Origin of the sequence: Bacteroides sp. 1001136B_160425_E2 (assembly GCF_015559655.1) — a bacterium.
GTDB lineage: Bacteria > Bacteroidota > Bacteroidia > Bacteroidales > Bacteroidaceae > Bacteroides > Bacteroides luhongzhouii.
The window spans coordinates 230,686-281,729 of the sequence record NZ_JADMQH010000007.1; the positions used below are offsets into that span (position 1 = coordinate 230,686).

Sequence of the window (51,044 nt, forward strand, 5' to 3'; positions counted from 1 at the left end):
TCTATTGTTAATAATAAGGACTGTGTGTTTACCTGCTACGATGAGAATGGTTGCTGCTACTGCGCTATCGAGAAGGCTTATCGGGAGGGGAAAACAGACTTCTATAAACCGGTTTCTTGTCATCTTTATCCTATCCGGATTGGCGATTACGGGCCTTATAAAGCGGTAAATTACAATCGTTGGGATGTATGTAAGGCAGCGGTTTTGCTAGGGAAAAAAGAGAATCTTCCCGTATATCAGTTTTTGAAAGAGCCTTTAATCCGTAAGTTCGGTGAAGAATGGTACAAAGAGCTGGTTGCTGTTGCTGAAGAACTGAAAAAGCAGAAATATATTTAAATTCTCTTCCGGTTCTTGCGTATGCAATATAGCTGATATAGCAAAATGCACAATGCGATTATGATTCCGCATGCCGGCATAATCCATGCTTCCGGATGGATAATAATCAAGAAGATACAAGTCGCGATTACGCAGGAAGTCAGTACAATAAGAAACAGCCTGATCTTTGCAAATAACGGATTGGGTGCAGTAGTTTTCATTTTCATAGTTATGTTTTCTTTGCTTTTTATGCAAGATAGTGATTTTGTCTGGAAAACGTTTCCGCTGTTAGGTTTTATTAAGAGATAGGCAGTTGAACTATTCGAACATGAAAGCTCCTTTAGATAAAAGAAAAACGCCGATCGAAGGACGTTCCTTCGCCATCGGCGTTTCCTCGTTGTAAGATGTGAGGTTGGTTTATAAAAACGTGTTATTTAGATTATGTATCGATATTTGCATACGTTGCATTCTCTTCAATAAACTCGCGGCGCGGCCCTACATCTTCACCCATCAACATAGAGAAGATATAATCGGCTTCTGCGGCGTTGTCAATATTTACTTGCTTCAGCATACGGTTTTCAGGGTCCATAGTAGTTTCCCACAACTGCTGGGCGTTCATTTCACCCAAACCTTTGTAACGTTGTGTATGAATTGCATTTTCTGAACCACCACCGTAAGTGTCAATAAACTTCTGGCGTTGTGCGTCTGTCCAGCAATACTCTTCTACTTTACCCTTTTTGCAGAGGTAGAGCGGGGGAGTGGCGATGTACAGATAACCGTTCTGGATAACTTGCGGCATGTAACGGAAGAAGAACGTCATGATCAGTGTGTCGATGTGAGAACCATCGACGTCGGCATCGGTCATGATGATGATCTTATGATAACGCAACTTCTGTATGTTTGCTTCTTTGCTGTCTTCGTCAGTTCCGATAGTCACACCGAGAGCTGTGTAGATATTGCGGATTTCATCACTTTCCAGAGCTTTGTGATACATGGCTTTTTCTACGTTCAGAATCTTACCGCGTAATGGGAGAATAGCCTGGAACATACGGTTACGTCCCTGCTTGGCAGTACCACCTGCCGAGTCTCCCTCGACGAGGAACAATTCACATTTTGAAGGATCCTTATCCGAACAGTCGGCCAACTTACCCGGCAGGCCACCACCTGACATCGGTGACTTGCGTTGTACCATTTCACGGGCTTTTCTTGCGGCGTGACGTGCGGTAGCGGCAAGAATCACTTTGTCAACAATCGTTTTTGCTTCCTTCGGATGTTCTTCCAGATAATATGTTAATACTTCGCCCACTGCCTGGTCAACAGCACCCATCACTTCGTTGTTACCCAACTTCGTTTTAGTCTGTCCTTCAAACTGTGGTTCAGCCACTTTTACAGAAATAACAGCAGTCAAACCTTCACGGAAGTCATCTCCCGAGATTTCAACTTTCACCTTTTCCAGCATCTTGCTGTCTTCGGCGTATTTCTTCAACGTACGAGTCAGCGCACGGCGGAAACCTGCCAAGTGTGTACCACCTTCAATGGTGTTGATATTGTTGACGTATGAGTGAACGTTTTCGGAGAATCCGGTATTGTACATGATAGCCACTTCAATAGGAATTCCCTGCTTTTCCGAGTTCAGATAGATAACATCGTTAATCAAGTGCTCGCGTGAAGACTCGATAAAACGCACGAACTCTCTCAAGCCTTCTTCTGAATAGAACTGTTCGCCCTTGAAACTTCCGTCTTCGTTCACAACCCGGCGGTCAGTCAGGGAGATACGGAGACCAGCGTTCAGATAAGCCAATTCGCGCAGGCGTGAAGCCAGAATCTTGTAGTCGTATACCGTTTCAGTAAAGATGGTATTATCCGGCCAGAATTGCTGGCGGGTTCCTGTGATGTCAGCTGTACCGACTTCTTTTACAGAATAAAGCGGTTTACCGATCTCATATTCCTGCTGATAGATTTTACCATTACGGAATACTTGTGTAGTCATGTGGGTAGACAACGCGTTTACGCACGACATACCTACACCGTGCAAACCTCCGGATACTTTGTAAGAACCCTTGTCGAATTTACCTCCGGCATGCAGTACGGTCATGGCAACTTCCAGTGCCGACTTCTTTTCTTTCTCGTGATAGTCAACCGGAATACCGCGTCCGTTGTCCTGTACTGTGATTGAATTGTCTTCGTTGATTATTACTTCGATATGGTCGCAATAGCCGGCCAATGCTTCGTCGATAGAGTTGTCAACGATTTCGTATACCAAATGGTGAAGTCCCTTGACGCTGATGTCACCAATGTACATCGCAGGGCGTTTTCTTACTGCTTCAAGACCTTCCAATACTTGGATACTATCCGCAGAATAAGACCCGTTATTGGGAGTGATTTGTTCTTCGCTCATAATTGCCTTTCTAACTTTAATAACAGAGCAAATATAGTGAAAATAGTCGACTTGACGAAGAATAATCAGTGAAAAATGAAGAATACGGGCGGTTTCTCTGTATTCTTGATGGGTTTGATATTCAATGGGTTATAAACAAGAAAGGCCGAACTTAAAAGTTCAGCCTAGGTGCTATGTAGAATTATTAAATTCTTCTTATTAAGCGAGCTTGTTGATGTAAAGAGCCAACTTAGATTTCAGATTGTTAGCTTTGTTTTTGTGAATGATATTCACTTTAGCCAACTTATCCAACATCTTTGTAATGCCTGGGTACATTGCAACTGCTTCTGCTTTATCAGTAGTTGCACGAAGCTTTCTAACAGCATTTCTCATGGTTTTGCCATAATATCTGTTATGAAGTCTTCTTGTCTCTTCTTGTCTGATTCTTTTCAGTGATGATTTATGATTTGCCATCTCGACTAATCTATTTTTTTAGTTCTTTATTCTTTTAACTTGTAGCCCGTGGGGGAATCGAACCCCCCTTTCAAGAATGAAAATCTTGCGTCCTAACCGATAGACGAACGGGCCATCCTTTGTTGCATTTCTGCGTTTTGCTTTCTCGAATCTGTGTTTGTTTCTCGATTGCGGTTGCAAAGGTAGGAACTTTTTTGAAACTGACAAATGATTTATAGTAAAATTTTCAATGAATATGTGTTTTTTTTAAAAGGTACCGTCCTTTTTAGTTGATATTCAGCGAAATATATGATTGCGTTTTTTATAAAAAAAACTTCTCTCCTGTGAAAAACAGTAGAGAGTCTGTTTTCTTACCACCTTATTATATATAGTGAAATAAAAAACAGTTTATTTGTGACTTCTTTTGTAACTTTCATGTACGCGAAAGATAAAGAAGTGGAAGCGATATTTAACGCCGGATGTCTCCGATTATTTTGTGTTTTTTTTGTAGCTTTGCTTCGGATTGAAAACGAGATTATTCGGCTATGCTGCAAAAAACGAAAGGAATAGTTCTTCATACATTAAAATACAATGATACATCTATCATTGTGGATATGTATACAGAGTTGTCCGGCAGGGCTTCTTTCCTTGTAGCAGTACCCCGTTCGCGGAAAGCGGCTGTAAAATCCGTACTTTTCCAGCCGTTGTCTTTTATTGAGTTCGAGGCCGACTATCGCCCCAACGCAACTCTCTATCGTGTGAAGGAAGCGAAATCCTTTTATCCTTTTTCTTCCATTCCTTATGATCCGTATAAATCTTCAATGGCACTTTTCCTGTCGGAGTTTCTTTACAGGGCTGTTCGGGAGGAGACGGAGAACCGCCCGTTATTTGCTTATCTGCAACATTCCATCATTTGGCTGGACGAGTGTGAAGACGGTTTTGCCAATTTCCATCTGGTTTTCCTGATGCGTCTTTCCCGTTTCTTGGGACTTTATCCGAATCTGGAAGATTATCATACCGGCGATTACTTTGATTTATTGAATGCCTGCTTTACTTCTATTCGTCCCCAACTACATTCCTCTTATATCAATCCCGAAGAGGCTGCCCGTCTCCGTCAACTGATGCGCATGAACTATGAAACAATGCATCTTTTTGGCATGAGCCGTGCGGAGCGTACCCGTTGCCTGACAATTATGAATGATTATTACCGCTTGCATCTGCCGGACTTCCCGGCATTGAAATCACTGGAGGTATTGAAAGAACTGTTTGATTAATTAGTAACTTCTCTTCATTTGCTTGCCATATATTGTTTTAGCTGCATTTTAGCGTCCGCCACTGTAAAACGACAATTAATCAGGTGATGATAACACTTCTTAATGCGGGCTTGTATGCTGTTTCTGAAAATATATGTTACTTTTGTCCGTAGAGAACAAAAGAGAATGAACAAGCGAAAAAACAATATGAAAAGATTCCTATATCTGACGGTCTGTCTTCTCATCCTTGGGGAGTTTTATGGTTGTAACGGAGACGTGTTTGTCGACGACTTCCGTCCTTCCGATTCCGAACTGACGTTGGATGGGAACGGGGATGTCGCCACTATTCAATTTGCAGCATCCAATTGGGATTGGATGTATATAGCCTTCGGTTTTCCCATTCAATATAAAATATATGACGCGGACAATCGCCTGATAACAAATGGCCAAGGTCCATCGCTGAACGGGTTGGGAAAGATTGTGTGCACCGGAGAGTTGATTGATTTCACCATCGAACGCGTTCATCCCGAAGAAGTGAAGATAACGGTAGGCGAGAATGCCCTTTCCGCTCCTTTTCAATTCCAGCTCAGGGCGAGCAACGAGTATGAGTGGCAAGAGATATATGTCGAGATTTCTCCGACAGACAGATATGTGATGGACAGCATCATTTATTCTTTGGATGCATATTCTTACGATCCGGAAAACAGGATAGAGAAAAAAGAAGGCGTCTCCTTTCATAACTTAACAGATGGTTCGTCTACATACACGCTTTTTCCTTTCGAGTCTTTTTATCATTTCATGAGATTTAAAAGCGATGTGCCCGAAGCTTTTCAACTACTGGGCGAAGCCGGTCTGACTGTGGAAATACCAAGCATGAAAGACGGATATTTAGTGATGAACGGCAAACGGGCGCCGTTCATTTCTGCGCAACAAATGTTGTCTTGTCCCAATACGGAACAGGAAGCAGACATAATCCCTCCCCGGACTTCTCGATACTACACCTTATCGATGGTGTATGATTGGTTGGAAACGAGATATACCCTCTATGTTTCTCACCCCAAAACCAAGAAACAACGAATCGTAACCGGCACGTTGCATAGCGAAATGCCTGTAAAATATCATATAACACACAAGGATATCCCTTTCAACAACTAACCTGTCAATAACTAGCATATCAATGATTAGAAATAGGAACGCCATACGGTTGCTGTGCCTCCTTTGCCTCCTGGTACATCCGGCAATCAACGCAAATCTGGAAGCCCAGACAATCACCGGACAACGGAATGACAGCGTCAGCCATCCTCTGATCCGCCATCAGCTTGGCTTCGACATCCGTCCGGGCTATATCGTTTCTACCCATAGTTTTCTGCAAGGAGACAATGTGCAGCAAAAGAAAATCGACCAATCGTTTTCCTTCCATCTCAAGTACGCTTTCAGATTCAGTAAAGAATCCAATCTCGGCAGGCTCTTTCCTCATACCTATCAGGGTATTGGCGTTTCCTACCATACCTTTTTTAGTCCCGTTGAATTGGGAAATCCGGTGTCGGTATACGCTTTTCAAGGGTCACGTATCGCGCAACTGTCGCCCCGTCTGTCGCTTGATTACGAATGGAACTTCGGAGCTTCTTTTGGCTGGAAGAAATATGACGAACTATCCAATCCGCAAAACGTGCTGGTTGGCTCCAAGATCAATGCATACATCAATCTCGGCTTTTTGCTGAACTGGCAAGTTCACAGGTACTGGAAACTGGCGGCGGGTGTAGATCTTACCCATTTTTCCAACGGAAACACGCATTATCCTAATGGGGGCCTTAATGTTATTGGAGGAAGAATCGGCATCGTACGTACTTTGGGCGCGGATGAGTCGCTCGGTTCCATCGCTCCCGGACGGCTCTTTATAAAGCCTCATGTCAGCTATGACTTGGTGATCTACGGAGCCACCCGCAAAAGGGGATTGATTGGAGACGATGTATCGAGTATGATTCCCGGTTCGTTCGGCGTGGCGGGCATCAATTTCGCCCCGATGTATAATTTCAACAACTATTTTCGGGCAGGGCTTTCTGCGGATGCGCAATATGATGAGAGTGCCAATCTCAAGGAGTATAGAGTGGGCGAGTTTTACTCGAGCAATTTGAAGTTTCATCGTCCTCCTTTCCGTAAGCAATTTGCCATGGGGGTATCTCTTCGGGCAGAACTGGTGATGCCTGTTTTCTCTATCAATGTCGGTGTCGGTAGGAACCTGATATACAGCGGTGATGATACGAAAGGGTTTTACCAGATTTTAGCTCTCAAGACTTATGTCACCCGTCATTTGTTTCTACACGTGGGATATCAGTTGAGTAAATTTAAAGACCCCAACAATCTGATGTTGGGACTTGGGTATAGATTCCATGATAAGCGATGAAAGAGTAATCTGCGTTCGCATACGTTGTTTTTGTTCGGCTCAACCTTTCTTGTTGGCTGATGATGACAGAATAGTAGTATCTGTTTACGGGTTGTTATACTGAATTATTGTTTAACCCGGATGAAGGACGAGTGCTGTCGTCTAATCGGCCGACTACTGTCGGCTGCTTAGACGACTATAGTTGTCTGTATGGTCAACTATAGTTGTCTTGTAGTGAATAGACAGTTTGTCATTGGTGTGAAGCCGTGATTATCCGGGGTGGTTATCAGCGGGCGTGAAAGGGGTGAAGGCTGTGAAGGAGGCATTTTATGCTATCTGTTCACAGTAAGGCTTTGATAACCATTTGTTTATAGTCGTGTGATGAGTGTGAAAGTTGATAATGATTCTACAAACGGATATGGATTGAAATTAACGAAAGTTGCAGATGTGTGTAAGATAAAACATCTTGCACGCATCTGCAACGGTATCTTGCACAGGTTTATACTGCTATTAATCAAATATATAAACTTTGGCTAGTGTAAGGTGCAAGATAAAATTGAACTAAAGTCTTCTGTAAAAGTGCCGGAAGTTATCCCAAAAGCTCTTTTACTTTTGCGGAAATGGCACGTCCTTCTGCAAGTCCTGCCAACTTCTTGGAGGCAACTCCCATGACCTTACCCATATCTTTGCCGCTCGTAGCACCTGTCTCTGCGATAATTTCCTTCAAAGCAGCTTCCAGTTCTTCGGCAGTCATCTGTTTCGGCAGGTATTTTTCCATAACGGCTACCTGACCCAATTCTACTTCCGCCAAATCCTGACGACCCTGTCCGATATAGATTTCAGCAGAATCTTTTCCTTGTTTTACAAGTTTCTGGATAATCTTCAGAGCTGCGTCATCTGTCAATATATCGTTAGCTCCCGGAGCTGTCTTAGCTTCGAGGAAGAACTTCTTTATATTTCTCAAGGTTTCAAGGGCTACTTTATCTTTCGCCTTCATTGCGTTTTTAATGTCTTCGCTGACTTGATCGAATAAATCCATACTATTATAATTAAATATTAAAGATTAAAAATTATAACTGAGGTCTGATTCCGCGGGGCTATAATTTTCGTTCTTAAGCTCTTTGTTTAGAATGTAATCACGCCATTATCATCCGTGGCTTCTTCCGTTGCCACTTCCTCTTCCAGTGCAGCTTTCGTCCGGATTTTGGTAAGAGTTGTCTTATCACGCATGTACGTAGGAGAATCTTCCACCATGGCGATGATATCGTCGTTGTCCAAATCTTCCATGTTGAAAAGATAGATGTGGCGGCGTTTGCGGAGACTCTTGCTTCCGATATTGCTGGCGCTTTCGCCGTATGCCTTGCGGATGCGTTCCTTGTTCTTCTCTTTTTCCTCTTCCAGTTGCAGTTGGCGTTCTTCCTCTTCCTGGCTGCGTGCAGCGTGCAGGCTGTCCATTCCGGGGACGTCTTCTACACCGAATCCGGTTGCCAATACGGTGATCTTTACTTTTGTCTCCAATGAGTTGTCGATGGCAACACCCCAGATCACTTCCACTCCTTCGCGGAATTTGCTCATGAACTCGTGTATCTCGTTCATTTCTTCCATCATCAGTTCGGATGACGGGCAGAAAGAAACGTTCAACATAACCTTCTTGGCATTGAAAATATCGTTGTTGTTGAGCAGCGGAGAATGCAGGGCATCGTCGATTGCTTTCGTCACACGGTTTTCTCCTTCACCGAATCCGGTACTCATGATAGCTACTCCGCCATCTTTCAGAATAGTTTTCACATCAGCAAAGTCGAGGTTGACCGTACCACGCATGGTGATAATCTCGGCAATACTCTTGGCAGCGATGGAAAGAGTGTCATCGGCTTTGCCGAAGGCATTCATGAAGGTAAGGTCGGCGTATATTTCGCGCAGGCGTTCGTTGTTGATAACCAATAGGGCATCAACATGCTGGGCGATACGTTCGACGCCGTCCAGTGCCTGGATGATTTTCTTTTCTCCTTCGAAGATAAAAGGGATGGTGACGATGCCGACAGTCAGAATATCCATTTCCTTCGCAATGCGGGCGATGACCGGTGCAGCTCCTGTGCCGGTTCCTCCTCCCATTCCGGCGGTGATGAATACCATCTTGGTGCCGTCGTTCAGTTGGTTTCTGATATCTTCTATACTTTCTTCGGCGGCGTCGCGTGCCCGTTCGGGACGGTTGCCGGCTCCAAGCCCTTGCGTGATGCTACGGCCCAGTTGCAGTTTCACCGGGACAGGTGATTCGGCCAATGCCTGGTTGTCCGTGTTACAAAGAACGAACGTTACATCATGGATGCCTTCCCGGTACATGTGGTTTACAGCGTTACCACCACCACCACCTACACCAATCACTTTGATGATCTTCGGTGAATCTGTCGGGAAATCGAATTGTACTATCTCGTCCATATCTTGATTGAATTATGAATTACGAATTATGAATATTGATTAACAAGCGGATGACGGTTACTTCATATCGTCGTCGGAGAAGATTTCTTTCGTCAACGAGTCGATCTTGCGCTGAATCCAGCTCGGACCGGCTTCTCTTTTCCGTCTTTCTTTCTCTTCCTTTTCCTTTTGCTTGCGAAGTTTCTCCGCTTCTTTGGCAGCTAACTTGGCTTCACGCTCTTCTTCCTCTTTCTTGAGGCGGGCGATGCGGGCCTGTTCCTTCAGCTCTTGGTCGTCCTCAAACATGTCTGCGGTCCTATGCACTTCCGGCTCCGGTTTGGAGACTGACGGTGCAGGGGTAGCAACTTGCGGAGTGCTTTCAGTCAGGCAACAGTTTTGGTTACCTTCAAACAGGAGACCGAACAATGTGTTCTGTGAACCGTCTTTTTTTAGTATATTGCTGGGTGCATGGACCGTATTGCGCGGAAGTTTCGCCATCCGTATCTTTTCTATCTTGCTGCGTTTGCGCAAGGTTTCGTCCAAGTTCTTCAGGTTGGCGGCTCCTCCTGTCAGGATAAGTCCTGCCAGCAGTTTGTCTTCGTAGCCGGATAGCTGAATCTGGTTCCATACGTTGGCAATGATTTCTTCAGCACGGGCTTCGATGATATTATTAAGGTCTGCCACTTTGATGATACGGTTGTCATCGTCCAGTTTGCAGGTAGCTTCTTCCTCTTCTTCGGGGTCTTCTTCGTAGAGGGCGTCACCGTAGGCTTTTTTCAGGCGTTCGGCTTCTTCCTCTTCCATTTGCAGGGTGGTGATGTCACGCGTGATACTGTTGCCTCCCAAAGGTAATACGGTGAGGAAGCGAAGGATGTTATTCTTATATACGGAGATGGTAGTCGTATCTGCTCCGAAGTCGATCAATGCACAACCCGAACGGCGTTCGCTTTCTGTCAGTACGGCGTTGGCTGTTACTAACGGGGCGATCAGCTGGTCGGCAATGTCGATTTTTGCCTGCTGGAAGCAATGCTCCAGATTCTTGCGTACGGAAGCACGGGCAACGATGTTGAGGAAACGTCCTTCAATATGGCTTCCTACCAAGCCTACCGGATTGGCTTGCAGATTATTGCCCACTTTGTATTCTTGTGGAGCTACGTCCAATATATCCATATCAACCACCGGGATGGCAATGTTTTCATCACCGATAGCGCTTACAAGTTCTTCGGATATGATGGCTTCTTCCTCCAGGTCGCGGCTTACTACATTGCGAACTGTGCGGAGTGATTGTCCGCCGATGCCTACATATACCTTGGCAATTGAGTTTTTCAACTCACCTTCCAGTCTGTTGATGATCGAGGTCAGGCTTTGCGCTGTCTTGTCCAGATTGAAAATTACTCCTTTACGAATAAACGTAGAAGAGTCTTCCTGGGCATAGGCTAATACCTGCATGCTTCCGTCACTGTTCTTTCTTCCGGCCACACCGGTTATCTTCGATGAACCAAGTTCAATAGCGGCGATAAATTCTGTTGTTGCCATATATATTTATTTACGATTTTACGATTTATAATTTACGATTGAAAAAAGATTGTTCACTCCTCATCTGTCAACTATCGATTATCAACTATTACCTACTCTCGTTTTGTGCAGATAATCTGGTTATTGAATTCGAGGTTGATGCGTGAATATTTATTCCAGCCTACCCGGTTGAGTCCTTTCTTGTAGAACTTCTTCAAACGTGCCAGTTTATCTTCAAAGTTTTCCAGTTTTCCGAGATAGACGAGATGGTCTCCCACACGCGGCACCAATTCGATGTTCTGGTCGGGCAACACGTGAATCTGTTCTATCTGGGCGTCCCAGAATTTATTATTATGCAAAAATACACCAAACTTATATAAATCCTTCATTGCAAACGACTTTTCTACGTTTCCGGTGACAATTACCCGGTGAGCGACGCATTTTGCATCCGGTGGCATGATGGTTCCTTTGTTGTCAAGGTAGTAATTCTGACCGTTGGAGCTCATCACCCGAAGAATAGGAATACGTTGTGTCACTTCCACGCATACTTTGCCGCTGGGTGTTTTGTAACATTCGGCTTCGTCAATCAACGGATGTTTGCTTAATTCCCGTTCCAGTGACTTGGTAGAGATACGCTCCATCTTCTTCCCGATGGGGTAGATCCCTTTGTGCTGAAGGATACCTTTCAGCTCTTCTTTGGTGATGAAGCCGGCGTACGCGGTATCCTTGATAACCAATTCCATGTCACGGCAGGTCTGGTCGGCAGGCTTGCGGTTGAATGCGGTGATAGCTACGGCGAGGTAGGCTATAAGCACCAGCATGACGATGGATAGAAGGATTCTTTTAATCATAATTAAAAATTAAAGATTAAAAATTAAAATGGCTGCACTGTTTCGGACAGATGGCCGGATTATTATTTATTGATCTTCTTTTCTAATAGTTCCTTTATTTCAGGGACATAGTTGTCAATGTCTCCAGCCCCCAAAGTGATTAATACTTCAATGTTTTTATCTTTCAGAATGTTCAGTATATCTTCTTTTTTGCACATACTTTTTTCAATGCCCGGACGGAGATTATCATAAATCAGTTTGCTGGTGACTCCCGGAATCGGTGCTTCACGTGCCGGATAGATGTCTACCAGAATCACTTCGTCGAGTAGCGACAGGCTATCTGCAAAATCCTGATAGAAGTCGCGGGTACGGGTATAGAGATGCGGCTGGAAGATGGCTGTGATCTTCTTGTCCTTGTAAAGTTCGCGCATGGACAACACACTCTGCTTGATTTCAGAGGGGTGGTGGGCGTAGTCACTCAAAAAGACGATACGGTCGTTCTTGATCTTGAAGTCGAACCGGCGGTCTACTCCGCGGAAACTAGCCATGCCTCTTTTTATTTCCTCATCGGTCACCCCGTTAAGGTGTGCCAATGCCATGGCGGCTACGCCGTTTTCTATGTTGATACTAACCGGAATTCCCAGTTGGATGTCGTTGATACGGGTGTCCGGGGCAACAAAGTCGATGAATATCTCTCCGTTTCCGATACGGATGTTTTCTGCATGGAAGTCGCCCTCGTCACGTGAGTAAGTATAGACACGAACGCCCGGCTGCACTTTGGGTTGCAGGGCGATGCCTTTGCGGATAATCAGTGCGCCATCCGGTTGGATAAGCGTGGTATAATGTTCGAAACTTTCCAGGTAGGCTTGTTCTGTGCCGTAGATATCCAGATGATCGGGGTCGGTAGACGTGATTACAGTCATATAGGGCGACAGCCAGTGGAAAGAACGGTCGAATTCATCCGCTTCAATCACCGTGTAAGGGCTTGTTTGAGAGAGCAACAGGTTGGTGCCGTAGTTCTTTGAGATTCCTCCGAGAAAAGCGGTACATTCCACGTGCGACTGGTGTAACAGATGGGCTGTCATCGTCGATGTGGTTGTTTTACCGTGAGTACCTGCCACGCACAGACCTTTGCTCGAATGTGTAATCGTTCCCAATACTTGGGCGCGTTTCTGTATTTCGAATCCGTTGTTGCGGAAATAAACGAGTTCTTCATGTTCCTGCGGAACGGCGGGCGTGTATATGACTAACGTGCTTTCCTTGTCTTTGCAGGCTTCGGGAATCAGGTCGACGTTTTCTTCATAATGTATTTGTGCACCTTCAGCGATCAGGGTTTCAGTCAATGGAGTAGGGGTACGGTCGTATCCGGCTACTGCCTTTCCTTTAAAGAGGAAGTAACGTACAAGTGCACTCATACCGATGCCGCCGGCACCTACGAAATAGACTGATTTTATCGTTTCTATATTCATTTCTTCTGTTTTTTATTTTAGTACGGATTACGTCATTTGATCCGGAGGGCTATGCCGCTACTTCACTTTGTGCAATCCGATAATCTATTTGTCTATTCTTTACTCCTGTTTATCAGTTCTTCACTTCTGCCAGCTTGATGACCTCCTGTGCGATGATTCTCGCAGAATCGGGCAAAGCCAGTTTAGCGATATTCTCTGTCAGTTCTTTCAGCTTCTGTTCGTCATTGACGGTGGATAATGCTACATCCATCAGGGTTGTTTCCGCTTCACTGTCTTTGACGTAGATAGCTGCCTGTTTGTCCACCAATGCTAAGGCATTCTTTGTTTGGTGATCTTCCGCCACATTGGGCGAAGGCACTAAGATAACAGGTTTATGTAACAGGCAGAATTCTGAAATAGAACCTGCTCCCGCACGGGAAATAACAAGATCGGCGGCTGCATAAGCGGCTGCCATGTCTTTGATGAAATCCGTTACATATAAATTCGGAAGTGTTCCTGCCGCTTTTACAGCTTCTTTCACTTGCGGGTAATAGTATTTGCCCGTTTGCCAGATGAATTGCACATCCGTATTTTCTTTGATGGTTGCCAGTCCGGAGATCAGCGTATTGTTGATGGTACGTGCACCCAGACTGCCGCCTACAATCAGAATCGTCTTTTTACCCGGTTGTAAGTTGAAAGAACGCAATGCTTCTTCTTTAGACGGCATATCCTTTGTCAGGTTTTGGCGGACAGGATTCCCCGTCATGATAATCTTGTCGGCAGGGAAGAACTTTTCCATTCCGTCATAAGCTACACAGATCACCTTTGCTTTCTGTGCCAGAAGTTTATTGGTAACTCCGGCATAAGAGTTTTGTTCCTGAATTAATGTCGGTATTCCCATCATTCCGGCAGTCTTTAGTGTCGGTCCGCTTGCATATCCGCCTACGCCTACCGCCACTTGTGGACGGAAGTCCTTGATAACTTTGCGTGCTTTCCACTGGCTGCGCATCAGTTTTATCAATACAGATACATTTTTCCATAAACGTTTGCGGTCGAACCCGGCTATCGGAAGCCCGATAATCCGGTAACCTGCGTCGGGAACCCGTTGCATTTCCATACGTCCTTCAGCACCTACAAAGAGAATTTCTGCGTCGGGGCGTAACTCTATTATAGCGTTTGCGATAGAGACGGCAGGAAAGATATGCCCTCCTGTTCCTCCACCGCTGATGATAATTCTAAGTTCTTTTTCCATCATAATGTTTTCTTCTGTCTTTCTCAACGTTTACCGCTCATTGTTACTACTGTCATGCTCATCCTCAAACTTGGCATCGCTGTTCAGAATCTGTGCTGTCGGTTCGGCAGCAGTCTGTGCCTCGGAACTTGCTGCTGCATCCGCTTCTAATTGCAGTTGGATCTGTGCATCGTGCGCTTTCTGTTCTTCCAGATGAGCGGTATATCGGCTTACGCTTAATATCATACCAATATAAGCGCAGTTGATTAACGTACTTGTACCTCCTTTGCTGACCAAAGGCAGGGGCTGTCCCGTGACGGGGAATAATCCGACGGCAACCATCATATTCAGTATTGCCTGCGATACTAATAGCAGCGCAATACCCATGACGAGAAAGGCGGGGAAGGTCCGCTCGCATTTCTGGGCGATTCGTCCGGCTCGCATCAGCAACCATAGATAGAGGAACACCACAAATATTCCTCCTACCAGTCCCATTTCTTCAATCACAATCGCAAAGATAAAATCGGAGAATGCCTGACTAAGGAAGTCACGCTGTATCGAGTTTCCCGGACCTTTGCCGACTACATGGCTGGTAGCAATGGCGATGCGTGCATGCGCAATCTGCGCGTCTTTGTCAATATCAAACTTGGCAGCCGGTACTTCCTCTTTCTCAAAGAAGCCGGAAATACGATTCTGCCATGTTTCGAAGCGGTGAAGTCCCGGAGTGTTATGTAGTGTTTTGGCGGGAATAGCCATCAGTACACCGACGGCAACACCGCCCGCAAGCGCCAATATACCCAACATTCCGAACAGTTTCTTCGCAGATACCCGCCCGATGAACATCATCAGGAAGACCACTCCGAAGAGTAGCATCGCTGTCGAAAGGTTTTCCGGCGCGATGAGCAGAAATACCAGTCCGGTGAGGATCATGATATATTTGAAGGCGTTCGGGTTGGCTCCGTATTCGTCCTGCCTTTTGGACAGGATGAATGAGACGGCAATGATAACCGCCATCTTTGCCAATTCCGAGGGCTGGAACTGTAATCCCATAAAGGTCATCCAGCGGGCTGCCCCGTTGACACGGTCCCCTGTGATGATACCCATCAGCGTGACAAACGCCAATAGAACCAGAGAAACCGGATACAGAAAGACCGGAAATACCTGGAACCATTTGTAGGGAACATTATGCAGAAACACTACTACCACAGCACCTACCATCAGGATGATGGAGTGTTGTGTAATCGGTCCCCAGTGGTCGCCACTTTTGTAAGTCAGCGTCGACGCTGCCGAGAACACCTCGATAATCGAGATGAGGCAGAGACAGAGGAAGATAATCCAGATTACCTTGTCACCTTTGAATATGTTCTTTAATAAATCCAATCTTGTAGCAATTTAAAAAATTAATAATTAGAAATTAAAGGGCACGGACACATTCCTTAAACTGGTCGCCACGGTCTTCATAGCTCTTGAAGAGGTCGAAAGAGGCGCAGCAGGGGCTCAATAATACCGTTTCACCTTTCTTTGCCAGTTTGTAGGCAGCTTCTACGGCGTCCTTCATTCCGGTTTGTACGTCTGCTACGGGCAGGCCGAAACGATCGAAGAATTCGTGAAGCTTTTCGTTATGAAGCCCAAGGTATACCAGTGCCGAACACTTTTCGCGTACCAGGTCTTCAATTTCAGTATAGTCGTTGCCTTTATCTTTACCACCGAGAATCAATACCGTTTTGGTAGTCATGCTTTGCAGGGCATACCAGCAGGAGTTGACATTCGTTGCTTTAGAGTCGTTAATGAAATCAATTCCGCGGACACGTGCCACCTTTTCCAACCGATGTTCTACTCCCTTGAAGTCGGAGAGGGCTTTACGGATGTTTTCTTTGGCGATGCCAGCAAGGTTTGCCGAGATGCCGGCGGCTAAAGAGTTGTATAGGTTATGTTGTCCTGTCAGAGCCAGTTCCTCCTGCTCCATGTTGAAGGCAATCGGTTCGGTGATTTTCACTTCGTGATCTTCTACGTATGCGATAGCTCCATCTTCTTTTACAGCGGCAAAAGGATACAGGTGAGCTTTCAGACCGTGTTTCGCCAGTTCCTGTTTGATGATCGGGTCGTCATTCCAGAAGATGAAAGCATCGTCCGGAGTTTGGTTTTGGGTAATGCGGAATTTAGCGTCGATGTAATTCTGCATACAGTGGTCGTAGCGATCAAGATGGTCTGGAGTGATGTTCATCAATACGGCGATGTTCGCACGGAAGTTATACATATTATCCAGCTGGAAAGAGCTAAGTTCGATAATATAATAGTCATGGTAATCTTCGGCTACCTGCAAAGCAAGACTTTTGCCGATGTTGCCTGCCAAACCTACGTTCAGACCTGCGCTTTTGAAAATATGGTAGATCAGGGAAGTCGTTGTAGTCTTCCCGTTAGAACCTGTAATACAGATCATTTTGGCATCAGTATAGCGTCCGGCAAACTCAATCTCGGAGATCACCGGTGTGCCTTGAGCTTTCAGTTTCAGGATGATCGGGGCATCATTCGGGATACCGGGGCTTTTGATAACCTCGTCGGCATTCAGAATGAGTTCTTCGGTATGGTGTCCTTCTTCCCAGGCAATATGATGGCTGTCGAGAAGTTCCTTGTACTTGTCCTTGATGGCGGACATGTCCGAAACAAACGTCTCAAATCCTTTGACTTTTGCGAGTACGGCTGCACCTGCGCCGCTTTCGCCAGCTCCTAAAATTACAATTCTTTTCATCTACAATAATGTGCCCTTGTTTTCTAATCGACTGATTTATCTATTAGCTGCGCACATCTTTTAAAAGTTAATAATCGGGTTAATACTCTCTATCTTATTTTTAGCGTTATAATTGTTATTGCTGCCAATACAATGGTTACAATCCAAAAACGGACAGTAATCTTTGATTCGTGGAACAGTTGGTCGGGCTTGGTGAATTTCACCGTACATCCCGGCTCAATCAGACTCATCGAAGTACGGAAATGATCGTGAATCGGTGTGCGCTTGAACAAACGTTGTTTTACACCTTTCCGCTTTCCTGCCTTATAATAAGCCCGTTGCAGGATTACCGACAGATTTTCTACCAGAAATACACCGCAAAGAATCGGTATCAGCAGCTCTTTGTGGATGATGATGGCGAACACGGCGATGATACCGCCAATGGTGAGGCTACCTGTGTCTCCCATAAATACTTGTGCCGGATAAGCGTTGTACCATAAGAAACCGATAAGCGCACCGATGAAGGCACAGATATAGATTACCAGTTCTTCCGAGCCCGGAATATACATGATGTTCAGATAGCCTGCGAACTCGATATGCGACGATACGTACGCCAATATTCCTAGCGTCGCACCGATAATGGCCGAGTTTCCGGCCGCCATTCCGTCCATACCGTCATTGAGGTTGGCCCCGTTTGATACGGCGGTAACCACGATGATTGTAACGATGACGAACAAGATCCATCCGGCTGTTTGTGCATGCTCGCCCATGAAAGAAACCAGATCGGCATAATCAAGGTTATTGCTCTTGAAAAAAGGAATCGTTGTCTGGGTCGATTTCAGGTCATTCGTTCCATGTATCACTTCCATCTCCTGTCCCGGATTATGAACTTCGATATTCTCGCGAATCACTACGTCCGGACTAAGATACAGAGTCATTCCGACAATTAAACCTAAACCGACCTGACCGATAATCTTGAACTTGCCATGCAAACCCTCTTTGTCTCTTTTGAAGATTTTGATGTAGTCGTCTGCGAATCCGAGTGATCCCAGCCATACGGTGGTAATCAGCATCAGTATCATATATATATTATGCAGTTTACCCAACAACAAACAAGGGATCAGGATGGCTACAATGATGATAACACCTCCCATGCTCGGTACGCCTACTTTGTTGACGCCGAACGGGTCTGTTTTAGCATCACGCTGCGTTTCTGTGATTTGTTTCCTTTTGAGTAGGTTGATGAACTTATCTCCCCAGATACTTGAAATAAGTAACGCGAGGATAACCGCCATCAAAGCACGGAATGAAGTATATCCGAACATTCCCGCTCCTGGAAAATTGAGCTTCTGCAGCCATTCAAATAGATAATATAACATAAATAACTTGCCAATTTATTGATGTGTTGCTATGCCGCTTCTGCCGGATGAATACCGGAGCCAGTCGGCATATTAGCACAATCTATTCATTATTTAAAAATTTCTTTGAGTACTTCTTTATCGTCAAAATGATGTTTTACTCCTTTTATCTCCTGGTAATTCTCGTGTCCTTTTCCGGCGACGAGGATTACATCTCCTTTTTCTGCCAGCATGCAAGCCGTGCGAATCGCTTCTTTACGGTCGGCAATGCTTAGCGTTTTCTTCATGTCCTCCGCATCCAGTCCGGCGAGCATGTCGTTGATGATGTCTTGCGGCTCTTCGAAGCGCGGATTGTCTGAAGTGATGATGACGCGGTCGCTGGCCTTGGCAGCTTCCTTTGCCATGATGGGGCGTTTGCCCTTGTCACGGTTACCGCCGGCACCTACCACTGTAATCACTTTTCCTTTTCCTTCAAGTACTCCATGTATGGCATTCAATACATTAATAAGAGCATCCGGAGTATGCGCATAATCTACAATCGCTGTAACTCCCTGCGGCGAACGGACCGCGTCGAAGCGTCCGGCTACCGGATGAAGCGTGCTAAGGGCCACAAGCACCTCTTCTTCTTTCTTGCCTAACAGAACGGCTGCCCCGAATACTGCCAGCAAATTGGAAGCATTGAACTTACCGATAAACTGAACTGCCAGCTCATGGTTGTTGAAGTCGAGCAACATCCCTTCAAAATGAGACTCCAACACCCGCCCTTTAAAGTCGCAAAGGCTTCTCAATGAATAAGTATGGACTTTAGAACGTGTGTTCTGTGTCATCACCAGTCCGTTCTTATCGTCAAGATTGGTCAGACTGAACGCATTCTTGGGCAGCTCGTCAAAGAACGTCTTCTTCGCTTTCAGATAGTTCTCTACCGTTTTATGATAGTCGAGATGGTCGCGGGTCAGATTGGTAAAGATACCTCCTGCAAACTTTAGTCCACTGATACGTTTCTGTGCAATAGAGTGTGAACTGACTTCCATGAAAACATATTTGCATCCTTCATCCGCCATTCGTCCCAATAGACGGTTCAGCGTGATGGGATCAGGCGTGGTATGCTCTGTCGGAATCGGCTCATCGTCGATATAATTGCAAACAGTAGAAATCAATCCTACCTTATATCCGAAATAACGGAATGTATTATATAATAAGGTAGCGATTGTTGTTTTTCCGTTCGTTCCGGTAACGCCAACCAATTCCATTTTGGAAGTCGGGTCGCCGTAGAAAGTAGTAGCAATCTTTCCTACCGCATCTTCACTGTCTTTTACTTGTATATAAGTGATCCCCGCAACAGGCTCTTCCGGCATATTTTCACAAAGAATAGCGGTAGCTCCTTTAGCTATGGCAGCAGGTATGTAGGCATGACCGTCGGCTTGCGTGCCGCGCATTGCCATGAATAGTTGGCCGGCTTCCACTAGACGGGAGTCAATATTGACTCCGGTGATTTCTATGTCTGAATCTCCGGCTACCTCTACCGGTTGGATCGCTTTCAGTAACTCCTTTAATAACATCACTCTATTTAATTTTTAATCTTTAATTTTTACTTTAGCGTCAGCGTCACCGTCTGTCCCTTCTTTACGATGGTCCCGTTGGCTATCGACTGGCTTTTTACTTTGCCCACTCCGACCAGATTGACTTTCAATCCTTTACTTTCCAACAAGTAGACAGCATCTTTCGCTCCCATTCCTATTACACTCGGCACAAAATTCTGCATATTGCTCCGGCTTTCAAGAACCACAGCTTGCGGGGCGGAGTGTGTATTTCCCCACACTTCTTTTCCCGAATCGGCTACTTTTCCCTGTATATTAATCTCCAGCTCTTCCAACACCCGTTGTGTTTCGCGCATCTCTCCGGCTTTTACATTCGGAATGACTACGGAATTGGTATCAATCGCGTTGGTAAGCGGCAATCGCAGGTCTTTGGCATACACTCTTTCTGCAATCTTGCTGAATACACTACCTGCCATCAAACCTCCCGAAGCCGGCAAACCCGGTTTCTGAATAGAGACAATCATACTATATTTAGGCGCCTCTGACGGGAAATATCCGCAGAAACTAACCAGGTAGTTCGTTCTTCCCGTCTTGTATCCGGCTGCTCCTTGTGAAATCTGTGCTGTTCCCGTTTTACCTGAAACGTGGAACTGCTTGCTTCCCGCAGGCTTGGCAAGTCCTTCACCGACCACTTTCCGGAGTATTTCACGAATCTGTGCCAGGGTCTTATCCGAACAGATTTTAGGATTGATAACTTCCGTCGGGTATTCTTTCACGACTTCCCCGTCTTTTATGGCAGCTTTAACAAACTTCGGACGCACGCTGACTCCATTATTGGCTATTCCATTGTAGAATGTAAGAATATTGATCGGAGGAACCTGTGTCTCGTATCCGATACTCATCCACGGCAAAGTGGTCTTCGCAAAATAACGTTCTTTCGGACCACGGATATTCGGCTTTCCTTCTCCTGAAATCTGCAGGTGGAGCGGTTGGTCAATACTCATCCGTTTCAACCCGTCTACGAACTTCTGTGGATTGCTGCCATAGAAATGATCTATAATATAAGAGGTACCGACGTTGGACGAAACTCCCAGAATTTCAGTAACAGTCAGCTTTCCATATCCTCCACGGTGCCAGTTGTGGTCTTTCATGACACGTCCGTACATTGGCATCTGTCCGTTGCCGGTGTCTACCACATAGTCCGGAGTGATCTTGCCGTCTTCAAGAGCTACCATGATAGAGGCCGTCTTGAAAGTAGACCCCGGTTCAAGCATATCGCTGATGGCATTGTTGCGCATTTCGTAATATCCGCCGTCTTTGCCTTGCATCATGTTGACGATAGCCTTTACTTCTCCGGTAGCTACTTCCATCAATACCACCACGCCTACACTGGCATTCAGCTCTTTCAACTTGTCCACCAATGCTTTCTCGCAAATATCCTGCATACCTACGTCGATGGTACTAATAAGATCACAACCGTCAACCGGTGGCACATCAACAATGTTCAGGTATTTGTTCATTACCTTCTGGCGGTGCGTCAGTCCGTCCCGTCCTTTCAGGATGGTGTCGAAAGCAAGTTCGATGCCATTTCTGGCTCCTTTGGCAGTATCTGCATACACATCTCCCAGCGTACGGGCAGCCAGTGAACCGAAAGGTTTCTTGCGCTGATTGTAAGCCTGTTCTTTGAATCCGCCTTTATAGCGGTTCAAACAGAATACAGGCAGTCTCTTTACCTCTTTATATTGTATATAGGAGATACGTTTCGGATAAATCAGATAATTGCGGCTTTTTGCCTGGCGTCCTTTCTTGAGGTGTGCCTTGAATTGAGCCGCACTCTTGTCCGGGAATATCTTGTGAAGTCCGATACAGATTGAATCCATATTGGCATTGAGGATGGAATCCCGGCGTGCCTGATCTTTCTGCCTGCGTTTTTCATCCTTTTCACCGGACATAAAGTCCATATATATTCTGTACTCGGGCAGAGAGCTGGCCATCAGTTTACCGTCAGAAGAAATAATGTTTCCACGATTAGGTTTTACCGTCACATTCTCTTTTACGAAACGGTCAGCCACATCCTGCCAGTATTGTCGTTCAGCAAACATGGTGATGCCTGCTTTTACAACAATAGCTACTCCTATCAACGCCATCAACAGGATGACGAAGAAGTAACGGGTCATTATGTTCTTTTTATTAACTGCCACAGTATTTGTCTTTTAAACGCTTAACTATCATTTATCAACTATCCGCTATCATCTATTTAATAAGGTAAGGAGGATTGGTTGATGTTTGCAAATCGCTTTCCTTACTCGATATATAATCTTCAATGCGTGACTGGCGGCTCTTTTCCATCAGCTCCGAGCTGCGAGTCAGTGCATCGTATTTAATGTCTGTCAATTCCTTTTTCAGCCGGTCTATTTCGATCTGTTGCTGTTGACTGGCATAACGATTGTGAATGTAGAAGATGATGAATACCATGATAAGTACCAGCAACTTCGTTTGACGGCGGAAAAAATCGGTAGCCAGAATGTCTCCACCCAGAATACTCTTCAGAGAGGTGCGTTTTTTCTTCTTGCCCTCTTCTGTTTTCTTATTTACTACTTCTTCTTCCATATCTTTCTATTTCTTTTCTGCAATTCGTAATTTGGCACTTCTCGACCGTGGGTTTCGTTCTATTTCTGCTTCATCGGGAACGATTACCTTATTGTTGACAAGCCGGAAAGGCGTTTGCAAATTTCCGAAGAAGTCGGTTTCTGCTTTTCCTTCTATGTTTCCTGTCTTCATGATGTTTTTCACCATGCGGTCTTCCAATGAATGATAAGTGATTACCACCAGTCTGCCGCCCGGCTTTAAAGCTTTCGTTGCTGCCTGTAACATCTCCTTCAGCGCTTCCATCTCTTGATTTACTTCGATCCGTAGCGCCTGGAACACTTTTGCCAGTTCTTTCTTTTCGCGTTCACGACCGAAAAGCGGTTTGATGATTTCCAGAAACTCGCCGATGGTCCGGATGTATTGTCCGCTTCTGGCTTTGACGATGACAGAAGCCAGTTTGCGGCTGTTTTTCAGCTCTCCGTACAGGTAGAGGAGGTTTGCAAGACGTTCTTCCTCGTAAGTATTCACGATGTCTGCTGCTGTAATTCCGGCACGCTTGTTCATACGCATATCCAGCGCTCCGTCAAAACGGAAAGAAAAGCCGCGTTCGCTATCATCGAAATGATGGGACGATACACCGAGGTCAGCCAGGATCGAATCCACCTGTTCAATGTCGTGGTAGCGCAGGAAATTTTGCAGGTAACGGAAGTTGCTGCGCACAAAGATGAAATGAGGGTCGTTGACAATGTTCCTTTCAGCGTCCTCGTCTTGGTCGAATCCCAGCAGGCGTCCGCCTTCTCCGAGTCGTGAAAGTATTTCGCGCGAATGTCCCGCTCCTCCGAATGTTACGTCTACATACGTTCCGTCCGGCTGGATATTCATCCCGTCAACGCTTTCTTTCAGCAATACAGGTACATGATATGTCAATTCATCTTTCTCCATCTTGTCTATTATCATCGTTCATAATTTCTTCTAATGCTGCACCGAACTCTTCGGGCGGCATGAAAGGCTGTTCTGCCCGCTCTTTCGCCCAGATCTCTATCTTGTTGTCGATGCCGATAAAGCGTATATCCCCATGGATGCTGCAAATCTGCAAATATCGTTTCGGGATTAATATACGTCCGTTGCTGTCAGGTGTCACCACTTCAACGTCGCTCACAAACTGTCTGAAAATGAGTTGGTGTTTGCTGTTCCATTTGTTCAGCCTGCTGCGAAGCTCGTTCAACTCCTCGTTCCACACGCTCTCGGGGTACAGGGTCAAACAGTCCTGAAATACGTCTTTGCGCATAATAAGCCTTTCTTCGGAAGCTGCTTGTAGCTGCTTCCTGAAGGTAGCGGGTATGAACACCCTTCCTTTGGCGTCCGCCCTGGCTTCAATATTTCCTAAAAAACGTATCATTACCTTATTATAATAAGCGACCGTAAAAGTATGAAATTCCCCACAATTCCCCACAACTTTCCATAAAAAACTTTCAGAGAAGTTTTCAACAGAATGTTAAATGTCTATTTGCTTGAAAATGATGCGGCTTTGAGAGTAGTCTGCTGGTGGGGGAGTTATGGCAGTAAAACGGGAAAAAATGTCTGTATAGGTGAATTTTAAATAATAGGGTAGTGAAGACTTCTTTTGATGCAATAGGAATTTGTCCGACACCCGGGTCTCATCATACCTGACACCCGGGTGTCGGACCCATTGAGACCCGGGTGTTGTAGGTGTTGAGACCCGGGTGTCGTGCAACTAATTTTAGTAATAAAAGAAAAGGCAGAATATACCGGAGTATTTCTGCCTTTTAATCATTATCAAAACTAAAATCTGTATTAAAGAAGTATGTGATCCGAGATCACCAATTTATATAGTTAAGGTCTAGCGGAAGTCTTTCAATTCTTCCTGTAATTTCTGGCGCGTGAAGAAAATACGGCTCTTTACTGTGCCTAGCGGGAGGTTCAGCTTTTCCGCAATCTCACGGTATTTGAATCCTGAAACGTGCATGGCGAACGGAACTCTGTATTCTTTGGGGAGTTTGTTGACTACACGGTGCATCTCTTTCAGGTCGTATGCTCTTTCTGTGCTTTCTGAACTTCCGTCCTGTGGTAAATTCAGATGATAAAGATTATCCGTCTGATCGACGAATGTCTGGTCGCGAACTACCTTGCGGTAGTTATTTATGAATATGTTGCGCATGATGGTATACATCCATCCTTTGAAGTTTGTATCAGGGGTATATTTATCTTCATTATCTAATGCTTTTAATGATGTCTCCTGCAACAAATCGTTTGCTTCTTCACGGTCAGTTGTCAGTTTGTAAGCGAAGCGTAGTAATTCATCTTGTACTCCTACTAAATCTTTTCTGAAGCTTAAACTTTTCATATGTGTTGCTTTTTAAAGGTGAATATTCGTTTGTTATTTTCGATGTTGCAAGTTTACGTGAATTTCTGAAACCCGATAGGGGGAAATCCGACGTTTTTATACCCGAAAACTATCTTCGGATAGTTTTTAGGTTGTTTTTGATAGTTTTTGGGTGGTATTTTTTTATCTTCTGAACTTAAATCCTGCATTTTCTACCAAATTATTGCGATTAATAAAAAAGAACCGTTAATTTTGTGCCATCATTTTTATTTGAAAAGAATGACTGATGACTCTTTATTTTTGATTGATGTCGATAAGATACTTCGGACAAAGGCTCCGAAGCATTATAAGTACATCCCTAAATTCGTGGTTTCTTATCTGAAGAAAATTGTTCATCAGGATGAAATTAATGTATTCCTGAATGAGTCGAAGGGTAGATTGGGTGTGGACTTTCTGGAGGCATGTATGGATTTTCTGGATGCGAAAGTGGACGTGAAAGGCATTGAAAATTTGCCTAAGGATGGTCTGTATACTTTTGTTTCTAATCATCCGTTAGGCGGACAGGACGGTGTTGCGCTTGGTTATGTGTTAGGAAAACACTATGATGGGAAAGTGAAATACCTAGTGAATGATTTATTGATGAATCTTCGCGGGTTAGCTCCCCTTTGTATTCCTATTAATAAAACCGGCAAACAGGCAAAAGACTTCCCGAAAATGGTGGAGGCCGGATTCCAGTCCGATGATCAGCTGATAATGTTTCCTGCCGGACTGTGTTCGCGTCGTCAGAATGGAGTCATTCGTGACCTGGAATGGAAAAAGACATTTATAGTAAAAAGCATACAAGCAAAACGTGATGTAATACCTGTGCGTTTCGGCGGTAGAAATTCTGATTTCTTTTACAACCTGGCAAATATATGCAAGGCATTGGGTATTAAGTTTAACATCGCTATGTTGTATCTTGCGGATGAAATGTTTAAGAATCGCCACAAAACTTTTACTGTCACTTTTGGCAAACCCATACCTTGGCAGACTTTCGATAAATCGAAAACCCCTGCACAGTGGGCTGAATACGTAAAAGATATTGTTTATAAACTGTAACTGATAGAACAACTATAACAAGGAATATGGAAGAGATTATTAAACCGGTAAGCAAAGAACTGCTGAAGGCAGAATTGACGGAAGACAAACGCTTACGAATGACGAATAAGAGTAATAATCAGATTTATATTATTACTCATCAGAATGCTCCTAATGTAATGAGAGAAATTGGTCGTTTGCGTGAAATAGCTTTCCGTGCTGCTGGTGGAGGAACAGGTCTGTCAATGGATATCGATGAATATGATACGATGGAGCATCCTTATAAGCAGTTGATCGTATGGAATCCGGAAGCGGAAGAAATTCTGGGTGGTTACCGGTATCTGCTTGGTACGGACGTGCGTTTTGATGAAAAAGGCGCGCCAATTCTGGCAACTTCCCACATGTTTCATTTTTCTGATGCTTTTATTAAGGAATACCTGCCGCAGACAATTGAGTTGGGGCGTTCGTTTGTTACGTTAGAATATCAGTCTACCCGTGCCGGAAGCAAAGGATTGTTCGCTTTGGATAACCTGTGGGATGGGTTGGGAGCGTTGACCGTAGTTATGCCGAATGTGAAATACTTCTTTGGCAAAGTGACCATGTATCCTAGCTATCATCGTCGTGGCCGTGATATGATTCTTCATTTCCTTAAGAAACATTTTTATGACAAAGAGAAGCTTGTTACTCCGATTGAGCCTCTGCAGCTTGAGACTTCCGAAGAAGAGTTGAACGCATTGTTCTGCAAGAATACTTTTAAAGAGGACTATAAAATATTGAATTGTGAAATCCGTAAATTGGGATATAATATTCCTCCGTTGGTAAATGCGTATATGAGTTTAAGCCCTACGATGCGCATGTTCGGAACAGCAGTCAATTACGAGTTCGGTGATGTGGAAGAAACCGGTATCCTGATTGCTGTAGACGAGATTCTTGAAGATAAACGAATTCGACACATCCAGACGTTTATTGAAAGCCATCCGGATGCGTTGAGGTTGTCTTCTTGTGAAGGGGAAGAGGTTTTTACTCCTAAAGTGGTTACACCGCAGGCAGACTGTTCCCGTTAATTTTACGATAAAGATCAAGAGCAAAGACGTCGGTCATTCCCGATATATAATCAAGTACCGCCTGTATTCTTTCATAGAGTACGGGCGATTTTATATTGTATTGGCTGGAAACTCGGTCAATCAGGAGTTTGGAATAAGCTTCTTCCGGTGAGGTTACAGCATCTATCATTAATTCAAGCAGGGTGCTGATGACGCGAAAACCGGCCAGCTCAATATCCAGTACGTCCCGCGAACGGTAAATTTTCTTCATGGATACCTCGGCGCAGTGTTTATAGGCTGCCGCCGGACGTTCGGCAATGCGTTTGATGAGTGTTCCCTCGAATGTACCGGATAACAGTTCCTGTTCATGATCCACAAAGACACGAGTGCACTCCCGGATCAGTAAACCGATAACGGAAGAACGCAAATAAGCGATTTGTTCATTGATGTCGTTGACAATCTGGAATGTTTTCCGGAGATGCCCCTGTCGTTCTTCGCTGAAATAGGACATTAACAGTTCCTTGGTTTCTTCTGTGGTGAGAAGCTTCAGCTTGTATGCATCCTCAATATCCATCATTTGGTAACAGATGTCGTCCGCAGCTTCAACTAAATAGACTAATGGATGGCGTGCGTACTTTAAAGGATGCTCGTTGAGCAGAGTCAGCCCTAATTCGGTTGCTATTTTTTGGAAGCTTTCTTCTTCGCTGACGAAGAAACCAAACTTCGATTTGGTACCCGCAAGACTCGATGAAAAGGGATATTTCACGATAGAAGCCAAAGTGGTATATGTCAGGACGAATCCGCCTTTGCGACGTCCTTCAAACTGATGTGTCAGTATCCGGAATGCATTTGCATTTCCTTCAAAATGTGTCAAATCTTCCCATTCCATCGGAGAAAGTTGCTCACCGTTCGGCTGTTTCTCTTTCAGACGCAGCCCTTTCCCTTCGGAGAAAAAGGTGGAAATGGCTTGCTCGCCTGAATGGCCGAAGGGCGGATTGCCCAAATCGTGTGCCAGGCAAGCGGCAGCAACGACAGAGCCGATCTCCGGCAGGAAAGAATCCTGAAGTTCCGGTTGACGTTCCAGAAGCGCTTTGGCTACATCATTGCCGAGTGAACGGCCGACGCTGGAGACTTCAAGGCTGTGTGTAAGCCTGTTGTGCACAAAAACGCTGCCCGGTAGAGGGAATACTTGCGTTTTGTTCTGTAATCTGCGGAAAGGAGCCGAAAAAATGAGACGGTCATAGTCCCGTTGAAACTCCGATCGATTTTCCTGTCGCTCTTCATGGAATTCTTCCATTCCGAAACGTTTAGCTGATATTAATTGGTTCCAATTCATCATTATTGTTTACGATTTAGCTGTTTACCATTCGCAAATTGGCTGCAGGTACATTATTTAACTGCAAACTTAACTATTTTTCAGTTCAAAATGTGTATTTTCGCCCGTTAAATAGTAAACATGCATTTATGAATATTCAAGTTATCAATAAATCGAAGCATCCGCTTCCGGCTTATGCCACCGAATTGTCCGCAGGAATGGATATCCGTGCTAATCTTTCTGAACCTATCACACTGGAACCGTTGCAACGTTGTCTGGTGCCGACAGGATTGTATATCGCCCTGCCGAAGGGATTTGAGGCGCAAGTCCGTCCACGTAGCGGACTGGCGATAAAGAAAGGTATCACAGTACTTAATTCTCCGGGTACGATTGATGCGGATTATCGTGGAGAGGTTTGTATCATTTTAGTCAATCTCTCGTCCGAGGCTTTTGTTATTGAAGATGGCGAACGTATCGCGCAGATGGTGATAGCAAAGCACGAACAGCCTGTATGGAAGGAAGTGGAAGTGTTGGATGAAACGGAACGCGGAGCCGGTGGCTTCGGACATACCGGAGTATGATGAATGCTTAATCGAAAAATAGAATGAAGATAAAAATAGGATGGCTGTTCGTGACGGTGTTAGCGCTCACTTCGTGTGGGGGAACCCGTTCTATGCGTACAGCAAAAACAGCAGTGAAGGCGGATGCATCCTTTTCGGTAAAAGAATCATTGATTCCTGCTGAACACCAGCGTAAATATGACTACTTCTTTTTGGAAGCCATGCGGATGAAAGAAAAGAATGAGTATGATGCGGCATTTGGCTTGTTACAGCATTGCCTGGATATCAACCCGAACGCTTCTTCGGCGCTTTATGAAATATCGCAGTATTATATGTTCCTCCGCCAGGTGACGCAAGGGCAGGCGGCTTTGGAGCAGGCAGTGGCTTTTGCTCCTGATAATTACTGGTATAGCCAGGGGCTGGTCAGCCTGTATCAGCAACAGAACGAGTTGGATAAGGCTGTAACGTTGCTTGAGAAAATGGTAACCCGTTTCCCGTCAAAGCAGGAGCCTTTGTTCAGTCTTCTTGATATTTACAGTCGTCAGGAGAAATATAATGATGTCATTTCTACATTGAACCGTTTAGAGAAACGTTTGGGTAAGAATGAACAGCTTTCTATGGAGAAATTCCGTATTTATCTTCAGATGAAAGATGATAAGAAAGCATTTCAGGAAATAGAAAGTCTGGTACAGGAATATCCGATGGACATGCGTTATCAGGTGATATTGGGAGATGTGTATCTTCAGAATGGAAAAAAGCAGGAAGCTTATGATGCATATCAGAAGGTGCTGGCTGTAGAGCCTGACAATCCGATGGCTCTTTTTTCAATGGCTTCTTATTATGAACAGACCGGTCAGAAAGAGTTGTATCAACAGCAGCTGGATACTTTGTTGCTGAATAAGAAGGTGACTTCAGATACCAAAATCAGTGTTATGAGACAGGTGATTGTGGAAAACGAGCAGTCGTCTGCTAAAGATAGTACTCAAGTGATTGCCTTGTTCGACCGGATGATGAAGCAGGAAATGGATGATCCGCAGATTCCAATGCTTTATTCTCAATATCTGTTATCGAAGAATATGGAAAAGGAGGCTGTTCCGGTATTGGAGCAGGTGGTTGATTTGGATCCTACCAATAAGGCGGCTCGTCTGATGCTGGTTAGTGCGGCGGTGAAGAAGGAAGACTACAAGCAAATTATCAAAGTTTGTGAACCGGGTATTGAGGCCACTCCTGATGCGTTGGAACTTTATTATTATCTGGCTATTGCATATCATCAGGCAGAACAAACGGATAGTGTATTGAGTGTTTGCAACAGAGCATTGGAACATGTAACTGCCGATACCAGAAAAGAAGTTGTTTCGGATTTCTATTCAATTATGGGGGATATTTATCATACCAAGAAACAGATGGCGGAGGCTTATGCCGCTTACGATTCGTCTTTGGTGTACAATCCTTCCAATATTGGTGCATTGAATAACTATGCTTATTATCTGTCTGTGGAACGTCGTGATTTGGACAAGGCGGAGGAGATGAGTTATAAAACGGTGAAAGCCGAACCTAATAACTCGACCTATCTCGATACTTACGCATGGATTCTTTTTGAAAAGGGAAACTATGCCGAAGCCCGTATCTATATTGATAATGCAATGAAGAATGACGGCGAGAAGAGTGGTGTGATTGTGGAGCATTGCGGAGATATTTATTTTATGACCGGCGATACTGAAGGTGCGTTGAAATATTGGAAGAAGGCACTGGAAATGGGTAGCGAGTCGAAAACGTTGAAACAGAAAATAGAAAAGAAGAAATATATTGCGGAATGAAAAGAATAGTTTATCTACTGTTGGTGCTAGTGGTGTTGGCTGGCTGTAAGAGTTCGAAGCACTTGGCAACCTCGGAAACTAAGACTTCGACAAAGGCTCCGGCATCCAGTTACCTGGCTTCCAAGCTTCAGTTGACCATTCCCGGTAAGAAGGGAAGTATGTCTGTAGGGGGAACCATGAAGATGAAAACTCATGAGCGGGTACAAATCTCCTTATTGATGCCTATTCTGCGTACGGAAGTGGCACGTATAGAAGTTACTCCCGACGAAGTTTTATTGGTAGACAGGATGAATAAACGCTTTGTTCGTGCCACTAAAGCTGAATTGAAAAACGTATTGTCGAAGAATGTGGAGTTTTCCCGTTTGGAAAAGATATTGATGGATGCCTCTCTTCCTGGTGGAAAGACGGAGCTGACAGGAAAAGATATAGGAATCCCTTCATTAGAAAAGGCTAAAGTTCAACTTTATGAGTTTTCTACACAAGAGTTTTCAATGACTCCGACGGAACTGACGGCCAAATACAACCAGGTTCCCTTGGAGGAATTAGTAAAAATGCTGGTAGCTTTATTATGATGAAACGTTTCTTTGTTATTCTAATCAGTTGCCTTTGGCTGGCAGTTCCTCTTTTCGCTCAATCGAACAAGTTGATTCGTGAGCTGGAAAGTAAACGCGGTGCGCTGCAAAAGCAGATTGCCGAATCGGAATCTATATTGAAGGATACAAAGAAAGATGTGGGAAGCCAGTTGAATAGTCTGGCAGTGTTGACCGGACAGATTGAAGAGCGGAAACGCTATATCATGGCTATCAACAATGATGTGGAGGCTATCCAGCGTGAATTGGCTTCATTGGAGCGCCAGTTGAGAGGCTTGGAGAAGGACTTGAAAGATAAAAAGAAGAAATATGAAGCTTCTGTCCAGTATTTGTATAAGAATAAGTCGATAGAGGAGAAGCTCATGTTTATTTTTTCAGCAAAGAATCTGGGGCAGACTTATCGGCGTATGCGATACGTTCGTGAATATGCCACTTATCAACGTCTGCAAGGGGAAGAAATCCTAAAGAAACAGGAGCAGATACGCAAGAAGAAAGCGGAACGTCAACAGGTGAAAGCCGCCAAAGAGAACCTGCTGCAAGAACGTGAGAGTGAGAAGGGTAAGTTGGAAGAACAGGAAAAAGAGAAACGTACGTTGGTAGCTAATCTGCAAAAGAAACAGAAAGGATTGCAGAATGAAATTAATAAAAAACGCAGGGAAGCTAATCAACTGAATGCCCGCATTGATAAATTAATAGCGGAAGAAATAGAGCGTGCCCGTAAGCGTGCGCAGGAAGAAGCTCGTCGTGAAGCGGCTGCCCGTAAGAAAGAGGAAAGCAAGGAGGGAAAATCCGCTGCAACGGAGACGACCGCCAAATCGAAACCTCTCGAGGCTTATACCATGAGTAAGGCGGATCGGGAATTATCGGGCAACTTTGCCGCTAATCGTGGGAAATTGCCAATGCCTATATCCGGTGCTTACATCATCACCAGCCGTTACGGACAATATGCCGTAGAGGGTTTGCGCAACGTGAAACTGGATAACAAAGGTATCGATATTCAGGGAAGGCCCGGTGCGCAGGCACGTGCCATTTTTGATGGAAAGGTGGCTGCTGTATTCCAATTGAACGGATTATTTAATGTGCTTATTCGTCATGGTGATTATATTTCAGTTTATTGTAATCTTTCTTCTGCCTCCGTTAAAGCTGGTGACACGGTGAAGACAAAGCAGAACATTGGTCAGGTCTTTTCTGATGGTACGGATAATGGACGAACGGTATTGCATTTCCAGTTACGTAGGGAGAAAGAAAAGTTGAACCCTGAACCTTGGCTGAATCGATAATTGAATAAAAAACACGTAGAATGAAGTTAACTAAAATACTAATATGCTTGCTGGTTTTTTGGACCGGAACACTATCCGCGTCTCCTTATTTTTCGTTCAAGAAATATCAGGTAGAAGATGGATTGTCTCATAATACCGTGTGGTGCGCCCTACAAGATAGTTATGGTTTTATCTGGCTGGGTACCAGTGACGGATTGAACCGTTATGACGGGCGAGGCAATAAAGTGTACCGGAATGTTCTCAACGATAAATTTTCATTAGAGAATAATTTTGTGGAAGCCTTGATAGAGGTGGACAAAAATATCTGGGTTGGAACAAACTCCGGACTTTATATTTATGACCGAGATACCGATCGTTTCTCTTACTTTGATAAAACGACGCAGTATAATGTGTATATCAGTAGTGAGATTAAAAAGATTATCAAGACTGAAAATGGTCTTATCTGGATTGCGACTTTGGGACAGGGATTTTTTATTTATGATCCGAAAACAGAGGTGCTGACTCAAAATAGTATTCAGACGTCTTTTGTCTGGGACCTCTGTCAAAGCGCTGATCGGAAGAGGGTTTATATATCTTCCTTACAGGAAGGACTTTTGTGCTTTGACGAAAACGGCAAGTTTCTCCGGACATATGAAATCTCATTAGATATAAATGCTTCCGATAGTTATAAAGTGAACTGTATTCAGAATATCGATGGAGAAATCTGGATTGGAGCGGGAAGCAATCTGTTGAGCCGTTTGGATGAACGAACCGAAGCCATAGACAATTATAGTGGTTCGGCGTTTAATTTCGGGGCTGTTCATTGTTTGCTGAAGTATACGGATAAAGAGCTGCTGGTAGGAACGGACAACGGGCTTTATCTGTTCGATCAAAATACAAACACATTCCAGCGGGCGGATAATCCCGCCGATCCGAGAAGTTTGAGTGACCAGACTATCAATGGAATGATGTGGGATGCCGAAGGGGCCCTTTGGGTGTTGACCAATTTGGGTGGAATCAACTATATGTCCAAGCAGACTAAACGCTTTGATTATTATTCACCTGCCTATCTGTCCGGAGTGCCGGGAGCGGGGGAGGTCGTTGCTCCTTTCTGTGAGAATAAAGATGGGAATATATGGATTGGGACTCAAAGCGGTTTGTATTTCTTCAATGCTGCTACCCAAGAGCTTTCTCCTTATGCAATAGGAGGAGCTAAAAATCAAAAGTATGACATTCGTTCTTTAATGCTGGATGGTGACTATTTATGGATCGGTACTTATGCCGGAGGAATACGGGTTATCAATTTACGCACGGGAGCAGTGAAAGCCTATACTCATTCTCGTGGAATCCCCAATACGATTTGTAGTAACGATGTGTTGTGTATTTATAAAGGACGAAAAGGAGAAATTTATGTAGGAACGAGTTGGGGGTTGTGTTGTTATGACGCTGCTCGAGATAACTTTATGACCATCACAAGTGTCGGTTCAATGGTTTCTGTTGTCGATATCTATGAGGATATGTACAATCATCTCTGGATTGCGACTTCCAATAGTGGTGTGTTTTCTTACAACACAATGAATGCTCATTGGAAACATTATCGGCATGAACGGGAAGATTCGACTACGATCACCAGTAATTCGGTCATTACTTTGTTTGAAGATGCGAAAGGAACCATGTGGTTTGGTACGAATGGGGGAGGACTGTGTTCTTTTGATGCTAAAGAGAAAAGATTCATTGAGTTTGATTCGCATAATACTTTATTACCTAACAAGGTTATTTATGCGATTGAACAAGATCAGGGAGGTGATTTCTGGATATCCAGTAATGCCGGAATCTTTAAGATTAATCCTGTCACAAAAGATCATTTCCGCCAGTTCACGATTAATGACGGCTTGCAAGGGAACCAGTTCATAGCTCGATCTTCATTGAAATCATCCGAAGGAAAAATCTATTTTGGTGGGATCAACGGCTTTAATGTATTTCAGCCGGAACAGTTTGTAGATAACAAATATATTCCTCCGGTTTATGTGACTGATATCCGGTTGCCTTATCAAACCGACGAACAGGAGGTAAAGAAACTGCTTCAGTTGGATAAGCCGCTTTATATGGCTGATAAGGTGACTTTATCTTATGAAAACAATAGTTTCTCTATTCGTTTTGTCGCTCTTAGTTTTGAAGATCCGGGGAAGAACCGGTATTCTTATATACTTCGGGGAGTGGATAAGGAGTGGATTATGAATACCGATAACAATATAGCTTCTTACACAAATTTACCTCCTGGTGAGTATCTGTTCGAAGTCAGAGGATCTAATAATGATCGTCAGTGGAATGAGAACACTACCATTTTAAAGGTGGTGATTACTCCTCCTTGGTGGCGCAGTACCTTTGCTTACTTCGTTTATGTCCTCATGCTGTTGGGATGGATCGGTTGGATGGCTTGGCGATGGAATCTCCGCGTTAAACGCAAGTATAAACGGCGGATGGAAAAATACCAGATTGCCAAGGAACAGGAAGTTTACAAGTCGAAGATTAGCTTTTTCATCAATCTGGTGCATGAGATACGTACTCCGCTTAGTTTGATACGGCTTCCTTTGGAAAAATTATTGGAGAAGGAACGTGAAGGAAAAGATCTCAAGTATTTGTCTGTGATAGATAAGAATGTAAATTATCTGTTAGGGATTACTAATGAATTGCTTGATTTTCAGAAGATGGAGAGTGGCACGCTGCATCTGAATCTGAAAAAGAGTGATATAAAAGAACTTGTCAGTGATGTTTATAATCAGTTTACAAGCCCGGCTGAATTGAAAGGGATTGATTTGCAACTGACTGTGCCTGAACAAGAACTGGTGTCTACGGTGGATAGGGATAAATTAAGTAAGATTCTTGTCAATCTGATGGGAAATGCCATTAAATATGCGCATGCGCATATTGACTTGAGGCTGCTTGTCACTGATGGGGGATATGAGATCCAAGTGAACGATGATGGCCCCGGAATACCGGATGAACAGAAACAAAAGATATTTGAGGCTTTCTATCAATTGCCTGACGATAAGGTGGCCACAGCTGTAGGCACTGGCATCGGATTGGCTTTTGCAAAGTCTTTGGCAGAGGCTCATCAGGGAGATTTGCGTCTGGAAGATAATGTTGGAGGTGGTTCTTCGTTTATACTGTCTCTTCCGCTCAAAGAGTGGGAGACGGAAAAAACTGCCGATATTGTGGAAATATCCCCGGAGCATGCAGATGCTTCTGAAAGGATTTCTTCGGAGTATTCAGGAAAGAAATTCACGGTTCTGTTGGTTGAAGATAATGTTGATTTGCTGAATCTGACTCGTGAGTCATTGGCGGAATGGTTCCGTGTGTTGAGAGCTTCCAACGGTCGTGAAGCATTTGAAGTGCTTGCGAAGGAAAATGTGGATGTGATAGTGAGTGACGTTATGATGCCGGAGATGGATGGTCTGGAACTTTGCAGTAAGGTGAAATCCGAAATCTCTTATTCACATATTCCGGTCATATTGTTGACAGCGAAAACCACTTTGGAGTCTAAAGTCGAAGGACTTGAATGTGGAGCGGATGTATATGTTGAGAAACCATTCTCTGTTAAACAGCTCCGTATGCAGATCGAGAATCTGTTGAAGTTGAGGCAGTCTTTCCATAAATTGATGGTGAGCTTGGCAGGAGATACAGTTGCTGTTTCAACAACGGATTTTGCGATGTCTCAAAAAGACTGTGAATTTATAGCGAAGATACAAGGAGTAATAGCCGAACAGCTGGCGGATGAGAACTTCTCGATAGATACTTTGTCGGAACAGATGAATATGAGCCGTTCTAATTTCTATCGGAAGATAAAGGCTTTGTCCGGAATGTCTCCTAATGATTATTTGAAGACACTTCGTATGAATAGAGCTGCTGAACTGATTGTGAGCGGTACCCGGATTTCTGAAGTGGCAGCGCAGGTAGGATTTACTTCTTCCTCTTATTTTGCGAAATGTTTTAAAGCACAATATGGTGTACTGCCTAAGGAATATACCGGTCAGCCTCCGATTTCAGGTGAGGCCTGATGAAGAATGGATAAAAGCATATAAAAAAACTCCTGCCGTGCAATATCATTGGATATTCTCCGACAGGAGTAAAATATAAAATAATTAATCGAGTACTCTTTTAATTAATCGAACCTTTTCTATTTCTTTTTCTGTCCCGGGTAGGGTTCTACCATACAACGTTTTGCCCATGCTTCGTAAGCCTTTGTCATTTCCGCTACTTTTTCAGGGTGTTGTGCTGCCAGATTATGCATTTCGCTCCGGTCTTCATTCAGGTTGTATAATTCCCATTTAGCGTTTTCTCCCGGACGAACCAGTTTCCAACCGTCATTAGAAAGGAATGCACGTTCATTGTAATGTTCGAATCCAAGGTAGTCATGTCCTTCACGATGTCCGGTCTTGAAGATAGGAACCAGGCTCTTACCTTCCAATGGGATGATGTCATTTCCTTTATATTTGCTAGGATAAGTGGCGCCTGCCATATCGATACAAGTAGCCATGATGTCCATCACATGCCCGATTTCGGAAGTCGTTTTGCCGACATTCTTCTTGATACCTTTTGGCCAGTGGGCAATCATCGGAGTACAGATTCCTCCTTCATAAGATTTGGCTTTCCAGAAACGGAACGGTGTGTTGGCTACGTTTGCCCAGCGTGCTCCCAGTGAAGCGTAAGTTGTTTCCGGGCCAGGCAGTACTTCTTTGTTATGAGGGTAAACCATTTTCTCTCCTTTACGTGTCATATCAGGACGGTCATTTTCTCCTGGAGAGTAGTTTTGGCAATCTTCATTACTGCATCCGTTATCGGAAAGAAATAGAATCAGCGTATTTTCAAGTTGTCCTGTCTTTTCCAGGGCGTCGATAACTTGTCCTATCCCCTGGTCCATACGGTCGATCATAGCAGCGTGAACGGCCATAGCACGTGCATCCCATTCTGCATGTTGGTTGTCTTCCCATTTATCTTTGAATTGTCTGTCAGACAGAAAATTATCCATGTTCGGGAATATACCCAGCTGTTTCTGACGTTCGTAACGGGCGTTACGGATAGCTTCCCAGCCTACTTTATAGGTATCCTTATATTTTTCAATATCTTCCGGCAGTGCATGCAATGGCCAGTGTGGGGCTGTGTAGGCCAAATACATAAAGAATGGTTTATCGTCTTTCGCATACTCTTTCACTTCTTTCACAGCACGATCTGAAAGTGCCTGTGTGATATAGTATCCGTCGGGTACTTCTTTTACAGGTACTTCGCCTTCTACCAGACTGAACGGATCAAAATAGTCTACTACACCATAGATAGTACCATAATGGGTGTCAAATCCGCGATTCACCGGATAATGACAAAGATCAGAATAGGTTTCGTGGTATACGTGATGCGCGAGCCATTCGCGTTGGTCTTTGCGTAGTGGAGTTTCTGCGATGTGCCATTTACCTACCATGCTGGTGGCATATCCTGATTCTTTCAATACTTCGGCGATGGTTACGGCATTGCGTGAGAGTGTCCCCCGGTATCCCGGCAGATGGTCATCGAAGGTCATACGTCCGATTCCCGCCTGATGTTGATAAAGTCCTGTCAACAGGGAAGCACGCGTCGGACAACTACGGCTGGTGTTATAGAAATGATTGAAACGTACTCCTTGTTTTGCCAGTTTGTCCAGATTAGGTGTGTGAATTTCACTACCGTAGCATCCCAGATCGGAATAGCCAAGGTCATCTGCAAGAATTACCAGGATATTAGGCCTTTGATCAGACTTTTTTCCTTTGGCATTTGCAGCAGTGTTGCCGGCTATCATCAGTGCTGCCGGCAGAAGAAAAGCTTTAGAATTCATGAATATTATTGTTTAATTAGAGGTTTGTAATCCTTTGTCTCGGTTTTCGGCATACCATTTACATACTTTCTTGCTCAACTTGGTAACCAAATCAGGATGCTCATTTGCGATATTATTCTTTTCGAACTTGTCCTTTTCCATATCATATAGCTGTGCATCGCTTCCGTCGCCGTTCACTAATAATTTCCATTTTCCACTACGTATAGCTAAATGAGGGCTTCTGTCATAAGGGTTTCCTGGAAAACCGAAATGTTTGTTTCGTCCGAAGTCCCACATTAAATCGGTCTTGCGTTTGGCTTCCGATTTCCCGAGAAGCACTTTTGAATAGTTCTGCCCATCACCTTTGTAACCTTTTTCTGTTTTGATTCCGGCTATAGAACACAAAGTCGGATATAAATCTACAGCACATAATACAGACTCGTTATTTACCTGTCCGGCTTTAATTTTCTTTGGATATCTAATGATGAACGGCATACGGATACCTCCTTCATAAAGACTATTTTTAGTTCCTCTCAAATAAGCGGAACGTACAGATTTAAAGCTGGGTGCAGGACCATTGTCGCTAGTGAAAATAATGATTGTATTTTCTCCCACTCCCAGCTCATCCAGGGTTTTAATGAAACGTCCGAGTTGTTTATCCATTTCTGCAAGTACAGGAGCGAACGCTTCTTGTGTTTCCCAGCTTTTTCTTTCCTTTTGTTTGAATTCCGGTACCCAAGGGGTATGCATATCATCCGGCCAGAGATTCAAGAAGAAGGGTTCGTCTTTGTGCTTTTTTACAAACTCAATACTTTTATCTACAAAGTATTCGGTACGTCTCCAGCGTTTTACACTGTCTTTATCCGACCATATCCACTTGGTTGCAGTGATTGTCGGGTCCGGATCCGGACTTTCGTAGGTTGATATGTATTCGTCAAAACCGTAATTCTTAATAGAAGGAGCATTGTGCACGTCACGTCCGCCTCCCATATGCCATTTTCCGATGTGTCCTGTTGAGTAACCTGCATTTTGGAAGGCACGTGCCATTGAAGGCAACTTATCATCAAGAAAATTACGTTGTTCGCATCTTTTATTGGCTGCTTTGTCATTCAGGAAAGTGTTGATGCCCACTTCAAGAGGAAAGAGTCCTGTGGTCAATCCGCAGCGGGATGGAGAGCTAACCGGTGCAGAAGAGTAATATTGGTTGAATAATAGCCCGTCCTGTGCCAACTTGTCAATATTGGGAGTAGGAACGAATTTACCTCCATAACAACCTATGTCACCGATACCCATATCATCGATATAGATAATTACTACATTAGGTTTTGTTTCTGCTTGTGTGTTAGCAATAGGGAGTAGGGCTCCCAGCCAGGGTAAATGTTTTTTCAGATTCATAATTATTGTGATTTAATTAACTTTAGTTTTTCGTGATGACTTTTCGCAAAAGTAGGGAAGATATCAGAGAAGGAAGGAAAAATACTAATCAATAAAGGAAAAAAAATGGTAGAATGATAGATTTCTTCTTTCTTCTATTGAGAAAACAGGAATAGAGAAGTTCGTAGAAACCGAAAACTTCTCTATTCTTCTAATTATTTTATGATACTATCATTGGAGAAAGTATCTTGAATGGGAGCTTTACTTCGTCACGGTTTTAGTCAGTAATTGTACCCATGAGTATTTAGTGTTTTCTACCCAATTATCCGGTGAGACTTCGATAGTACCAGTTTTTGCTGTTATCTTTTGTATACAAATCAATCCTTTTTTTCCATTTGTAGTTTTGAACAGGTAAACTTTATCTGCTTGAATTGCTAAAACTTCGGAGGTTGGATCAGCTAGACTTTCTATCGGAGTTGCGTCTACTTGGGAGATTACGTTGAATTCCGCTTGCGATAAAGAGGTTTCAGCAAATAATGTGTGTTGCAAACCATTAATTGTCATCAAGCCATAATCACTTCTTTTAGCTGGTGAAACAAGAGCTGGTACTGCTTCGCTTCCTGAAGGTAAGATAATATCTCCGAGTGAGAAATCGATTTCGTCTGCATATTTCATGGCATCAGCAGCCATATAAGTGCGTCCTAAAAGCCATGTTGCATAGTAACAGCCATAATAAGCTGAAGCTGTCTCTACTATTTCTCCATCTTTTCCATAATCCGGATCGGAGAATAAAACGGAAGGAGTGATTTCTACCAGTAAATTACGTTGGTAAGTATGACCGTCAGCACCTAGAACGACTACTGTAATACAAGCGTTTTCTTTTAAAGAAGTAAATTTATAAGTAGTCTCATAATTAGCGGTTCCGTCTTCAAAAGACTGGGCCGTTTCTTCTATCAGGCTTCCTTGTATTCCAGTCTTGGAGTCTGCCTGATAAATTTCAAAACTCATGATCTCTCCCTGTACTTTGACAGTTGCCGTGTATTCTGTAACTCCTTTCTCTAATGATACTCTATTGTTCTGATCGACACCTGTAAATTCAATTTTGATAGGTGCTTCATAATCAACTTCATATTTATCTACACAACTGAATAGTCCGAATAAACTGATTGACAGAATTAATACAATTATACTATTTGTTTTCATGACTTTATTTTTTTAAGTAAACATTCTATTTAGATTAGTATCCCGGATTCTGATAGATATTCGGGCAGTTATTAACTTCATCCTGTGGTATTGGAGCCAAATTCATACGCTCGTTATAGTTTCGTGTATCTAAAGTTACCCGTTGATATTCACCATTAATTTTCTTTATTCCGACAGCTGGTAATCTCATTACATCTTTTGCTATCAGCCATCTTCTTATATCAAAGAATCGATGATCTTCAAAACAAAGTTCTACACGGCGTTCTTTGCGTATGCGTTCCCGAAGGGTTGCTTGATTATAATCTGCGGCCAATAAGTCTGTCGTAATGCCAGCACGACGGCGTACTCTGTTAAGCTGTATTATTGCTTTTTCTCTGGCTATGTTTGTATCTTCAGCTTCATTCTCCGCTTCTGCATAATCAAGTAGAATTTCTGCGTATCTCATCATTGGAAAGTCCATATAAGTAGTACCTCCTTTTCGATGATCGATACGATCATCCAGAAATTTAGTCAGAAAATATCCGCTTCCCCATCTGTATGATTTTGACAGATCTATTGTAGCTGGTTTACCGTTCACTAAAGGCCAAGTAGCACCATCACATAAGATGCTCTGTGCTAAACGAGGATCTCTGTTTGTGTAAGGCGAATTTTCATTGTAACCGGAGTTCGGGTTGATAATAGCTTTCGTATTTGATTGGTAACCGAGAATGGGCTGTGAACCGTCGAGCATATCATAACAATCTACTAGCCATTGATTCGGGCAAGTCAGTAGCTCTTTATTTACATTCCAGGGATCAAAGGCAGGCATCATTCCGTAAAGGTCATTTGCCGGTGCGCGGAGAAATCCCATGATTACCTCACCATTGGCACGAGTATTGAATAATCGTGTGTAGCTCTTTTCGGGAGTGGTCGGATCTTCATATAAACGATAGAAATCTCCATTGTCAGCATATTCAATCATATCGTAGGCAGCATTAGCCGCTTCTTTCCAAGTTACTCCGGACGCATTGTGTAAGGGACTTGCTGCATAAAGTAATGTGCGTGCCAGGTAGCCTAGGGCTGCTCCCCGAGTAGCTCTTCCGTAGTCTGCTGCATCGTATTTGTCGGGCAATACTCCCGGTTCCGCAAGTTCTTTGAATTCATTAGCAATCCAACGGACTGTGGTCTCTAACGATTCACGTTTGATTTCATCATAAAGTAATGGATCGAGTTCTTTGTCTCCGATTACTAATGCTCCGTAGAAACGAAACAGTTCGTGGTGATACAATGCACGTAGAAAGCGTACTTGATTTTTCAGGGAAATCTTTTCTGCATCCTCCAACGGTGAACGGTCTACGTTGTTCAGGAATGTGTTTGCAGAACGAATGGCCTTATAGTAGAATATCCATGGATGGTCACCGCCAATCAAACCTTTGGAAGCATCAATTCCCCCTTTGATAAACTTTTCGAGTTCGGGAATAACTGCCCCTCCGGCACGGGTTGTATTTCCCGCTCCATCGTCTGTGGCATTGTCAAGCATACAGGGGGAGCCACCGATGTTTGCTAAAAAACCAAAACTGCCGAGGCGGTCTCTCCCCATACGCATACGTGCATACAAGTCGTATGCAACTTTGCGGGTCAATGTAATGTCCGAATAAACTTTCTCTGTATCCGTAAGATCCAGTTCGGTTTCTTTCATCAGGCTATCTGCGCTACAACTGGCAAGCAGGACAGCCGTTACAAAGGATATAAATAGTTTTCTCATAAATTATTCATTTCAAACATTAGAAATTCAGGTTGATACCAAAATTTATTACTTTTTGTTGTGGATAGAATTGTCCATTACTATTGTTCGATGATTCAGGGTCTACCTTCTTTACGTTATCCCATGTAAAGAGATTGTAGGCATTCGCATATACTCTAAGTGAACGTACTCCGAATTTTTTCAATAGTTTGCGAGGTATAGTGTAACCTAACTGAATGTTTTTCAGACGTAAGTATTTGGAGTCTTTCAGCCAATAGTCGGATTTATAATAATTAGGATGCGCGGCAGTAGCTGCCTTAGTGAAACGTGGGTACGTTGCTGTTGCAGCTGTTTCTGGTGTCCATCTTCCGATATGCTCTTCGTAATAATTGCCCCAGAAATTATCCCATGCAATATCCTGTTGCAAATAGATGGATGAACGGGCAGCTCCTTGAAATAATATGCTAAAATCAATACCTTTCCAGTTCAAGCCGGCAGCAAGAGAGAAAGTCATCTCGGGTACCGGATTATAGCCGATAGGAGCCTGATCGTTAGAATCGATCACTCCATCATGATTTAAATCTTTATATTTAATATCTCCAGGTCGGCTTACTTGTCCGAATTGAACGGGAGAACTTGCTACGTCTTCATAAGAACTAAAGAAACCGTCGGAAATATAGCCGATAAACTGCCCGATAGGATTTCCCGTTTGTGACATATAGGCATAGGGCTTTACAGATTCACTTTTCTCTACAATTTCATTGTGTGCATATCCGTAAATCCCTTTTATGGAATATCCGAAATCTCCTTTTTGATCTTGATAGCCTATTTCCAGATCATATCCCTGATTTGTTACGACACCATAGTTTATGGGAGCCAATCCGTTTGAACCGGCTGCTTGAGAATATCTTTCCGGTTCACATAGGATATTACTACGACGTTCTTTAAAAAAGTCGATACTGGCAGATATTTTGTCTTTCAACCATTTTGTCTCAAGTCCTAAGTTATATTTTCGTGCAACTTCCCACGTGATATTTTCATTCGCGCTTTTTCCTTGAATCAGACCTTTAATCGCAGGATTATGTGTCTCTCCAAAAGTATAACCTAACCCCTCATCATATCCTGAACGATAATAGTAAGAGAAACTTCCCAGCTTGTCATTTCCAACTTCACCATAAGAGAAGCGTAGTTTTGTAAAACTTAAGATAGGGTTTTCTTTAAAGAAAGGTTCGTTAGTCAGTACCCATCCCATTGATGCTGCAGGAAAGAGCTGATAACGGTGTCCTTCTGCAAAACGGTTTGAACCGTTATAACCTGCGTTAACTTCGAATAGATAGCGATTTTGATAGTCATAATTAACACGTCCTACTAAAGCCTGATAGATATGAGGTACGTAAGAATAACGTCCGCCGGGAGTGGAAGTGTAACTCATATTATAAAGTATCAATCCGGACACATTATGTCCAGTGAAGGATTGTTTATAACGAACTGCTGCTTCAGCATATTTACGATGTGTAGCTGCCGTTTTATTGGTGGCTTTTGTTGGCAACACCATTTCAAGTCCTTGTTTATAAGTTCCGTTTACGGGATTATATTGATAGATATTGGGACGCTGTTGTATGCTTCGGTTATTGCTCCAGCCTGCATCGTAAGAGAATTTTCCGTCTATACTTAATCCTTTTAACAGTTTTCTTAGGTTATACTTGAATGCAAAATCTGTCTCAAGTTTATTATTGAAATTAAGAAAAAATCCTGAATAGCATAATGTCACGAGTGGATTCTGTCTCCATATACCATCGGCGGCGGCATAAGTTCCATTCGCATTTAAGATTGGGAATGCTTGAGGAGAATTGCGGTAAAACATGCCGAATAGGCGCAGTGCTTCCTGTCCGTCAGAATCATAGCCATAGGGGCGGTTCTGACTTCCGAAACGATAAGCAAGATTCACGGATACCTTGAAATCTTCAGTTAGGTTGATATCGATATTCGAACGAGTGGTGAGCCTATTGTACCTATATTCCGAATTATAACCTTCTTTGTATAAGCCTTTTGCTACATCGGGTGAGGCACCTAAAAGAGCTTGTATTGTCTCATGTTCTTTAATTTTGTCTACGTCTGTCTCAAACATACCGGTTTGAGTGAAGTATCCCACAGAGACGAAGTAACGTACTGTTTTATTTCCGCCCGATAGGTTTACATTGTATTTCTGTTGGAGACCATTTTTCGTAAACATATCTACAAAGTCATTGTCTGGGTGTGTAAATGGACTTTTCTGGGTACGATATAGATAGTTGTCATATTCTGACAGGAAAAGACCGCGAGTATTACCGGTATCGGAAGGGTCAAAGCCATCATTGATAGCACCTTCACGCATGAATCTTGAAACAGATTCTGCACTTAGGGTTTGAGATATACGATTGAAGGAAGTAACACCGAATTCAGACGAGAAAGAAATTTGAGTTTCTCCCTCACGACCTCTCCGGGTGGTTACCAATATCACGCCATTTGCTCCTCGTACACCGTATACGGCCGTTGCAGAAGCATCCTTTAACACGGAGATGGTTTCAATATCATCAGGGTCGATTTGCGCCATAGGTCGTTCTACCCCGTCAATCAGTACTAAGGGACTAGAGTCGTTCAATGAAGCGCGACCACGAACAAACATCGTAGCCTGATCACCGCCGGGACGTCCGCTCTCTTGTCGGGTTACTAGTCCCGGGATACGGCCACCTAAAGCGTTTGTGACACTTGATACAGGCATGCTTTTCAAATCTTCCGTCCCGACATTAGAAATTGAACCGGTCAGAGATACTTTTTTCTGTGTCCCATATCCCACCACCACAACTTCATCTAATTGTGCAATGTCTTCTTCCAAAGTGACATTGATAAAAGGATGATTCTTTTTTATGGTAATAGATTGTTCTATAAAGCCGATCATTGAGATAAGAAGGGTTTGCTCGGCTTCGTTGGACAATGTAAGAGTAAATTTGCCATCCAAACCAGTCACTATTCCATTATTAGTCCCTTTCTGAAGGACAGTAGCACCAATCATCTCCACTCCTTGGGCATCTTTAACAATTCCGCTAACTTTGGTTTGTGCACAGACATGCCAGATGGAGCTGGTTAAGCATATGAATAATATTATTATCTTTTTCATGTTTTCTATCTATTAAATAGTTTTGATGCCCGTTACCAACCTGGATTCTGTTGGATGGAAGGGCTTTCCTTGATTACTTTCAGAGGAATAGGATGATAATACATGTAATCCTTAAAATTGCGTGCTTCATCTACTGTAATGCGAGTATAATGAAGTCCGGAAGCACTTTCTTCTACTTTCATTCCGATAATAGGTTCTCTAAGTTGATTGCCATCCATCCAACGTCGCAAATCGAAGTAACGATGTTCTTCAAAACAGAGTTCGATACGGCGTTCTTGCTTCACTTTTTCCATGAAGTTGTTATCTGCCACCCCATTAAGAAATTTATCATTTGTTCCGAATCCAGCTCTGGTACGTATTTTTTGTACAGCTTGTGCAGCTGTCAAGCCATAGCCTTCGGGGTCTGCATTCATGCCGTAAGCGTGGTGCATGGCTTCTGCATAGGAAAGTAGAATATCAGATAAGCGAATCATCGGGAACAAGTGAAAAACGGTACCTACATTGGCCTGTCCGAAGTTCAGTGTTTTGTCCAGGAACTTGGCCAAGTAATATCCCGTATTGGTCGAACGGTTTTTCATTTGGTTGAGTCCGTCCATAGTCGTGTTATCGCTAATTCGTGTATAAATGGTGTTCTTTCCATAAACCGAACCGTCATATCCAATAATTGCTGCCAGACGCAGGTCTCTGTTATTATACATGTTCTCACCATCATAAGAATTGGTATAATCACTTCCATCTTTCATGGTAAATGCATCGATCAATTGCTGTGAAGGTACTGTACCTCCTCCCTGATCTTTTGAAATAGTAGGGGGATAATGCCTGTTTTCCAGAACATTATCCTTGGCGGCGGTGTAGAACAAGATATATTCCGGATTAGGGTTAGCATGGATAAAGATCTTGTCGTATGTTTTAGCAGTAGTAAGAGCTATCAGGCTATATTTCTTATTTCCATTCGGAGCTATTGTTCCGTCTGCATTTAGATTGATTACATCTGCACAAGCTTTGGCTGCAAGTTTCCAACGTTCCGTCACATCCGAGCCGTCAGTATAACCTAGTAATGGATCGTTATTATCTGTTCTGTTGTAGAGTGGGCTTGCGGCATAGAGTAATGTCTTAGCTTTAATAGCAAGTGCCATTCCTTTAGTCATACGGCCATAAGAACCATTCCCTCCTTCCGGATCAACTTTCAATACAGCGGCAGCACTCTCACATAACTGCACAATGTGATTGACGCAGTCCTTGAAAGAGTCTCTTGCTTTTGTCTTTAGCTCAGGATCGTCGACTTCGTAAATACGATCGACAATAGGAAAACCTCCGTAGTGTCTTAACAGGTTAAACTCAAATAGGGCTTGTAAACATTCAGTTTCCGCACAATAGGTATTTTTAAATGCCTGGATGTCTTCTTCTGTCTTATTTTGTAACACCAAATCAGCCTCACGCAAATACTTGCGGGCAAAAATAGCTTGTTGAATTCCCTTGTATGACTTATTCCAACATTCTTCAATCGGATTTGAAGAAGTGACATACCCACGAGACAACTTATGAATATCCGAATCTATAATTGTACTTATTCCATCATTGGTGGCTGCATCTAAAAAGGCATTTCCTACGTGGTTGAAGCCTTCAGGAATATATGCATACACCTGATTAATCGGTTTCAGATAGTTCTGTTCATTCGTAAAAATATCATCAGGTTGTGCCCAGTCATAGGGCATGTCATCCAGATAATCACAACCGGAAAATGTTAGTGTTGCGCTTATTGCCAAATAAATTATCGATTTTTTCATTCTGTCAGAATTTTATGGAACAACCTATACTCATGTTTCTCGTCAAAGGAGCTGCCAGTGAAGGAGCTTCAGGATCAACCCATTTATATTTTGTCCAGGTAATCAGATTCGTTCCGCTAAGGAAAAGCCTTAATCCCTTAAGATGGATTTTCTGTATCATTTTTATAGGAAAGTCATAGGCAACTTCCAGCGTTTTTAATCTTAAGAAATCAGCATCTTTCACATTTAATGTACTTATCTGCCTGTTATTAAGATTGGCATTGTCCAGTGTTGTTAAACGTGGGAATGTTGCGTTCTGGTGTTCGGGTGTCCAGTAATCAAGTTGATGCTCAAATATGGTTCCGTTATCTGTGAAAGGATTCATCACAATGTCCGAATATTGATGAGAGACTTTTGCTGCTCCCTGAAATAATGCTGTGATCGAAAATCCTTTGTAACCGACTCCTAAGTTAACGCCATACATGATTCTGGGAATGTCTCCGTAACCGATAGGTACCATATCGTTTACATCAATCTGTCCGTCTTTGTTTATATCTTCATAACGTACATCACCTGGTTGGACATCAGAGAATGTTTGTATAGGAGAGGCGGCTATTTCTTCCCATGAGTTAAAAAAGCCTTTTGCGATGTATCCTCGATTCTCTCCTAAAGGACGTCCCTGATTCTTCAACCATTCGTATGGCTGATCTATTTCGCCGTTTGCAATTAGTTCATTCGTAGAATAAGAGAATGTACCACCTATGAAATAGCTCCAGTCTGCAATATTTGAATTCCACATGGCAGATAAGTCTACTCCGTGGCTATTGATTTTGCCTATATTCTGCTTAAATTCCTTTACATTGCCGACAAGAGAACTGATTTTGTTATTTACTACATACATATCATGACGGTTGTCTTTAAAAAATTCTGCTGTAACAGATAACCGATCTGAAAATAGTCGGGTATCTATTCCGATATTCAGAATTCTAGCTTTCTCCCAAGTCAATCCGGGATTTGGAAGTATATCTTGAATGTATCCTCCAAGCTTTGTTCCCATGTTTACCCCTGTGATATAGACTTCGTTTTGCGGCCACATACGTCCCCTATAATAAAAGGCATCTACGCCGGATGAGTTGCCGACTTGTCCATAAGATGCTTTTAGCTTCAGGTAGGGCACTACTTTTTTGGCATCTTTCCAGAAAGATTCGTTAGAAACAGTCCATCCGGCAGATATTGTAGGGAAGAAACCGAATTTGTGTCCCGGACCAAATTTGTGAGATCCTTGATAAGCTCCGATAACATCGATGCCATATCTTTTATCATAATTATAGCCGAACCAACCATTTACGCTTTGGAATCGGGTTGGCAATACCATTTCATCATTGCTTTCATATTGTTCATAGAAAGCTAAAGCCGAAACTCCATGTTTTCCAAAGGTGCGGTTATAATCTAATTGAGCCACGATACCGGTTCGGCGGAAAGAACTGGTATTATCTACCTTGTTTATCATCGAGTCATCCTCGCGGGTCCGGCGGAGAACATTCTCATTCGTGGCATCCTTTTCGTAATATGCGAAAGTTATTGTACGTCTGATAGAAGAATTTGTGCGTGAATCCATAGATAAAGCAACAGATGCTTTTAATCCCTCTGTAATGAAGGAAAGATCCTGTGAGAGTTTCGTGCGGAAAGAACCATACAATTGTTTGTCCTGGAAGTAACCGGAGCGGTTTAGCATTGCCCATGGATTTTCACGGAATGCATTTCCAGCTACAATTTTTCCATCTTCTGCATTAATAACATTGCCGTATTGATCTGTATATCCTTGGTTATTGTACCATTCTGGGAAGATTCCTTGCGGTAATGTGACCAGATTTTTATAGATGTTTTCGGCTCCGCTGCCAGGTCCATTCTGACTTTGATACCAGCCATACAGATTTACATCCAGTTGGGTAGTTCGAGTTACGGCAAAATCGATATTGGAACGGATATTAAACCGTTCGGCAGAATGATTGGTACTATAATCATGTGAATCATCTGTATTGAAGTAGCCATTGTTACGAGTATACATTGCATTCACGAAATATGTACTTTTTTCTGTTCCTCCTTGGATATTAAGATTATAACGTTGACTCCATCGGATATCCTTCAAATATTTATCAGCCCAATCTACATTGGGATATAATATGGAATTAGGATCATTCTTAGCATAATTCATTATATCATAGTTCGAATATAGGGGATCCATATTGTCATTATGGCGGGCTATGTTGTGCTGTCTTGCATAATCGGCTGCATTTAAAGACTTTAACTCTTTAAGTGGTTGTTGAGCTATAATTTGAGCTGTCAATTCAACCTGCGGTTTCCCCTTTGCTCCCTTACGAGTTGTAACTAGAATAGCTCCACTGCCTGCACGCATTCCATATAAGGCTGTTGCTGCAGCATCTTTCAATACGGTAATTGATTCTACTTCGTGTGATGACAAAACAGCAAAATCCCGTTCCTGTCCATCAACCAGTACTAATACATCGGGCGAATTACTTCTTTGCCCTCTTATCCAGAATGAATTCTGTTCATTCACTAATCCACCACCTTGCACTTGTCGGGCAAAATAACCAGGTACCAGTCCGGCTAATACTGCCGAAAGATTTGTAACAGGTAGATTGCGTAACTGTTTACCTGAGATTGTGTAGGCTGAACCGTTATAATCTCCCATAGGGAGTACACGATATCCTAAATCCAAGGGTACATCTTCTTTGTTTTGGACATTTTGTGCCTGACATATCAAATAGCCAGGAAGTAGCCCAACCAACAAAATTTTTTTTAAGAACTTCATAGGTACAATTTTTAAGTTAACGTCATAGTAATTTTATTGATTATTTTGAACTTTATTCATTAATACTTTCATCCAGTATCCTCCGATCACCGAACGTGCTCTAAAGCCTACCCATCGTCCACTGTCGGTGTGATGCCAGTCACTGATAGGCACACGTGATACTGTTTCATTGATATATTTATAAACAGGATCAGAGAATTTCTGAAAAGTCTCTTTGTCTGAGGACATAGCCGCTGTCCACATAATCCAGTCAGATTTTGTGTATTCTTTACGAGAGTCCAAAGGAAGCCCGTAAGAATTCTGCTTTGTTAAATAATAGTCAATTTCTTTTCTGATTACGTTGTTAGGAAATAAATCCAAATTCCACAATTTATCCCAAACCATGTTATATTTTTGGCTCCAAGTGTTTTTACGGTCAAAAGCTAAACGGTAATGGTCACCTTCATTTGCCATTTCTTCCCATTTCACCGCCATTTTTTTAGCTATCGCTGCATATTTATCAGCTACATCATTCAGTCCGAGCATACGGGCCATCTCGCTATATCCGGCTACACCCATGATCGCTTTTACAGAAAGATTGGCATTGTGCGCCCAATGTCCGGCGAAGTCATCCGTGCAGAGTTGGTTCTCCGGGTCCTGTCCATACTCGACTAAATAATTAGTCCATGTAGTCAAAATGTCCCAATATTTCTTAGCATAATCTGCATT

At 43.4% G+C, this 51,044-nt stretch carries 37 protein-coding genes and 1 tRNA gene (1 of these 38 running past the window's edge); 11 read left to right on the top strand and 27 right to left on the bottom strand.

What is annotated here, in order from left to right; translation table 11 throughout:
• Window positions 1–336 carry the 3' portion of a DUF3109 family protein gene (locus tag I2I04_RS09140; protein WP_143256814.1) on the top strand. The gene continues 246 nt to the left of window position 1, outside the view, so the window shows 336 of its 582 coding nt (coding positions 247–582); its start codon lies beyond the left edge, outside the window; it ends in the stop codon at window positions 334–336.
• Window positions 337–754: 418 nt separating this feature from the next.
• On the opposite strand, the gene gyrB is transcribed toward I2I04_RS09140, so the two are convergent.
• The 3 genes from gyrB to I2I04_RS09155 form a co-directional block, all read right to left on the bottom strand.
• The gene (gene gyrB / locus I2I04_RS09145) at window positions 755–2,713 is read right to left on the bottom strand and encodes a DNA topoisomerase (ATP-hydrolyzing) subunit B (protein ID WP_143256816.1); all 1,959 of its coding nucleotides are present in this window, start codon (window positions 2,711–2,713) and stop codon (window positions 755–757) included.
• Window positions 2,714–2,911: 198 nt separating this feature from the next.
• Window positions 2,912–3,166 carry a 30S ribosomal protein S20 gene (gene rpsT / locus I2I04_RS09150; RefSeq protein WP_004309474.1) on the bottom strand — a complete coding sequence of 85 codons (255 nt, stop codon included), beginning with the start codon at window positions 3,164–3,166 and terminating at the stop codon, window positions 2,912–2,914.
• A gap of 42 nt (window positions 3,167–3,208) precedes the next feature.
• Window positions 3,209–3,280, bottom strand: a tRNA-Glu gene (locus I2I04_RS09155).
• Between the two features lie 410 nt (window positions 3,281–3,690).
• Between I2I04_RS09155 and recO the strand changes: the two genes are divergently transcribed.
• The 3 genes from recO to I2I04_RS09170 all read left to right on the top strand — a co-directional run bounded on the left by recO (window position 3,691) and on the right by I2I04_RS09170 (window position 6,802).
• Window positions 3,691–4,419, top strand: coding sequence for a DNA repair protein RecO (gene recO, locus I2I04_RS09160; RefSeq protein WP_143256817.1), 729 nt, complete (start codon window positions 3,691–3,693; stop codon window positions 4,417–4,419).
• A 186-nt stretch (window positions 4,420–4,605) separates the two neighbouring features.
• Window positions 4,606–5,553, top strand: coding sequence for a hypothetical protein (locus I2I04_RS09165; protein ID WP_143256818.1), 948 nt, complete (start codon window positions 4,606–4,608; stop codon window positions 5,551–5,553).
• A 22-nt stretch (window positions 5,554–5,575) separates the two neighbouring features.
• The gene (locus tag I2I04_RS09170) at window positions 5,576–6,802 is read left to right on the top strand and encodes an acyloxyacyl hydrolase (protein ID WP_143256819.1); all 1,227 of its coding nucleotides are present in this window, start codon (window positions 5,576–5,578) and stop codon (window positions 6,800–6,802) included.
• Between the two features lie 568 nt (window positions 6,803–7,370).
• Here I2I04_RS09170 and I2I04_RS09175 read toward each other — a convergent pair.
• The 15 genes from I2I04_RS09175 to I2I04_RS09245 all read right to left on the bottom strand — a co-directional run bounded on the left by I2I04_RS09175 (window position 7,371) and on the right by I2I04_RS09245 (window position 24,798).
• Window positions 7,371–7,820, bottom strand: a complete 450-nt coding sequence (locus I2I04_RS09175; RefSeq protein WP_055235118.1) for a GatB/YqeY domain-containing protein — start codon at window positions 7,818–7,820, stop codon at window positions 7,371–7,373.
• A gap of 86 nt (window positions 7,821–7,906) precedes the next feature.
• A complete protein-coding gene (ftsZ, locus tag I2I04_RS09180; protein WP_143256826.1) occupies window positions 7,907–9,217 on the bottom strand; it encodes a cell division protein FtsZ in 1,311 nt (436 codons plus the stop codon).
• Window positions 9,218–9,274: 57 nt separating this feature from the next.
• On the bottom strand, window positions 9,275–10,732 hold the full coding sequence (ftsA, locus tag I2I04_RS09185) for a cell division protein FtsA (protein ID WP_143256827.1): 1,458 nt from the start codon (window positions 10,730–10,732) through the stop codon (window positions 9,275–9,277).
• A 92-nt stretch (window positions 10,733–10,824) separates the two neighbouring features.
• Complete coding sequence (locus I2I04_RS09190; RefSeq protein ID WP_195470092.1) at window positions 10,825–11,562, bottom strand: cell division protein FtsQ/DivIB; 738 nt, start codon at window positions 11,560–11,562, stop codon at window positions 10,825–10,827.
• A 62-nt stretch (window positions 11,563–11,624) separates the two neighbouring features.
• A complete protein-coding gene (gene murC, locus I2I04_RS09195; RefSeq protein ID WP_195654861.1) occupies window positions 11,625–13,010 on the bottom strand; it encodes a UDP-N-acetylmuramate--L-alanine ligase in 1,386 nt (461 codons plus the stop codon).
• A 112-nt stretch (window positions 13,011–13,122) separates the two neighbouring features.
• Window positions 13,123–14,241, bottom strand: coding sequence for an undecaprenyldiphospho-muramoylpentapeptide beta-N-acetylglucosaminyltransferase (murG, locus tag I2I04_RS09200; RefSeq protein ID WP_195654871.1), 1,119 nt, complete (start codon window positions 14,239–14,241; stop codon window positions 13,123–13,125).
• Between the two features lie 30 nt (window positions 14,242–14,271).
• Complete coding sequence (locus tag I2I04_RS09205; protein WP_143256830.1) at window positions 14,272–15,600, bottom strand: FtsW/RodA/SpoVE family cell cycle protein; 1,329 nt, start codon at window positions 15,598–15,600, stop codon at window positions 14,272–14,274.
• 34 nt (window positions 15,601–15,634) lie between these two features.
• On the bottom strand, window positions 15,635–16,969 hold the full coding sequence (murD, locus tag I2I04_RS09210) for a UDP-N-acetylmuramoyl-L-alanine--D-glutamate ligase (protein WP_143256831.1): 1,335 nt from the start codon (window positions 16,967–16,969) through the stop codon (window positions 15,635–15,637).
• An 89-nt stretch (window positions 16,970–17,058) separates the two neighbouring features.
• On the bottom strand, window positions 17,059–18,327 hold the full coding sequence (locus tag I2I04_RS09215) for a phospho-N-acetylmuramoyl-pentapeptide-transferase (protein ID WP_143256832.1): 1,269 nt from the start codon (window positions 18,325–18,327) through the stop codon (window positions 17,059–17,061).
• An 89-nt stretch (window positions 18,328–18,416) separates the two neighbouring features.
• Window positions 18,417–19,865 carry a UDP-N-acetylmuramoyl-L-alanyl-D-glutamate--2,6-diaminopimelate ligase gene (locus I2I04_RS09220; protein ID WP_195654872.1) on the bottom strand — a complete coding sequence of 483 codons (1,449 nt, stop codon included), beginning with the start codon at window positions 19,863–19,865 and terminating at the stop codon, window positions 18,417–18,419.
• 29 nt (window positions 19,866–19,894) lie between these two features.
• Window positions 19,895–22,021: a penicillin-binding protein gene (locus I2I04_RS09225; protein ID WP_143257081.1), complete on the bottom strand. Its 2,127-nt coding sequence runs from the start codon at window positions 22,019–22,021 to the stop codon at window positions 19,895–19,897.
• Between the two features lie 76 nt (window positions 22,022–22,097).
• Window positions 22,098–22,454 carry an FtsL-like putative cell division protein gene (locus I2I04_RS09230; RefSeq protein WP_143256833.1) on the bottom strand — a complete coding sequence of 119 codons (357 nt, stop codon included), beginning with the start codon at window positions 22,452–22,454 and terminating at the stop codon, window positions 22,098–22,100.
• Between the two features lie 6 nt (window positions 22,455–22,460).
• Complete coding sequence (gene rsmH / locus I2I04_RS09235) at window positions 22,461–23,375, bottom strand: 16S rRNA (cytosine(1402)-N(4))-methyltransferase RsmH (protein ID WP_143257082.1); 915 nt, start codon at window positions 23,373–23,375, stop codon at window positions 22,461–22,463.
• A complete protein-coding gene (mraZ, locus tag I2I04_RS09240) occupies window positions 23,362–23,832 on the bottom strand; it encodes a division/cell wall cluster transcriptional repressor MraZ (RefSeq protein ID WP_015532169.1) in 471 nt (156 codons plus the stop codon). The genes rsmH and mraZ overlap by 14 nt, the downstream gene beginning before the upstream one ends.
• Window positions 23,833–24,294: 462 nt before the next feature.
• A complete protein-coding gene (locus I2I04_RS09245) occupies window positions 24,295–24,798 on the bottom strand; it encodes an RNA polymerase sigma factor (protein ID WP_004315377.1) in 504 nt (167 codons plus the stop codon).
• A 258-nt stretch (window positions 24,799–25,056) separates the two neighbouring features.
• Between I2I04_RS09245 and I2I04_RS09250 the strand changes: the two genes are divergently transcribed.
• A complete protein-coding gene (locus tag I2I04_RS09250) occupies window positions 25,057–25,875 on the top strand; it encodes a 1-acyl-sn-glycerol-3-phosphate acyltransferase (protein ID WP_195470094.1) in 819 nt (272 codons plus the stop codon).
• 26 nt (window positions 25,876–25,901) lie between these two features.
• Window positions 25,902–26,918 carry a GNAT family N-acetyltransferase gene (locus I2I04_RS09255; protein ID WP_143256835.1) on the top strand — a complete coding sequence of 339 codons (1,017 nt, stop codon included), beginning with the start codon at window positions 25,902–25,904 and terminating at the stop codon, window positions 26,916–26,918.
• Here the strand turns inward: I2I04_RS09255 and I2I04_RS09260 are convergent.
• Complete coding sequence (locus I2I04_RS09260; RefSeq protein ID WP_143256836.1) at window positions 26,890–28,236, bottom strand: deoxyguanosinetriphosphate triphosphohydrolase; 1,347 nt, start codon at window positions 28,234–28,236, stop codon at window positions 26,890–26,892. The genes I2I04_RS09255 and I2I04_RS09260 overlap by 29 nt on opposite strands.
• 125 nt (window positions 28,237–28,361) lie before the next feature.
• On the opposite strand from I2I04_RS09260, the gene dut reads away from it, so the two are divergent.
• Genes dut through I2I04_RS09285 form a run of 5 tightly spaced genes read left to right on the top strand, consistent with a single transcriptional unit; the run spans window position 28,362 to window position 36,496 of the window.
• Window positions 28,362–28,793 (top strand): dUTP diphosphatase, encoded by a 432-nt coding sequence (dut, locus tag I2I04_RS09265; RefSeq protein ID WP_143256837.1) that lies wholly within the window; start codon window positions 28,362–28,364, stop codon window positions 28,791–28,793.
• Between the two features lie 23 nt (window positions 28,794–28,816).
• Window positions 28,817–30,589 (top strand): tetratricopeptide repeat protein, encoded by a 1,773-nt coding sequence (locus tag I2I04_RS09270; RefSeq protein ID WP_195654862.1) that lies wholly within the window; start codon window positions 28,817–28,819, stop codon window positions 30,587–30,589.
• Window positions 30,586–31,161 carry a DUF4292 domain-containing protein gene (locus tag I2I04_RS09275; protein ID WP_143256839.1) on the top strand — a complete coding sequence of 192 codons (576 nt, stop codon included), beginning with the start codon at window positions 30,586–30,588 and terminating at the stop codon, window positions 31,159–31,161. Before I2I04_RS09270 ends, I2I04_RS09275 begins: the two co-directional genes overlap by 4 nt.
• Window positions 31,158–32,459 (top strand): murein hydrolase activator EnvC family protein, encoded by a 1,302-nt coding sequence (locus I2I04_RS09280; RefSeq protein WP_195654863.1) that lies wholly within the window; start codon window positions 31,158–31,160, stop codon window positions 32,457–32,459. The genes I2I04_RS09275 and I2I04_RS09280 overlap by 4 nt, the downstream gene beginning before the upstream one ends.
• A 20-nt stretch (window positions 32,460–32,479) precedes the next feature.
• Window positions 32,480–36,496, top strand: a complete 4,017-nt coding sequence (locus I2I04_RS09285; protein WP_195654864.1) for a two-component regulator propeller domain-containing protein — start codon at window positions 32,480–32,482, stop codon at window positions 36,494–36,496.
• Window positions 36,497–36,615: 119 nt separating this feature from the next.
• Here the strand turns inward: I2I04_RS09285 and I2I04_RS09290 are convergent, their stop codons facing one another.
• The 8 genes from I2I04_RS09290 to I2I04_RS09325 form a co-directional block, all read right to left on the bottom strand.
• Window positions 36,616–38,301 carry an arylsulfatase gene (locus tag I2I04_RS09290; RefSeq protein WP_195470097.1) on the bottom strand — a complete coding sequence of 562 codons (1,686 nt, stop codon included), beginning with the start codon at window positions 38,299–38,301 and terminating at the stop codon, window positions 36,616–36,618.
• Window positions 38,302–38,313: 12 nt separating this feature from the next.
• Entirely contained in the window at window positions 38,314–39,675 is a 1,362-nt protein-coding gene (locus I2I04_RS09295) for a sulfatase-like hydrolase/transferase (protein ID WP_195654865.1), read from the bottom strand.
• A gap of 240 nt (window positions 39,676–39,915) precedes the next feature.
• Window positions 39,916–40,857 carry a hypothetical protein gene (locus I2I04_RS09300; RefSeq protein WP_195654866.1) on the bottom strand — a complete coding sequence of 314 codons (942 nt, stop codon included), beginning with the start codon at window positions 40,855–40,857 and terminating at the stop codon, window positions 39,916–39,918.
• A gap of 34 nt (window positions 40,858–40,891) precedes the next feature.
• Window positions 40,892–42,601 (bottom strand): RagB/SusD family nutrient uptake outer membrane protein, encoded by a 1,710-nt coding sequence (locus I2I04_RS09305; RefSeq protein WP_195470100.1) that lies wholly within the window; start codon window positions 42,599–42,601, stop codon window positions 40,892–40,894.
• 19 nt (window positions 42,602–42,620) lie between these two features.
• Window positions 42,621–45,737, bottom strand: coding sequence for a SusC/RagA family TonB-linked outer membrane protein (locus I2I04_RS09310; protein ID WP_195470101.1), 3,117 nt, complete (start codon window positions 45,735–45,737; stop codon window positions 42,621–42,623).
• A gap of 32 nt (window positions 45,738–45,769) precedes the next feature.
• Window positions 45,770–47,524: a RagB/SusD family nutrient uptake outer membrane protein gene (locus I2I04_RS09315; RefSeq protein ID WP_195654867.1), complete on the bottom strand. Its 1,755-nt coding sequence runs from the start codon at window positions 47,522–47,524 to the stop codon at window positions 45,770–45,772.
• A 4-nt stretch (window positions 47,525–47,528) separates the two neighbouring features.
• On the bottom strand, window positions 47,529–50,336 hold the full coding sequence (locus I2I04_RS09320) for a SusC/RagA family TonB-linked outer membrane protein (protein ID WP_195654868.1): 2,808 nt from the start codon (window positions 50,334–50,336) through the stop codon (window positions 47,529–47,531).
• Between the two features lie 33 nt (window positions 50,337–50,369).
• The coding region (locus tag I2I04_RS09325) for a glutaminase domain-containing protein (RefSeq protein WP_195654869.1) at window positions 50,370–51,044 on the bottom strand (675 nt) is incomplete at its 5' end.

Bases quoted from the DNA above. Each gene is read 5' to 3' on its own strand.
- I2I04_RS09190 (WP_195470092.1), bottom strand. From the start codon at position 11,562: ATGATTAAAAGAATCCTTCTATCCATCGTCATGCTGGTGCTTATAGCC.
- I2I04_RS09260 (WP_143256836.1), bottom strand. From the start codon at position 28,236: ATGATGAATTGGAACCAATTAATATCAGCTAAACGTTTCGGAATGGAA.
- I2I04_RS09225 (WP_143257081.1), bottom strand. From the start codon at position 22,021: ATGACCCGTTACTTCTTCGTCATCCTGTTGATGGCGTTGATAGGAGTA.
- I2I04_RS09175 (WP_055235118.1), bottom strand. From the start codon at position 7,820: ATGGATTTATTCGATCAAGTCAGCGAAGACATTAAAAACGCAATGAAG.
- I2I04_RS09165 (WP_143256818.1), top strand. From the start codon at position 4,606: ATGAAAAGATTCCTATATCTGACGGTCTGTCTTCTCATCCTTGGGGAG.
- I2I04_RS09215 (WP_143256832.1), bottom strand. From the start codon at position 18,327: ATGTTATATTATCTATTTGAATGGCTGCAGAAGCTCAATTTTCCAGGA.
- ftsA (WP_143256827.1), bottom strand. From the start codon at position 10,732: ATGGCAACAACAGAATTTATCGCCGCTATTGAACTTGGTTCATCGAAG.
- gyrB (WP_143256816.1), bottom strand. From the start codon at position 2,713: ATGAGCGAAGAACAAATCACTCCCAATAACGGGTCTTATTCTGCGGAT.
- rsmH (WP_143257082.1), bottom strand. From the start codon at position 23,375: ATGGAGAAAGATGAATTGACATATCATGTACCTGTATTGCTGAAAGAA.
- I2I04_RS09275 (WP_143256839.1), top strand. From the start codon at position 30,586: ATGAAAAGAATAGTTTATCTACTGTTGGTGCTAGTGGTGTTGGCTGGC.
- I2I04_RS09285 (WP_195654864.1), top strand. From the start codon at position 32,480: ATGAAGTTAACTAAAATACTAATATGCTTGCTGGTTTTTTGGACCGGA.
- I2I04_RS09280 (WP_195654863.1), top strand. From the start codon at position 31,158: ATGATGAAACGTTTCTTTGTTATTCTAATCAGTTGCCTTTGGCTGGCA.
- I2I04_RS09255 (WP_143256835.1), top strand. From the start codon at position 25,902: ATGGAAGAGATTATTAAACCGGTAAGCAAAGAACTGCTGAAGGCAGAA.
- ftsZ (WP_143256826.1), bottom strand. From the start codon at position 9,217: ATGGACGAGATAGTACAATTCGATTTCCCGACAGATTCACCGAAGATC.
- I2I04_RS09230 (WP_143256833.1), bottom strand. From the start codon at position 22,454: ATGGAAGAAGAAGTAGTAAATAAGAAAACAGAAGAGGGCAAGAAGAAA.
- I2I04_RS09250 (WP_195470094.1), top strand. From the start codon at position 25,057: ATGACTGATGACTCTTTATTTTTGATTGATGTCGATAAGATACTTCGG.
- I2I04_RS09295 (WP_195654865.1), bottom strand. From the start codon at position 39,675: ATGAATCTGAAAAAACATTTACCCTGGCTGGGAGCCCTACTCCCTATT.
- I2I04_RS09310 (WP_195470101.1), bottom strand. From the start codon at position 45,737: ATGAAAAAGATAATAATATTATTCATATGCTTAACCAGCTCCATCTGG.
- recO (WP_143256817.1), top strand. From the start codon at position 3,691: ATGCTGCAAAAAACGAAAGGAATAGTTCTTCATACATTAAAATACAAT.
- I2I04_RS09270 (WP_195654862.1), top strand. From the start codon at position 28,817: ATGAAGATAAAAATAGGATGGCTGTTCGTGACGGTGTTAGCGCTCACT.
- I2I04_RS09290 (WP_195470097.1), bottom strand. From the start codon at position 38,301: ATGAATTCTAAAGCTTTTCTTCTGCCGGCAGCACTGATGATAGCCGGC.
- I2I04_RS09305 (WP_195470100.1), bottom strand. From the start codon at position 42,601: ATGAGAAAACTATTTATATCCTTTGTAACGGCTGTCCTGCTTGCCAGT.
- murD (WP_143256831.1), bottom strand. From the start codon at position 16,969: ATGAAAAGAATTGTAATTTTAGGAGCTGGCGAAAGCGGCGCAGGTGCA.
- murC (WP_195654861.1), bottom strand. From the start codon at position 13,010: ATGAATATAGAAACGATAAAATCAGTCTATTTCGTAGGTGCCGGCGGC.
- I2I04_RS09320 (WP_195654868.1), bottom strand. From the start codon at position 50,336: ATGAAGTTCTTAAAAAAAATTTTGTTGGTTGGGCTACTTCCTGGCTAT.
- dut (WP_143256837.1), top strand. From the start codon at position 28,362: ATGAATATTCAAGTTATCAATAAATCGAAGCATCCGCTTCCGGCTTAT.
- rpsT (WP_004309474.1), bottom strand. From the start codon at position 3,166: ATGGCAAATCATAAATCATCACTGAAAAGAATCAGACAAGAAGAGACA.
- I2I04_RS09315 (WP_195654867.1), bottom strand. From the start codon at position 47,524: ATGAAAAAATCGATAATTTATTTGGCAATAAGCGCAACACTAACATTT.
- I2I04_RS09170 (WP_143256819.1), top strand. From the start codon at position 5,576: ATGATTAGAAATAGGAACGCCATACGGTTGCTGTGCCTCCTTTGCCTC.
- I2I04_RS09245 (WP_004315377.1), bottom strand. From the start codon at position 24,798: ATGAAAAGTTTAAGCTTCAGAAAAGATTTAGTAGGAGTACAAGATGAA.
- mraZ (WP_015532169.1), bottom strand. From the start codon at position 23,832: ATGATACGTTTTTTAGGAAATATTGAAGCCAGGGCGGACGCCAAAGGA.
- I2I04_RS09220 (WP_195654872.1), bottom strand. From the start codon at position 19,865: ATGTTATTAAAGGAGTTACTGAAAGCGATCCAACCGGTAGAGGTAGCC.
- murG (WP_195654871.1), bottom strand. From the start codon at position 14,241: ATGGAAAAAGAACTTAGAATTATCATCAGCGGTGGAGGAACAGGAGGG.
- I2I04_RS09300 (WP_195654866.1), bottom strand. From the start codon at position 40,857: ATGAAAACAAATAGTATAATTGTATTAATTCTGTCAATCAGTTTATTC.